Raw genomic sequence first — 57,671 nt, forward strand, 5'->3', positions numbered from 1 at the left:
GAGATTCTTTCAAGGACTCCGCTTTCCGGATCGCCGGGAGTCTTGTAGGGAGAGATTTCCAAGCCCTTGAAGTGGTGCTGGTGGTGGAAGACCCCGGTCTGGACGCCGTTCCATTTCTCTCCGTAGGTGCTGTTGGCTTCGCGACCGACATGGTAGCTGACTCCTGCGGCGGCAAGCAGGTCACCTTCGTAGGTGGCGTCGATGAAGATCTCTGCCTTGAAGGTTTTACCGCTCAGCATGGTGATGGATTCGATGCGTCCATCGACCATCGAGACGCCTTGTTCCCGATCGAGCCATTCGTCCCGGAATACCGGAATCTTGTTCTCGCGGATGAAGTCATCGAAGACCGATTGTGCGACACTGGGCTCGAAGGACCACATGGCATCCTTCGTAGTCATGCGCATGCCGAGCTTCTTTTTCAGGAAGTCGGCTTCGGTCTCATGCTTCCAAGCCTCAGGCTTGCGGTAGGCGTTGAAAACACGCTGGTAGAACTCTCGTGAGAGTCCACCGATCACCTTTTTGTTGCCGGTGTCGGTGAAGCCCAGTCCCCCTCCGGAGAGTCCACCGAGATGCTTGTCGGGGCCGACGATGACCACCGAGCGGTCCATCTTGCTGGCTTGGACGGCAGCGGTGACGGCAGCGGAGGTTCCTCCATAAATCACGATGTCGTAGTCGTGGGGTGGTTCCTCGGCGAAGGCCGGGACCGTGATGCTCAGCATGCAGGTGAGTCGCGCCAGGATGGTGATAAGTGTCTTCAAGATGGTGTAGGGGGTCTTCGGGTGGATGGGTGGAGGCGGATCGGGTCTAGGAAACGCACATGGTGCTGCGAAGATTTCCCGGTAGCGGGGGAAATCAGGTTACACGGGTGAGCAGGTGCCGGGAGGCGGATGCTCAGCGATCGAGTTGCTTGAGCAAGTCGCCCAGCTTCGAACCGATCGAGTCGGTATTCTCTTCCGCTTCAGCCGCCTCTTCGGGAGTGGCTGGAGTGAGGGCGGCTTGTTGCCAGGCCTCGATGAGCTTTTTCAGCTCGGGAATGGATGCCGCCTTGGTGAACCGTTGGGCCTTTGCCTCGGCGAGCCTCTGGGCAGCGAGCGAGAGTTCGAGTGAGTTTCCGCCTTGGGCGGCCTTTCGGTAGCCTTCGGTGGCTTCAGCTTCCGCAAGATTAACCGCGGCCATGTCGGGGTGTTCTGCCAGTGCCTTACCAAGTTTTGCGTAGGCGGCCTTCTCCGCGGGACTCGGCTCGCGCGTTTTCTCGCGTTGCTCGATTTCCTTCACCCTCTCCATCTGTTTTCTGGCTTCCTCCGCCTGTCCGCGGCGATGGTCGGTGTATTCCCACGACAAGTCGGCCTGCGCGGGGGCAAGACCAAGAAGCGCGAGGGTCAGAAGACATCGGGGCCAGATCACGAGTGTGCCATACCTCCTGATGATCAGGATATCAAGAATGAAGCCCAGATGGGGGGCGGGCGTTCAGAAATCGCGGTAGAACTCGCCCAATCGGGTGAGTTTTCCCGAAGGGTCGAAAAGGGCACTGGTGCCCAGTGCGTTGTTGTTCTGGCCCGCGGGGAACCAGGCGTAGCGTTCGATGAAGTCGAGTTGCTCGAGCCGTGGCAGCACCTTCTCCATGAACTTGAGCACGGCTCCCGGACGGTGGCGATTCTGCTCGGGGGACTTCGCATCCCAATCCCCGACGGCGAACTCGGTGATCCAGATCGGTTTTCCATACATCTTGTGGATGTTGTGGAGTCGCTTGATCAGCGCGTCGGGATTGGCTCCGCCGTAGGAGTGAACGCAGACGAAATCGACGCGAAGCTTGCGTTGTTTCGCGGCGGCCATGAAGCCTTTCATCCAATCATTGTCGGGATGGACGCAACCGGGGCTGCCAAGACGAAGACCGGTCTTCATGAGTAGTGGCCACGCCTTGAGGGCTTTTTCGAGCTTCATGTTGGCCTGGCTCTTCTGGTCAGGCTCATTGAATCCCAGAAGGGTGTCGATCCCGGCGGCCTTGGCTGCCGCACCCGCCTTGGCGATGGATTCATCGTTCCCCCAGTAGCCCCAGATCATGGGAATGAAGTCGACTCCCTTCGGGATGCCTTGTGGGATGTTCGATCCCCATGAGTAGAACCAGTGGGCCTTGACGGCTTCGAGGCGCTGAGCCCAATGCTTCGACTTGGTGGTGATGCACAGGCCCTTCTTTCTCGAGCCCGATCTGGAGGTCGGGGCTGCCTCGAGGCGGGGGCAGAGCGCTCCCGCGGCCGCAACAGACCCGAGGCGGAGCATGTCCCTACGATTCCAATCAGTCACGGGGGTGATTTAGCACGCTTGCGGGGTTCACCAACCAAAATGGATGCGGGAGGTGTGAGATTGGGTGAATTTCGTGCTTGGACGGTCGGGGGGTCTTCGCCGCTACTTCACGCATGCGGAAATGGTGGCAGCTGGGTGTTTTGCTGATCCTCGTATTGGTGTCGGCGTGGGGCCTGGGTCGGATTCGTTTCGATACCGACCCTCTGGCGGTCCTTCCGGATCAATTGCCCGAGGTGAAGGGGCTGAAGGCTTTTCAGGAGGGATTCTCGAGGGACGAGGAATTGATCATCCTGCTGGAGGGGGAAGAGGATCTGCCTGTCCGGGCGGAGGAACTCACGCAGTTGCTTCTCGATGCGGAAGTCAGTGAGTCGGTCCGGTGGCAACCGCGTTGGCGAGAGGACCCGGAGGGGCTTGCGGAGTTGTTTGCCTGGCTATGGCTGAATGCCGAGCCGGAGGAGGTCGAGGCGCTGCGTGCAAGACTGGATGGGGAAGAGCTGGAGGCCACCTTGGAGGACGCCTTGGAGCGGGTGGCGACCTCGATGGACGGAGGATCGATGATGCTTTCGGCCCATGACCCGTTGGGCTTGCTTGACCATCCGGCACTTGTCCAATTCTTCTCGGCGGCAGAGGAAGCAGGCGACGGATTCGGGAACCCCGATGGCACTGCGCACTTGTTGTTGGTGGATGCTCCGGGCCCCTTGCCGGGTTATCAGGAGGCGGAGGCCTGGTTGCAGCGGATCCGGCAGGTGACCGAGCCGTGGGCGCGGGAGCATGACATCAAGGTGTCGTTCACGGGAGATCCGGCATTCGAGGCGGAGATCGGTGGAGCGATGCAGCGCGACATGAGCAGCACCATCGGGATTACTTCCGCTTTGATCGGGTTGCTGTTCCTGTTGATGCAGCGCCGGGTGCCGCTGTTGATCGGGCTGACGCTGGTGCTCGGCCTGGTGTTCGTCACCGCGATGGGGTTGGCGGGGTGGATCTACGGTGAGCTTAGTATCATGGCGGCCGGATTTGCCGCCATCCTGATCGGGCTGGCGGTCGACTACGGGGTCTTGATTTGTCAGGAAGGCAAGGTGGCCGGGCACGACGTGGGGTCGATCCGAGGAGCAACCGCCCGTTCCATCGTGGCGGCGGCCGTGACGACGGCGGCGGTGTTCCTCGCCTTGAACCTGAGCGGTCTGCCGGGGATTGCCCAACTCGGGACGGTGGTGGCGCTTGGGGTGCTTGCCGGAGCGGCCTTCATGCTGGTGATTTATGTGCCTTGGGTTTCCCGATGCGGGGCGGGGCGGGAACAGGTCGGGCACAAGAGGGCGCCGATCCCGGCGCGGCGCGGTGCGGTCCTGATCACGGTGGGTCTGGCGGTGGGGGGGAGTCTCGTGTTGGTGTTCGGGGGGCTTCCCGGAGTGGCGTTCGACCGGAGCCTTCTACGGCCGAAGAACAGCGCTGCCATGGCGGGATTCGAGAGAATTCAGGAGGTGTTTCCAGCGTGGGGTGACCCTGCCTTGAAGCTGCTGATCGAGGGTGGACAGGGAATGGGCGAAAGGCTCGATGCACTGGAGGCACGGCTGCAAAGTCTGCAGGCAGAGCGACCGGACTTTGAGATCCGCTACCAATTGCCCCGGGGGTGGTGGCCGTCGACCGAGCACCTGCAGGGGAATCGGGCGGCGATTGAAGCTCTGGCTGCCGATGCTCCGCGGCTTTTGGGGGCGGCCGATGAGTTCGGTTTTTCCAACGAAGGTCTGGCATTGGATCGAAGCATCCTGGAGGCCTTGCCTGAGGTTGTCGACTTGCCGATTGGGACCCTGCCAGCCAGTCCGGCGGCGGCTGAGTTTCTGCGCGGGGTGATTTCCTCGTCCGAGACTGAACCGGCACTCCTGGGGAGTATCGAGGTGGAGGGGCTGGATGATCTCGGGGCTGAGGGTTTCGAGCCATTGCGGGCCCTGAGCGGTGAGGGGGTTCAGTTGGCGGGCTGGGCCTTGCTGAAGCCGGCGGTCCTGCCTCTGGTAAAGCGGGACATGACCCACGTGTTTCTGCCGATGGTGGGGTTGATGCTGGTGATGCTGACACTCGTGTTCCGCAACATCCGCGATGTGGCGACCGCCATGCTGGCGATGGGACTGAGTGGTGTGCTGCTGCTGGCCGCGATGAAGGTACTAGGCCTGCAGTGGAATTTCCTGAACATCGCGGCGACGCCGTTGCTTCTTGGGACCGGGTTGGACTACATGATTCACATCCTGCTGGCGCTCCGTCGCACCGGTGGAGACATCAAGGCGGTGTGGAATGGTACCGGTAAGGCGGTGCTTTTCTGCGGATGTTCCACGGCGATTGGCTTCGGATCGCTCGCCTTTGCATCGATCGATGCCTTGGCCAGTCTGGGGAAGGTGGCGGTTGTCGGGATTCTCATCTCAATGCTGGTTTCGGTGATCCTGGTTCCTGGCGTCCGGGCCCGCCGGCGTCCTTTGGCGGGATGACGACCGGGTGCCGAAGCCGAAGGGGGATCTCAGGGCTGTGCGTCCGCGGGCATCCACGGCGGTCTCCGATGCCCTTTTGGAAGAGGCTCCCATCAGGGCACGAAAAAACCGGAGCGTTTCGGCTCCGGTTTCTTTTGAAAGGGAATGAGGTGCCTGCGACCCCGTGTCAGTTCGGTGCGGGGATGGGACCGGAACCAAGTGTTGGACCCCGGTCCTGATCTTCCGGCACGAATGGTCGGCGGAAGTCGGTGCGCGTGGATGGCGGAGGGTTGATCACCGGTGGCACCCATGGCACGACGATGATAGGCACATCGAGAGGATCGGGTGGTGCGATCGCGGCCGGCTTCACTTCGAGTCCCTTGCCCTTGGCGCTTTTCGAACTGCGGGCGGCGGTGCCGGCACCGGGTTCAAGGCGTGCCATGACTTCCTGGACGCGGAGAAGGGAATCGGGGGCCGTTGCGATGGCGCACTGGGCAATCAGACGCATGTGCTCTGGTGCGGCGCGCACGGCGGTTTCCACCACGTAGCCGACGATGGCGTCGTCGCAATCGGTTCCGAGGATGGCGGCCTTGACGACCTCGCAGGCGTAGTCCGGATGATTGGTGACTTCCTTGTCGACAAGTCGGAGAAGTTCGATCGGATCGGCGGCGGCGCGTTCGGCAGTGGCTTTGGTGCGCGCAATGACCTGCTCGGAACTGTCTTCGGCGAGCGCGGGCGCTGCGAAGATGCCGGTCGCAAGGAGGGAAATCGCAAGGATGCGGTTCATGGATTCGAGGATGGGGTGAGGGGCCCTGCAGTGATGCCGGTTAGCAAAACTGCGGAACTACCGGGAAATCTAGGGCTTTCGTGGGTCGATGAAAAGCATGAAATCCGGAGGGGTGAGCAAAGGCGGAAGCGGGAGCTTACGATCGGGAACAGGGAACGGGGCATGGGCGAACTCGGGAAAGCCCAGCGCCCCCGTTCGGATTGCGGTCTCCATGGGGCTCTGCAGCGTCAGCACCGTTGAAGGTCAATAATTGCTTAAGATTTGGAGGTCTTGGTAGTCTCTAAATGTGTTATAAAAGACTCTTGCTCAATGAGTTAGAGGGGTGAATGGTCTTATTTATGGTCCCGTTCCCCCCCATGATGCTGGCCTCCATTGATGCCATGCGCCCGGTCTTCCTGATGGTCGTAGGGCTGTCGCTTTTATTGGTGGCGTGGCGTCTGACCCGACGCTGCAGCGGCTGGTCCGCCCGCATGCTAATGGGCGGGGCGCTGCTTCTGGCATTCGGCTATGGTCTCGTGCTTCCTCTCTATGCAGCGGAAGTGATCGTTCCCTTCAGGAATCTGGCCTTCTACCCCCATGCAGATCCCGCTTTGACCCTTGGTTGGCATGTTTCGAAGTTGTTCGCCATGAACGGCGGCTGGCTGCTGTTCGGCATGGGACTCGCGCTTTACTCCGGGTTGTTTGAAAGCGCCCCTGCCAGAAAAACCCAAACCGTTTCAGCTCACCCATGAACATCCTCTTTGAAATTGTCATCCAGCAGGGGTTCATCCTCGACCTGTTCGGGGTAATCGGACTTGGACTTGTCGGGCTCGGGGCTCTCCGCCTTTCTCGTCGGATGGACAGCCGAAGCGCTGCCTGCATGACCTGGGGTGCCTTGTCCATGCTTTCAGGGCGGATTGGCATTCTCCTGTATGTTCACCTTACCACAGCAGCCCAGCGAGCCGAGTGGGACGTCTGGATGCTCTCGCTCGCTCGCAATGTGCCTGTGGGTCTGCTCACGCTCGGACTTGGAGCCATTGCCTATGGCTTCTGGAGCCACGAGAAAGAAGTGGGCGAGTGGGCGGAGCTGCGTTGAACGCCAGGGCGGGGCTGCCGATTTCAGGTTGGGTCCCGCATTCTCCGTGTGAGATCCGGATTGGCCGCCGCCGGTCTTGACGACTCCGGCGTTCGGCCTGTTTTGACATCTCGGGTTCCTGGTTTTGGTGGTTCCTGCGGGGATCACCGTGAGCTGTCATCGCAGCCCAAGTATGCCGACTTAGCCCCTCGGATTGCTCAAGGGGCGGTTGCTTGAAAGGTGAGAGTCCGCGGTCGGACTCAGCGGGCTTGCGCATTGCGCAGGCGAGCCGCCATTTCGGCTGCCCAGTCTTCCACCATGGCCTTGACGGCGACCCAGTCAGTCATCGGGGTGATGTTGTTCCGCTTCTGGCCACGGCGTTGATCACTCATGGCGGCGAGGCGTTTGCCGGTCTCACCATCGAGCGCTTCTCCTTCGAAGGAGATGGAGGAGATGAATGGAGCTGCGGATCCCACGGCACCACGGAGGGGGGCTTTCGGGTCGCTGTAGGTGGTGGTGACGGGGTTGGTCGGCGTGGACCCCTGAACGATATCGGTCAAGGCAGTGCGGATGCGGATGGTGCGTGGGCCGGGCGTCCCCACGATCCTCAGCTGCTTGCCGTATTCGCTGCGCAGCGCTTTGATGACGTAGGATGAGAGTTGCTCCGCGATCCGTGGGTCGTGCTTGTCGACATCGATGATGGTGGTGGGTGCTTCGATGTAGATGCTGTCGTAGTCGGTGAGATCGAGACCCGGAGCAGTGTAGACCGCGTAAGAGTTCGTGGTGTCGAACCCACCGCCAAGTTGTCCGAAATTGCTCAGGAAACCCGACGGGGAGGAGCCCGAAGAGCAAGAGGAAGCCAGCAGGGTGAGACCGGTTGCGGCGAGAAGTCCGGCGAGGGTGGGAAGCTTCATGGTGGTAGGTGGGTGTTGGTGACCTTTTGAGCTGGAGATCGGGATGATTTCCATCCTGCTGCTTGTCTCATTTGCTCCGAATCCGGTCAAGAGTGGGAGAGGGGAATGGGTGGCGCCAGCTCAGGTTCCTGAAGGTCGAGATGTGGGTTTGCCATCCGGAGTTCCCGATGTTAGGCAAGCTCAACCATGAAGATGCTTTGCACCCTAGGATGGCTTGGATCTGGAATCCTCGCCCTGGCCCAAACCGAGACTTCAACCGAGGAGATCGATCTCCCGGCGCGTCGTCAATCGGTGGAAATCATGAAGGAACACATCGAGATGCGGGAAGCGCGGCTCGAGGAAGTGGTGGAGGATCTCAAGCAGCGGGGTGACGGCATCGATAAACGGATCGGGCGGGTCGTGGACTCCCTTGTGAAGCTGAAGGATTCCGAAAGTTCGAAGACCCGGATTTCCATGCTCAAGAGTGAGGCCGCCCACGATCTGATGAAGATGATCGAGACGTATCAGGCCGAGCGTCGGCGTCTGGTCGAGCAGGCGAAGAAGGATCCCGATGCACCTCTGGAATCGCTTGCCGCCTTGGTGAAGAAGATCGACGAGCGCATCGAGACCCGCGCGGCTCAGGTGGTGAAGTTGGTGGAATCGATCCCCGGTGCCAAGGACGTCAAGAAGTACGAATCCGCGGGAGGGGGCTACTACGGCAATGGTTGGGGTTGGCGCAACGAGCGCATCAGCGATACTTGGCGCCAGAACCGTCGTGACGGGGTGCAGTCGAAGAAGGCGCGGGATGAAGCACGCCAGGCACTTGAAAGTTCGATTTCTGACTTGGAACGTCGCCGTGACGCGGCTGCGGCGCAGTTGAAACGCAACGACCTGACGGAGGTGGAGCGGGAGATCCAGAAGTTCGAGCTGGAACACGTTCAGAGTCTGCTCGGGATCCGTCACAAGCAACTCGTTGAGGTGAGTCGCCCGGCCAAGGCCCCGGCTGAAGCGGCGTCGAAGGACGAAGCGGACAGCATGAAGGGCCTGTTCGAAGATGCGGTGACGCACCTGAGCTCTGACTTCAACGACACCTTGCGCCTCTACCGCCAAGCTCTGGCTGAAAATGAGAAACTGCATGCCCTCCGACTGAATCTGGCAGCCCGTGAAAAGTGGTTGGCCGAGAATGATCCGGACTGGAAGGGCGGCGAATAAGTGAACGCCAGCTTGTTCATCCGGAGATTCCCGGGGTGGACAATTGTGGCTGGCGCCGCTTTGCTCCCCGCGTGCTGGCCAAACGCATCATTCCCTGCCTTGACGTCACGGACGGTCGTGTCGTTAAGGGTGTCAATTTCGTTGATCTCGTCGATGCCGGGGATCCGGTGGAGTGCGCGATCGCCTACAACGAGCAGCAGGCGGACGAACTCGTCTTTCTCGATATCACCGCGTCGTCCGATGATCGGGCGACGATGGTCGATGTTGTCCGCCGGACCGCCGAACACTGTTTCATCCCCCTGACCGTGGGCGGGGGGATCCGCAGTGTGGAAAACATGCGGGAGATGCTTCTCGCCGGCGCGGACAAGGTGGGAGTGAACACGTCTGCCGTCAAAGAGCCGTCACTGGTCGATGCCGGAGCCAAGGCATTTGGCAGCCAATGCATCGTGGTGGCGATCGATGCGAAGCGTGAGGGCCCGGGAAAGTGGGGGGTTTACACTCATGGTGGGCGCACTCCGGTCGGTCTCGACGCGCTGGAGTGGGCGAAGGAGGTCTGGAACCGCGGAGCCGGGGAGATCCTGCTCACGAGCATGGACTCCGATGGGACTCAGGCGGGGTATGACTGTGAGCTGACGGCGGCCATTTCCGAAGCCGTCGGGATCCCGGTCATCGCCAGTGGGGGCGCGGGGAATCTGGATCACATGGTGGAAGTCATGGAGAAGGGGAAGGCGGACGCGGTGCTTGCGGCGAGTATCTTCCACTTCGGGACCCATACGGTGGGGGAAGCGAAGGCATACTTCTCCGAGCGCGGGATTCCGGTCCGACCGGTGCTTTGATTCATGAAACGCTCCTGTTTCGGGTCCCTGGTCCTGTCGGCGGCGCTTGCCGCCGGAGCCGGCTGGGCATTTCGAGGCGATCTGGAGCGTGCCTGGAAGAAGGTGGGCAAGCCCATCCTGGTGATTGGCGAGCTGAAGCCCGAGCCGGATCCGGAGCGCTACACGGTTCTGAAGGAGGAAGCGGAGCGTTGGCGGCTGGAGTTTTCCAAGCGCTACCGGGAAGCGCGGACCGATGCCGCCCGGAAGGTGGTGATCGGGGATGCCCGCGTGTTTCTGGAAACGGTACTACCCGACATGATGTCCTGCTGGCTGGGAACGCCGTGGGACTTCAATGGCACGAGCGAAACGCCGGGAGAGGGAAACATTGCCTGCGGTTACTTCGTGGCCACCTTGCTCCGTGACGCCGGTTTCCGGGTGCACCGTTACCGACTCGCCCGTCAGCCATCCCAGAACATCCTGAGGACCTTCCTGCCGTCCTCTGAGCTCTCACTCAGGGTCGGCATACCTTATCCTGAGTATGCGAATGAGTTGAGGCAGATGGAGCCGGGAATCCGAATCGTCGGCCTGGATACCCACGTCGGGTTCATTGTCGGCCGGGCCGGGGCCTTCCGTTTCGTGCATTCATCGGGTTCGGAACCCTGGTGTGTGGTGGATGAATCCGAGGAGGATGCCACCGTTCTCGAGAGGTCGAATTACCGCGTTCAGGGCTCCTTGACCGCCAACCCAGCGGTGATTCGGAAGTGGCTGCTGGGGGAGAAATTCCCGGTGCACGGCCACTGAGTCATCCAGCCACGAAAAAGGGCCACCCGGTATTCCGGGTGGCCCTGTGAGAATCAGCTTTCTACGAGTGCTCAGGGTGCCTGATTCACGAGGCGAGCGAATCCGGTCGATCCGGTGAACAGCACCCGAGGAATCGTGACTTCCACGCGATCGACCCCTGGCTCGAAGCCGTCGGTCGTTGTGTTGATGGTGACACCACCCACACCCGCTTCAGCCTCGGTCCATCCGACGAGGTTGTCGCCGTATTCAACGTAGACGTCTTCACCTGCCGAGTCCTGAGTCTGGCGGAAGGTGAACACCATGTTGGTGGCGTCGACGGTAGCAGTCGGCAGGAGGTTGTTGGAGTCCGTGCCGTTCGGATCACCACCGATCACGAACTCGATGCCGTTGTCCACGCCATCTCCGTCGGAGTCGACGTCACGACCGGCACCTGCGATACCGTTGGTGGTTTCCCATGCCAGGTATTCGTCGCCGCCCGTGTATTCGAGCACCAGGTCATTGCCGCTCACGACAAGCTCCCATGTTCCGGATCCCGAGGTGAAGGCAGTGTCATCGACCACCACAATCAGTGGATCGAAGTTGGTGATGCCATTCGTTGTCGAGATCAGCGTGAAGCTTGCATTGCCCTCGCTGAAGTTCGCCAAGGTGTCCTCGGTAATGACTACGGAGAAGCGGTTGAGGCTGGTCGACTGGAAGTCGACGGAATCCGCAACGATGGTGTCATAGCCGACTCCAGCAGCTCCGGTCCAATCCGAGATCTCCCACGCGTAGTTGGAGGCTGGAACAAACGTGAGTGCGCCGGTGGCGGTCAGTGTGCCGGCCGAAGCGCCAGGCGAGACGGTGCCCGCGATGAACGAGCTGCCATCCAGTGTTCCGTTGCCCGAGAGCGTCTGGGTTGCGGAGATGGCGTAGCCGCTGACGGCAGTGACATCGAAGGTTGCTCCGGAGGCCACGTCGATGACGGGCGAATCCGAGTGCGACCCGGTCGGAGCCAGAGCGAAGGTCCCTTCCGTGATGAGCAGGTTGCCCGAATGGGTGTTCGTCGCCGATGAGAGGAGACGTCCGGGACCATTCTTGATCAGCTGATTGTCACCCGTGATGGCTCCGGTCATGAGGAAGTCGGTATCAGGATCATTCACGGTGATCACTGAATTGCCCTCTCCGGTGAAGTAGCGACAGGAAATCTCCGAAGATGTCGCTGCGTCTTCAACGATGATGTCGGTTCCACCAAAGCCGCGTGCCTGAATCTGGCTATCGCTTCCCGGGAAGTTCTCGATCGTGCCTCCGTTCATCGTGATGTCCCGGACGTAGGTTCCGCTGCGGACCTGGAAGGTTCCGCCGTTGAGAGTCATGTCGACGTTCGGATCATACCTGCCTCCATACGAGTGGGAGTTCCAGTTGACCACGGTCGCACCGGCTTCAACGGTCATCATACCAGTGCCCTGCGACGGGTTCTGATACCAACCGCCACCTGTCAGCAAGACGGTTCCGGAGTTCACCGTGAGGCCACCCGTGTTCGAGTTGCGGCCTGCCAGGGTGAGGGTGCCGGTTCCGTTGTATTCCATCCCGCCTGAGCCGCTGATGGTACCTCCGCCGATGGTGGAGACGGTGTAGTCGTTGCTTCCCACCATCTGCAGCAACCCATCGTTGACGATGATGTTGTTGTTCACCGCGCCGTCAGGGAGGTTGAGGATCAGCGTGTCGTCGTTGGTGATGGTGCTGCTCGTGGAGATCGAACCGCTGGTGCCATCACCAATTTGGAGGGTGCCGGAGCTGACAACGGTCTCACCCGTGTAGGTGTTGTCGTTGGTCAGGATGGTGGTTCCACCTCCGGCGATGGTCAGATTCGCTGATCCACCGATGCCATCGCCCGAGAGGGTGAAGGTGTCCGTGTTGTTGTTGAACAGGACGTCGGCGGGAGTGATTGGACCGACCAAAGTCAGGTTGGTGTTCCCCGAGCCATCAACGAAGCCGACTTGGTCGAAATCGTAGTAGTTTGAGGCGTTCAGATCGCTGTCCGTTTCCCAGTTGCCTGTGGAATTGACGTCCCAGACACCGTCCACGCTGCCAGTCCACGTGATGGAATCCACCGAGTCCACCGAGACGTAGATGGTGGTGTCGAGTGGGTCCGCCACGGTCCCATCCACGAGGCTTACAGCGTAGTGTGGGTTGGGCAGGGGATCGAGCGAGAGCGCTCCGAAGCCGGCGCCCTGAATGGTTCCGGTGTATTGGATGATCGGGAAGGTGTCTCCAATGAACAGCTGCCCGGTTGGGATCGCGGTCACTGTGTTGCCGCCGACGGTCAAACCGTCAGCCGCGTTGACCGTCAGTGTTTCGGGTGCCGCGAAGCTCAAGCGGAAGACCGATTCGGAACCGGCCTGGAGGTCGAGGGTTTCGACGGTTCCTGTTCCTGTCGTTTGTGGAGTGCCAACCCCGATGGCACCACCCGAAGCGATGGTCACTGGCGAGGCACCTGTACCGGTGGCACCGTTCACATAGAGCGTGCCGCCGTTGACGGCGGTGTTTCCGGCGTAGGTGCCGGTTCCCGAGAGCACCAGGTTTCCGCTGTCGACGGAGAGTCCACCGGCTCCGGAAAGCGCACCACTCAGTGTGATCGTATGAGCACCTGCTTGGAAGCTGGTGTCTCCGTTGGTGCCGGTAAACTGGATGGGAAGGCTCGTGGACCAGTCGCTGGACCAGTCATAGCCCGGCTCGGCGGAGGAAGAGGTCGTGCCGACGACCCCGCCACCGAACTCGATCGCGTAGTTGGCTCCACCGTTGCGGATGCCCCATTGGCCGACGTTCAGGGTTCCCCCCGTGAGGGAGAGCACGTGTGAACCCGCAGCTCCGGTGCTGCCACGACCGTCGAGCACGAGCGAGGTGGCGTTCAGTGTTCCGCCGCTGATGGCGAGGCTTCCTTCACCATCGATTCCGAGGAACACGTTGGCTTGGCCTTCGTTGGTCGGGCTGGTCACGGTGTCCGGCAAGCTGAGGCTGCCGCCCGAGATGTTGATGCTCGAGGTCGATCCACCCCAGTGGCCGATGCGGACATCGTTCTCAACACGCACATCGCCAGCGGTGAGGTTGGAGGTGTGTGGCTGACTGCCATTCTGACCCAGCTCCCAGTCTTCCAGCAGCATGAGGCCGCCGGCTCCGTTGCCGAGATTGATATTGGTGGTGCCGGTGCCGAGGTCGAGTCCACCATTGCTTCCACCGTTGGTGGATCCGTCGGCGATCACGGAGCTTGAATTGAAGTTTACGGTCGAGGCTCCTTGGACCCGGATCGGGCCGCCAGTGGCGGTCAGGTCGCCATTGAAGGTTACCGTGCCGGAGGCGGCGAGGACACTGCCGTCAAGGGTGGTATCACCGTTCACGACGAGAGAGCCACCATCCGAATGGGTGAGGCGTCCGGTTCCCACGATGTCGGACTCCACGGTCGTCGTGAACCCGGTCCAAGTGTGGAAGCCGGAATCACCGCCGTTGAGGGTAATCCCGCGGTTTGCCGAGATGGTGAGGTCGCCGCCGGCGCCTGCCGTTCCGCCTTGGATGCGTCCACCTCCTTGAAGGATGATGGAATCGGCCGTGGGCGATGCGGGTGTGTCACCAATGGAGGTCTCGTCGGCAAGGCGAAGTCGCCCTGAGGAGACCGTGGTCTGACCGGTGTAGCCGCTGTTGGATGTCGACTCGATGACGAGGAATCCAGTGCCGGTCTTCTCAAGATTGAAGGCTCCGGAAAGCGCGCCCGAGAGCGTTCCGACCGCGCCAGCCCAAGTGGTGAGACGGCTGTCACTTTGGAGGGTGACATCGCCGGCGACGCTTGCCCCGGTCTCAAATCGGATGGCTCCGAGTTGTCCTGCGCCTTCGGTCGTTCCATTCCCATTGATCAGGACGTTGTTGGCAAGGGCTCCGCCCGTGACCCAGAGTTGTCCGCCAGAGAGTACGGTGATGTCGCCTGAGCCCAGGCGGTCGCCACCTGAGGAGTTGGCAGCGACACGAGCACCGTCGATGGTCACGGCACCGGTGAATCCCGAGAGGTCACCGCCAGCCGTGATGGATGGATCCGAAGATCCAGCACCGAGGAAGCTCAGGTCGCCGGCGCCCGTGAAGGAAATCGTTGAAGTGAAGCCTCCACCTGCGTTGGACAGGACCACGTCACCACCTGCGATGTCCACCGTGCCGTTCATGCCCGGGCTGCCTCCGAGGAGCGTGAGTGTTCCCGTGCCGGTTTTTACGACATTGCCATCGCCGGAGAAATTCCCTGCGTAAGTGCTGTCCAGATTGGAAGTCCCAATGGTGAGCGTGGCTGCGGAGTCAATGTTGGTTTCTCCTCCACCAGCGATCTGATTCCAGTCCTGATCGGCCAGTAGAAGCGTGATGCCTCCGACGTTGACCGTGCCGGTGATGGTATTGGTCGCGTTGCCCAGAGTCACCGTGCCTGAGGTTGTGAGGTCGCCGGCAGTGATCTGCGAATTGACAGTCAGGCCGAAGTCGTCGCTCCGAAGCAGCCCGAGGCCACCGCTGAGGTCGAGGATGCCGCTATCCAAGGTGATTTCACCTTGTTGGACCCATACGGCGTCGGCCACTTGGGTTCCATTGAGGGTGATGGTGTGAATGTTCACGCCATCCGTTCCTGCGGAGAAGACGGCGGCGTCACCGGGATTCCACGCCACGGTGGCAAGCTCACCGTTGGCATCGGACGTCCAGAAGGAATCGGTTCCCCAAGTGCCATCAAGGGTTCCGTCAGCGGTGTCGCCCGAACCCGTGGTGAGGCCATTGGCATCCCAGTAGGCCAGAGTGCCTGCATAGGCGTTGACGATCTGAAGACCTGCAATCGGGTTGCGGCCAACCGTTCCACGGTCACCCGCGATGGTGAGGACGGGAGCACTGGCGATCTTCAGGAAGTTGCTTCCTTCCACCAGGGCATCCGCATCCGTCCAGTTCTGACCGGAGAAGCTGGTGTTGTAACCGACGGCCAATGCGGTCTGCGAGCCGTCCCACGTGTAGAAAGACCCGTCGATGCTGACGGGGTTGTAGGCGGCAGGATCGCCTTGGTCCGATGAACGGATGGCATACACATCCGAGAGGAGGAACTGACTGTTGTTGAGGGTGACCGACCAGCCGGCTCCGCCGTCGTCGAGATAACCCTTCAGGAGGTTGGCATTCTCCGAGGTGCCGGTAGCAGCGCCTGCTCCCGAGAAGTAGGTGTTGTTGGAACTCCAATCGATCGAGAGTCCGGGCACCACGGCACCGGTCTCGTCGACAATGGTTCCTGCGGCCAGAGTGCCGGTTGCGCCACTGGCGTTGTTCCAGAACTCTCCGGAAATCGGGATCGCGCCTGCCGGGTTGGCGGCGGCGGCGGTATCAACCGCCCGCTGGTCGGAAGCCAAGTTCACGCTGATGGTTTGAGCGTTCAGGCTGCCAATCGTTGCGACGGCGGCAATGCAGGCCGCCGGGCAGTAGGTGAACCCCGTTTGGAGGGCAGAGCGTAGGAGGGTATCTCTTAGGTTGTTTTTTGGAGCAGTCATAATGGAATCGTTATCATCCAGACGCATTCCCTCTGCGGGTGACAAGAAGATTCCTTTATCGTTAGAAAAATGAGCTAAGAGACCATTTGAATGAGAGGTGTAGAGACACTTGGGCCAATGGTGGGCCGGTTCTGCTGCCAGAGAAGCGTGATCTTATTGCATTAAGAGCTTATAATGAGTGTCTTACGCAAAGAAGCGTAGCCAAAGATGTTCTTGAGTAGATGGGTTTCCATCCCATCCGCTCATCCTAGTTGGTTTGCGGAAAATAAAGTAAAGACTCAAAAAAACATACATTTAGAGCCTCTTTGAGCTCTTTTGAACATCGAATTCAGACGATTTTGTCACTTTCTCATGAGTTTAGCTGGAACGATGTCCATTCTTGGCCGGTAGAGAGGTCACCAGTCGCCTTGAAAAGGATGGGTTCGTTGAGATCGGTGGCTTGTGCCCAATTATTTCGGATCTCTTGAGCTTAGGCAGATTTTAGTCGCTCCAGGTTCGCGATGAGTTTCATGGGGTGGACCCGCTGAAACGAAAGCGACCCGGTCCAACAGGAACGGGTCGCTTCGGATGTTAGAGGGCTGAAGGGGGAACGCCTACTTTTTGGAGCCACGCGCCAGCGCCTTGATCCCAGCTTTCCTGATGGCCCTCGCTTCCGCAGCCGAAATCAGGTCAGCGCCTTCAAGGTCCTTGATGAGGTCGACGAAGCGTGTGACGAAGCGACCCTGGTTGCCCAGCTCTTCCGGAGTTGGAAGGGAGTCGAAGCGATCCGTGAGTGTGATACCATTCTCGTCGAGGCGGTTTTCAACTCCGGTATCGCTTCCAAACAGCTCGATGGTGGGCGTGGTGTTGGAGTTCGGATTCGCATCTTCGGAATCCGGAACTCCGTCACCATCGGAATCAACGACGAGATCAACCTTCCAGAACTGAGCGCTTCCGTAGCCGCCGGTTTGTGTGTCAGCGAGTCTTGGTTCCCCAACCACGAAGCCCAGTCCGGGGAGGATGGACAGTGATTTGCCCAGATAGGTGAAAGGTGAGTCTGACTGAACATCCAGTAGAAGACTGCCGTCCTCTCCGGAAATCATACGGAAGCCGCCGAAGAATCCGGCTGGGCCGACCTTGAAGCCAGGGGAACCGATGAGCCAATCCGTGAAGCCGTCCCCATCATCGTCGATTCCGCCCCCGACGACGATCGGCTGGGCGAAGGGGTGATTGGGAATACTCAGGTCATGGACGATGGATAGGTCAGTTCCCGAGACGACGAAGCAGGTGCCTCCCGATGAGGAGCCGACCATCAGGTCGGGCAGGCCGTCGTTATTAGAATCGTCGACGGCTGCGAGTGTGGCCCCCAAACCGTTGTTCAAGCTGTTGCCCGACAGGTTTGCGATCCGGGTTTGGTCGCTGCTGCCGAAGAGAGCTACCTGACCCACGGGAGCTCCGTCCGGTCTGGAGCCGGGAGCGCCGACGGCAAGATCAGGCTTCGAGTCACCATCGATGTCTCCAAGGGGCGCGATCGCCACGCCGAAGGATGCGGTGGGTTCGGTCGATGAGACGGACCACAGTTGGAAGCCGGTTGCCCCGGAAATCACTTCGACCCGGCCTTGTCCTGGGGCCCCAACGAAGAGGTCGTCGATCCCATCTCCATCCTGATCGCCTGCTGGCGCAAGAGCGCTGCCGAACTGGGAAAAGCCACTCCCGGTGACTTGGAGAATCAAAGAGCCATCTGCACCCGAGTAGATCCAAACGGATCCCGAGTAGAACTGACCATAGGGAGCTCCCACGGCGAGGTCCGTGATGCCGTCTCCGTCTGCATCGAGTGAAGCCAGAGAGGCTCCGAAGAATTGGGATTGGCTGGCCTCTCCGCCGAATTCATCAAGGATCTGCCCGTCGGCACCACTGATGATGTAAGCGGCTCCCGAGCTGAAGAATCCGTCGGCGGTCAATTGGGGATCGGAGACGGCGAAATCATCCGTGCCGTCGTCATTCCAATCTCCGACGGCGGCGAAGGCCGAGCCTAGAGCGAAGTTGTCGTTGGCGGCAGCGAGAGTGAAATCAAGTTCTGCAGCGTGTAGGGCAATGAGGCAGGGAGAGCCGGCGATCAGCCCGAAGGCTTGCCGGGTACTCCGCCAGTTGGGGTGGTATGGCGGTTTCATGGTGGTAAGGGTGAAATACCATGGTCGCCATGAAAGCTAACTGATGTCAATAATCAGTCTAACCGTTAAGTTATGTTAAGTAATCGCCTGAGAGCCACCAGTCAATCCAGTAGAGCAACGGCGATTTCGAGCCACTCTTGATGGAGATCCGCATCTTGGGCTGGGGCAGGCTTGGACGCTCGGGCATACCAGTAGCAGGCATTGCCGTAGTCACCTTCCTTACGATGCAGCCAGGCATGGATCCAGGCGCCGGCCGGGTCCGGCAGGTTTTGGCACTGATCGTGGGCGTCGTGCCAGCGTCCGGCGCGAGCCAGCCACAAGCATCGGCCAGTGGCATCGAGTTCTGTGGGCGGTTGGGCGTCGGATGTCGCGGACTCGGCAAGCTGTTGGGCAGTCATGATGGATAAATCTCTGGCAAATTCGGTGGGTGGAGCTTTCTTAGGGGCTGTCATGAGAACGATTCTTCCCCTGCTTCTGATCGCGTCCGCGCCAATGATGGCCGATACCCTTCCTCAACTCAACGAGAAGCCTTGGGTCGGCTGGTATGCGGGCTCCGAGAACCGCGGATTCCATTTTGGAGTCAAGATGGATGGCGTCGGTGAGTTGATGCCGGTCACCAACAAGGGAGTCATTGGCAGTCCCAGGGAGTGGATCTCGTTCACTCCGGTCATCGAGGAGATCCTGCCAAGTGGACGAGTGGTGACCAAGCAGGTGGCCGAGGACGGCTGGGAAGCACTCACCGAGTCCACGGACGATGCCGAGAAGATCTCGTATCGCGGCACGGTGACGGGTGGCGCCAAGTTCGAGGTCCATTTCGAGATGGGTAAGGGTGAGATCCTGGGTGGAGGGAAGTTGCTGGAGAAGGGGGATCTCACCGAGAACCCGATCCGCTTTGCATTGCGGGTCAAGATTCCCAATGTCTACCACCACGACCGGGATGAGGACAAACTGGAGAAGAAGGCCGAGGGCGACAAAATCCAGATCGTGCGGGCTGATAAAAAGAAGCTGAAGTTCGATGCCTGGGAGCCGGTATGGGCCGAGAAGGATGATGTCAGTGGTCCCGGAGTCCAGTCGGCGCGGATTGATCTCGAAGGTTATGATGGTGCCAAGGTGGAACTGGATGCAGGGGACAAAGGGCTTTTTGAGATGTGGAATGGCTCCCTTCGTCCGCTCTACAAGGGTATCACCTTCGGGTGGAAACCGGATCCAGCCAAGGATCCCGATGGCAAGGGACGCTTTGTGGTCTCGTTCAAGTGACCGGGGTTGCGTCCTCGTGGAGGCGCACTAGTCTCCGCCTCCATGTCGATTCATCAGATCCTCACTCATCCGGGCGGCGCTCATAAGGACGAGTTCCTCGCGTGCTGTGTCCTTGCAGCCGTGCACGGCTGCACCATCGTCCGTCGGGAGCCGACTCAGGCGGATCTTGACGACCTGTCGACCGCGGTCGTTGACGTTGGCGGGGAGCATGATCCGTCGAGGGCGAACTTCGATCACCATCAGTTCCCCCGGGATCATGAGCCCGTCTGTGCGCTGAGTCTGGTGCTGATGGATCTCGGCATCTACGAGGATGCTCGTAGTTTTTGCGATTGGTTGGAGACGGCCGAGCGATTCGATGTGACAGGTCCGAACTCGACCGCCAAATGGCTCGGGGTGGAGCGCGATGCCCTGGCTCGGTTGGTTTCACCGATCGACATCACCCTGCTGCGTCGGTTCGCGATGGTTTCCCAAGTGAAGGCAGGCGACCCGCTTTACGAAGTGATGCGGTGGGTGGGTGAAGACCTGTTGGAGTTCATCAAATCCCTGCGTCAACGTCTGGCCTTCGTGGCGGAGCACGCCGAGGTCTGGGAGGTGGATGGGCTGAAAGTGCTGTTCATGCCGCGGACCGATCCGATGCCGGAGGAGGCATCGGCCGGGCTGGGTCGCTACATCGAGTCCCTGGGGCTGGAAAAGGAAGTGGCAGGCATGGTCTATCCTGATCGACGCGGTGCGGGCTACGGCCTTTCACGTTTCAATGACGATGCCCGGTTTGACTTCACCCGGATTGAAGGGGAAGAGGATGTTCATTTCGCCCACGCGCGTGGTTTCGTGGCGAAGTCTTCGGCCGATCAGGTCGAACGGCTCAAGGAGTTGCTGAAAATTGCCCGTGTGGTGTGAGGATTCCGTGGGGGGCTCTTTGAATCTCCCGGCACAAAAAAGGGCCGCCCGGTCAAACCGGACGGCCCTGGGAATTAAGTATTAACGATTCCTCATGGGGCCGGAGCTTCGTTCACCAAGCGTGCGAAGCCGGTTTCCCCACCTCCGAACAAGGCGCGTGGGATGGTAACCTCCACCCTATCCACACCTGGTGCGAAGCCGTCTGTGGTCGTCGCGATCGTGACGGGATTTGGGCCTACTGGTTCGCCCGCCTCTGCCTCGGTCCAGCCCGTGAGGTTGGTGCCGTATTCGACGAACACATCTTCGCCCGCAGAGTCCTGAGTCTGACGGAAGGTGAATACCAGATCGGTGGCGTCTACCACGACCGTCGGAAGGAGGCTGTTGGAGTCAGCTCCGTTTGGATCACCGCCAATGACGAACTCGATGCCGTTCTCAACACCATCGCCATCCGAGTCGACGTCACGACCTGCACCTGCGATGCCATTCGCCGTTTCCCACAGGTCGTAAGGAGTTCCCACGGCTCCGGTGGTCACATCGAGGACGCCGGTTCCGGTGAATCGGGAGTCGTCGATGTTGGCGGCTCCTGATCCAGTGGCTCCCCACGTGCCAGCAGCTTGGAGGACACCGTCGAAGAACAACGCGTTGATCGTATCGCTGGCGCCATGAGCCAGGTCGATGACTCCCGTGGTGTTGATGTTGACGTCCGCACCGTCATCCAGATCCGGGAAGCTGAGGCTCAGGACGCCATCGCTCACCGTGGTGGAGCCTTGGTAGTCGAGGAGGCCGTTCAGTGTCAGGGTGCCTGTGCCACTCTTTACGAGGGCGAGGTTGCCTTCATTGACTCCGGGCCCACCGATGAACCCTTCAAAGGTCCGACCTCCACCGTTGTAGTTTACGATGAGGGTCGATTCGCTGGCAGCGCCACCGATGATGCTGCTTCCGATGTTGCCATTGTGGCCACCGATGTCTGCGACGGTTTCGCTGAAACCATTGAGCACGAGGGTCGAGGACGTGCCGCCATCGCCGAGAATGAGTCCGGCCGTGTCAGCAATCCTTTCGTCCGCACCGAGGATGAGTGAACCATCAATGATCCAAATTCCTTCAGCGGAGGTGCTGGCACCGTTGAGGAGGATGGATCCTGCCCCGGACTTCCAGAAGTTCACCTGGATGCCTCCGCGCTCCACGCTACCGTTACCAGAAATCACACTATCGATGATGAGATCACCCGTGGCGGTATTTGCGCCAGCCGCAACGATCGAGCGATAGCCGAAGCCGCCGCTGTTGATGTTGACATCACTCGGGATCACCGAGCCAGAGGCATCGGGATTGACGTTCAGATGGACGCTGTTGATATCGAAGCCTGAGAGGGTGGCGCTACCGCCTCCGAACGTCCGGATCGTCGTTGGGGCGGTGGTCAGCTTCAGGCCACCGTTGCGCTGGAAGTTGAGGTTCCTTCCACTACCGAGATAGAGGCCTGACGTCGAGGCAACGCCACTGCCCTCAATGGTCATCCCGTGGTCGTATGCAGACGTCCTGGAGTAATCCATTTCCAGAATGGCACCAGGTTTGATGGTGTAATCAGAGTTGCCTGTCTTACCATTCATGCGGAGTGTCCCCTCTTCCACGGTAATGCCGCCTGTCCAGGTTCCTCCGGACGAGACCATCAGGCCTTCGCCGCTTTTGGTGATGCTACCATCACCCACCACAGGACTGGTCACATTGACGGTCTCACCAAGCGGGATATTGAAGCCGCCGCCACCGGGAGCAGTTGTGGTGATCCCTCGGTTGGCGATATCGAAGTCGAATGACCCGATTGTCTTGATGATGCCACCGTTGAAGGAGATTTGGTCAGCAGTTGCAACGCCGGGAATGGGTCCGAAGACATCGACTCCGTCGACCTCAAGGATGCCACCGTTGATGGCTGTCTTGCCGGTGTAGGTGTTCGTTCCGGTGATGGTTTGTGTCCCTGCTCCGACTTTGGTCAACGCAAGGACGCCACCTGCGTTCTCAAGCAACCCAGAGAAGTTTCCATCTGCGTCACCTGCACCGATGGAAAGCACGGCCGTGCCTCCGCCGGGTGAGTTGGTATTGATGGTTCCGCTACCACTCAGCGCTCCTACCGTTTCACTAGCTGTAGAGAGACGCAGGAAGGCGCCAGAGGAGATGGTTACATTGGAGGTGTCAGGAATCCTGTCACCGGCACCTGCAACGGTGCCGAGTTGGAGTCCTCCAGGACCCGTCGTGGAGATCGTTAGATCACCCACCCAGAGGGCGGGTGAGGTTTGGAAGATTGTGCGGCCAGCACCGGTGACGGTCACATCGCCTGTTCCCGTGATGTTGTCGTAGTCCGTCCGGTCGGAGGCGTTCGAGTCAAGAATCACGTCGCCTTCGAGCGTGATGTTCGAGAATCTGTTGTTGTTTCCACTTCCGGTCACGCTGGCTTGGCTACCCAAGGTCGCGGTGCCGGTTCCCTCACCAGAGATAACCACGGGGGTGCCGAAGTTGATCCGGTTGGTGTCGAGATAGAGGGCAACGTCGGAAGCTCCCGTGTTGCTGTCGCCCAAGGTGATGGTTCCCGCTCCCAATGCGCCAGCTTGGCGAACAAGAATGCTGCCTTCGCTGATCACCGATCCGCCGGTGTAGGTGTTGGGTGCATCCATCGCCAGTACCGAGCTTCCCGTTTTCAGCAGGCTGCCCAAACCGGAGATGAAGTTGCCTGCACTTCCGGTGATCGAATAAGTTGCGGAGTCGGTATCCACAACCATGGAGCCCGGTTGAAGCTCGCCGACCAAGGTAATGGCTGGATTGGCCCCTGAGTCGTCAAAGGTGACAAGGTCTTGGTCGTAGAATGTATTCGCACCGCCGTTCAGCCAGTTGACCGAGGAATTTTGATCCCAAGTGCCATCGGTGCCACCTGTCCAGGTGAGATCTTCGTTGGTGATCGTCAGCAGTACCCGGGAGTTTCCTACATCGTCTGAGAAGACGGCGCCCCGGTAGCCTGCTCCTCCTGGGAAGCTGAGCTGGGTCGTGGGGTCTCCGGTCAATGTTCCGTAGTTGAAGACCGGAACAGTCGGGTTGACTCCGATCAATGCGTCAGTGAGTTCGACTGTGGTGGTTCCGATCAGTTCGACGTTGCCAGCTGCGCTGGGTCCACCGGTCGCCGGGATTTGGAGGGTGGTTCCTGTACTTCCTCCTCCCAGTGTGAGATCTCCTCCAATCGTCCCGTCACCGGCAAAGGCTCCAAGGTCGGTTGCTTCAATCGAGCCGCCGAACCCTCCATCCAACTGGAGGGTGCCGCCGAACACCGAAAGCACACTTGTCGAACTGCCGCTTGCTCCGCTGAGGACTGTGGTTCCCGTTCCATCTTTGAAGAGATCGGCATCGCCCGTGAGAGTGGCCTCGATGTTCTGGGTTCCATTCGTAAAGAATGTGAATCCGCCGCCGCCAGCTGTGCTGATCAGGTCGATCGTTCCATCTCCCGTGATATTTCCGATGATGTCGACGAAGTAGCCGTCCACATCGAATGTGGAGGTTGTGGCGGTCTGGGTCGTCATCCTGCCGGCCCAGTCACTGTCGTCCAATGCCGTGATCGTCCCACCTCCAAGATCCAGGACCTTGTTTGAGGCTGCCGAGATACCGCTGGCTCCAATTCCCAGATTACCGCCGTTGAGACTGTAGACGGCGGTGTTGTTGCGGCCGCTGTTGAAGTCGAGGCCGAGAATTAGGTGATCACCTCCGCTTTGAACAAAGGTCACATCGTTCGAATCCCAACCGAATTTCAGCTCGGCGTCAGGGGAGTTGATCGTGCCACCCGAAAGGTTGAAGGCACTTGTCGCTCCGCCGTTGCCCCAGTGACCCATCACGTAGGAAGAATTTTGATTCGAGTTGTTGAGCGTTCCTGTGATGTTCAGGGTGCCGCCTGTTTGATTGATCGTCGACTGGGCACCGCTCGAGTCGGCACTGACGAAGCGTGAGGTGCTGATGTTGGCACCCGTTCCGATGTTCAAAACTGAAGTCCCGTTTCGTACCCTGGTGGTGGTGATGCTCGAAGCGGCGGACCGGACGTCGAGAATGCCACCTTCCGCGCGCAACTCACCGGTCACATTGATGTCCCCGTTGAGGATCACCGTACCTCCGTTCGTTTTGGAGAGGCTACCCGGACCGACGATGGGTGATTCGACGGTGGTCGTCGAACCGGTGATGGTGTGGAAACCACTGTTGCCACTGCTGATCGTGATTCCACGGTTCGCTGAGATGGTGAGATCGCCTCCTCCTGCCGAAGTGCCTCCCTGAAGTTTGGATCCGTTTTTCAGGATGATGGAGTCTGCGGTGGCCACCGCGGGGGTGTCGCCAATCGAGGTTTCGTCAGCGAGGCGGAGGAATCCGCCCCCGACGATCACACTACCGGTGAAACCACTGTTTGCAGTGGACTCAATGTTCAGCACGCCGCCATCGGTCTTGGTCAGATCGCCGGCGCCAGAGAGTGAGCCAGTGAGGGTGGAGTCAACGCTGCCATAGACGCGGTAGTAGCCGGTCGTTGCGACTTCAAGATCACGGGTCAGCGTGAGTGCCCGATTCGGGTCAAGCAGGCCGCCGCCATCGAGTACGATCTTGTTGGCCGCATTGCCGAATGAGTCGTCATTTGTCCACGCCACAAGGCCGGCAGTGATGGTGAGGTCGCCGGAGAAAGTGTTCGTGCCAGCCAGGTCGATCTCGGAGTTGGAACCGCCACCTGAATCGGCGAGTGAACCGTGCGACGCGATGGTCAGGCCTCCCGTTCCGATCAGCGCGGAAGAGATTACCACGTTCCGGTTACTCGCTGCACCCAGTGCGGAGCTGTCAATGGTATCTGCACCTATGTCGATGGTGCCGCCCGCGAGGGTGACGGTGTTGCCCGCTTCCTCGATGGTGATTCCGGCGGGATCGACGGCGGTTGTTACTGTGGCGGTGAAGTTGGTGCCGTCTGTCCCTGCCGAGAAAACAGCAGTCTCCGAGTCGGTCCAACCTGTAGTGGCGATGTCACCCGCGGCGGCGGTTGACCAGTTTGTACCCGTGTCCCAGTCGGCCGAAGCATTTCCTGATCCTGGTGTAAGATCGTTGGTGTCCCAATAGAGGGGGGCCGCCGAGGCGGTATTGACCACAGCTACAGCTGCGAGGGCACAGGCCGCTGGGCAGTAGCTAAAGCTGGTATGAAGTGCGGAGCGCAAGAGGCAACTGCGCTGGAAGTTTTGGTCTCTTTTCATGCAGATTAACGATGTTGAGGTTGGGCGAAGAGGGTTCTGGATGATGTCTTTCAGATTGGGGAGATGTCGACAATAAAGGATTCAAGCTTACAAAAAGAGCATATGTGACATAATGGATGTCGCCAGCATGCAAAAACGCCTCCAATCGGCCTATGCATCCCCAATGGAGACACCGTTGACCACATTCTAGGTCCAGCAAGGGCTTTGATCTGGCGGGGCGTAAGCAGCCCGTGATCGTCGAACGCTGGGGTTCCTACGAGTCACTCTTCCTTTTTGGCGTCCTCGCGTCGGAAGGACTGGACGATGGCGAGGCAGGCGTCCTTGGTCTTCTCGTCGAGTGGCAGGGCGATGGTGGCTTGGAAGCGGACGAGGTCCTTGCGGCCATCGATGAAGACGGCGACGATGCCGAGTTGGCCCTCTTCGGGAATGAGAGTCACGAAGCGGGCATCACAACCGTCGAGCTTCCCGGGTGAGGCGGTGCCTTCGCCCTTGAAGCCGATGGCCTTGGCCATGGCTTGGGCAGAACTCTTGGCAATGGCATCGAGGTCGGGGGATCGGCCTTCCGGGATGGCGTCGGTATTGATCGAAATGATCGTGCCTTTGTCCGGGCTTTCGCGAGCGAAGTCAGCCTTGGGGGTGGGGGACTTGGCCTTGACCCACTTGGCGGGGAACTCGAAGGAGTAACGTCCGTCAGCGCATTTGACCCGCTCATCGGCATGGCAGGACATGATCAGGGCGAGCGAGATGAACAGCGCTTTCATGCCTCCATCAGATAGGCTGGAGGGGTGGGAAGGTCGAGTATAACCGGATGAGCAGGGTGCCGGGTCGGCTCAAGACGGCTTGATGAGTCTCAAACCGAAAGCAGAGAGCGAGTTCGGTCGGTTCGGTGGCTTCGGGTAGGAGGCGGATTCAAGCATGGCACGGAGAGCAGGAGGCTGAGGTGACGGACCCGTCCAACAGGTGGTCGACCAGGGCCTTTGCGGTGTAGCTGTCGCCCTGGTCCGGGAGCAGGTCGCGGATGCTTTCGAGGTCGTCGCCGAGGGTGATCAGTGCGGGTTCGGTGGGTTGACCGGAGCGCTCCTGACCGAGCCCGATGGTGGCCCCCAGCGAGTTGCACAGGCATTTCGCACCGATGGAGCGCTGGCGGTCTCCGCCTTTGGCGACGTAGGAATCCACTGGCTCACCCGAGCAGCGAAAGCCGATGCTTCCATCAGGCTTCGCGAAGGGTTCGCGGAGCACTCCGATGTCACAAACGCGTTCCCGGGATTGGTAGATCGGGTCTTCCGAAAGGGTTTCCGGTACGGAGGCGACCTTGAAGGGGAAGCCGGTGGGGGAGGCGGACGGGTCGGTGAAGATCTCCAGCTCGTCGGTACGGATGGCATCGATGATTTTCGACTTGAGCGATGGAGTGAATCCGGATTCCGCGCTCAGGGCGAAGGCGGTGCCGACTTGGATTCCGGCAGCTCCGAGTGCCTGGGCTTCGCGAAGTTTGCCGGCCCGACCGAAGCCGCCAGCGAGCCAGAATGGCAGGCCGATCTTGCGGAATGCGGAGGTGTCGATGGCATCGCGCGGGCCATAGATCGGTTCGCCGGATTCCGAGAGCGAGATGCCACCTCGAGGAGGAGCGTTGTGACCTCCGGCTTCTGGGAATTCGACGACGAATCCATCGACCACGCCGGATGCCTTTCGGTGCAGGGTTTTGGCGAGCACGGCGGAGGAGACCACGGCGAGGAAGGCCGGACGCTTAAGGGTGGGATCCGTGATTCCGCAGACATCGAGTGGGTCGAATGACAGGGTGACGGGTTCGGTCGCGCCAGTGACGTCGATCCGCATTTCCGCGGGCTGGTTGGCGGAGAGGAGGTCGAGCAGACCGGGGATCTGGCGAGGAATGCCGGCACCCATGAGGACGTAGTCGACCTTGGCGAGGATGGCTCCGTAGAGGAGTGGCAAGGTCGGGATCTGGCTCTTCTCCAGCAGGTTGATGCCGACGCTTCCGGGATGTCCCTCCTTCGCCAGCCAAACCGTGACGAAGCTGGCGAGGACGGAGTATTCCAGTGAAGCTCTGGAAGGGGGCAGGGCGGACATGGGCACGGGCCGGAAGGGGGCGCCCTCCGGCTTGCCGCCGTCGATGAAGTAACGTTTCAGGAAGCGCTCGGTGAGGGCCGGATTGGGAAAGGCTGCGAGGGCACGTCGGACGTGTCCGCCCGGGTCTCCAAGCTGAAGGGTTCGGGCGACGACGACATCGATCATGGTGCCGGACACCACGCCCAGTTGCCCGATGGACGAGACGGCTTTGGCGAGTTGCCAGCTTGAGACGCCGACGCCCATCCCTCCCTGGATGATTTCTGGTAGTGAGGTGGCCGGTGGTAGGTGTGAGCTCATGATGTTTTCAGATGGTCGTGGGGTAGGAGAAGACAGTCGGTGCCTCTGAGGCGGCGGGATGAAATGAAGATTCTAGAAGAGGCTTGAGATCTCGCAGGAGAAAGGGGGGCGTTCTGCAGGCTCTTGTAGATGGATGCCCCGTTTCATCGACGAGTTGATGAAGGGTCGGTTGGCACCGGAACCTGGTTGGTTCATGAGGTCTGCCGTCTGAGGGCGGCGCGGCGACGGCGCGGGCACTGGCTCTTGATCTCGCCTTCCTTGTAGACCGGGAGGCGAGCCTCACGGCGGAGCTTCCATGCCCAGAATGCGAGAATGACGACCCACAGCAGGGCGGCATAGATGAAGTGGGTGACCCTGACCTTCGGCACGAAGTCCGAGGTCAGGCGGGTGGCGGCCGTGAAGAGGATCAGAACCCAAACTCCGTGAAACCACTTCAGGGGAGAGGAGAGTCGGTCGTGGCGGCTGTTGTGCCCGAGCGTGACGCGGGTGGCGACGGCGAGCATCAGCAGGCCAAGGCTGCCGATGAACATGAGGTGCAGCGAGCCGATGCGTAGTGGCGGGAAGATCATGGCAAGAATCCAACCCCCGAGTGCCGAGGGCAGGACCCAGCGCAGGGCCAGACCGAGGCCGTTGACTTTCCCCCACGAGACGAGTCCGGGGACCGAACGGGTGAGGTGGACGGCGACCACGACGCAGCGGAGCGCCATGCCGGTGCGGCCGCCGACCCAGGCTTCCAGCGCGAAGCTGGCGAGGAAGAGCACGCCGGCGATGGTGGACTCGATGAAGGGGCGCATCCACCCGACCGGCATGTTCAGGCTGTCGTCGAAGGCGTGCAGTGACTTGCGTCCGAAGAAGCGCGGCAGGAGGTAGGGGGCCACTCCGAGGATGGGCAGCCAAAGGAAGCCTTGGAAATAGAGCAACCTCCAGAAGGTCCGCCACGGCATCGAATAGCTCAGGTAGCCTTCCATGCTCAGGGCGAAGCCGGAAAGCATGGCTCCGGTCAGCCCGAGCACGGCCAGCGGCAGTCCGGGTGGTGGCATGTCCTTGCGACCGACGAAAACCCGGAAGAGCAGGCTTTTGAGAATGCCGAGAAGCCAGAAGCCGGTCATCAGGTCGGCCATGGCGATGCGGTTGAATGCCAGGCTGGTCATGACGACCAGTGCCATGACGACATGGAGGATGATTTCAAACCGGCACCAAGGATCCGAGCCCAGCAGTCGGGGGCCGGCGGTGCCGAGGAATCCGGCGACGAAGCAACCGCCGAAGCCGATGACCATCCACCGGGCATGGGCTTCGAGCGGGTAGATGGTGGTCCATTCGGCGAAGTACGCCGGCCATAGGAGGACGCCGACCGCCGATGCCAGGATGCCCAGCGGAAAGAACACGCGGAACGGTTCTTCAGCGATCTGGTTGAGACGGTTCATGGCATGGGGCAGGCGATCCGGACCTCAGCATACGGCATGCGCCCCGATCTCCTCCGTGGTCAGGTAGCAGGCCGGGTCGCTGCCCCAGAGGTGACCATTGGCGAAGGCGGCGCGGGTGCGGAACCCACCGCCGCAGGTGGCGAACCACTGGCATCCGCCGCATGGCCCCTGCATTTTCTCCTGACGTTCCGAAGCGCTCAGGGCACCGACGGAGCGGATTTCGGAGAGGATCTTCGCGGACATGGGATTGCCTTCCTCCCAGATGGTGGAGAAGGGGATCTGCTTGACGTTGCCGAGCTGGACATCCTGCCAGAACTGGTCGGGATGCACGTTGCCCTGGGTATCGATGTTCGAGACGGCGCGACCGGAACTGTTCGCTCCGCCACCATTCCAGTTCAGGAGCTGGCGTGCCTGCTCGAGATTCGGGTGGTTTTCCCGCTCCATCCGCGTCAGCAGGTAGGCTCCGTCCGCTGGTTGGGTGACGGTCAGGACCTCGCGGTTGATGCCGCGGTCGTGCCAGTGTTCGACCCGCTTGATCAGGGTGTCGATGGCGTGGCGGGACTCGGCGGGATCGAGCACCTGGAGTTCGCTGCCACGGCCGGCGGGGACGAGGTGATAGAAGCAGGTCCGTTTGATTTCCTTTTCTTCGATGAAGTCGAGGATGCGATCGAGGTTGGCGACATTGTGCCGGGTCAGGGTCATGCGCAGGCCGGTCTTCTGGTCGACCTCGTGACAGTGCTTGAATCCACGCACGGCGGAATCGAAGGCACCCTGCTTGCCGCGGAATTCATCGTGGATGGCGCCGATGCCATCGAGGGAGATTCCGACGTAGGCCACGTTGGCTTCCTTAAGGCGAGCGGCCTTCTCCGGCGTGATGAGCGTGCCATTGGTGGAGATGGTCAGTTTCAGGCCTTTGGAGGAAGCCAGGTCGACGAGGTCGAAGAAACGGGGGTGGATCATCGGTTCACCCCCGGAGAGCAGCAGCGAAGGCACCTGGTATTCGGCCAGATCCTGGACCACGGCTTGCATCTGCTCCCAGTTGAGTTCTCCGGGGTACTGCTGGGCCATCGAGTCCGAGTAGCAGTGGACACAGCGAAGGTTGCAGGTCCGGGTGATGTTCCAGACGACGATGGGCTTGCGCACGCGTGAGTTGGAAGCGGCTGCCTTGCCGTGGCCGTAGCGCAGGTCGTCGGCAGGTTGGGCTTCTCCGGTCCAGAGTCGGGTCAGATTGATCATGAATTGAGCATTGCAGGTTCGTAGGAGCAGGATGGATCCGCTGCGAAGGCGTCGCCCGTCATGCCGTAGGCACGGGAACGCGAGCCACCACAGATCTTGCGGAACTCGCAGCGGCCGCATTTGCCGCCGAGGGCATCGGAGTCACGCAGGCTGACGAAGAGCGGATGGTTGCGGTAGATCCATGCGGGGTGGTGCTCGCGCACGGTCCCGCATTCGAAAGGAAGAAAGCCGGATGGACTGACCACGCCGGTGTGGGAAATGAACATCACGCCGCGTCCATCACGGATGCCGAGGGGCGAGCGCATGCCCTGACGTCCCTTGTTGCCGCCCTTTCCACGCTGCGCGAGCACGCGGCGGAAGTGGTGGCCTTCGGTGGTCTTGATGGCGAAAGGTGCGTTGCCGACGAGGTCGGCCATTTCCGCGAAGATCCGCTCGAGGTCATCGGCTGCCGGGACGTCTGCGGCGCCGGCACGACCGGTGGGGACGAGGATGAAGACACTCCACATCTCGGGCTTGAGTTCGAACATGAGGTCGCGGAAGGCGTGGAACTCGTGGAGGTTCGAAGCGGCCAGGGTGGTGTTGATCTGTACTGACAGGCCGGCGTCGTGCGCCATGTGGACGGCCTTGATCGTGCGGTCGAAGGTGTGCGGGACGCCGCGGAAACGGTCGTGGGTTTCGGCGGTGGCTCCGTCGAGGCTCAATGAGATGCGCTTGATGCCGGCATCGTGGATACTAGAGAAATCGTAGTTTACGAGTCTCTGGGTGCCGGATGGGCTGAGGCCGACCCGCATGCCTGCGTCGCTGGCACGGCGTCCGATTTCCAGCACATCCTTGCGCATCAGCGGGTCGCCACCTGTGAGGATGAGCATGGGTGGGGCGAGTTCGGCGAGTTGATCCACCAGCTTGAAAGCCTCGTCGTGGTTCAGTTCGCGTGGGTCGCGCCGGGGTTGGGCTTCAGCGCGGCAGTGCTGGCAGGCGAGGGCGCAAGCCCTGGTGATCTCCCAGAAGACCAGAAATGGGCGTGCCGCAAACGGGTCCTTGTCGGCGGTGGAGTTCTGGAAAGGGGCGACCATGGCTTGGTGATGAGTTGACCGGAGTAAACGCCGGGTAGGAGCAAGGCTCCACGCCGCAAGCGAGACTCACTCCGCGTATTCTGCTTTGGATTCTGGCGGGAGTCTTCAGCTCGGATGCGAGGCGACGAGGCGCCGGTCCAAGCCTTGTTTTCCCTGACGGATCAACGGAATCCGGTTCCCCGGTGCAGTCGGGAGGAGCGTGGCCAACGGTATGAATAATGCAAGAACAAAAGGTCTGTAATTCAGTAAATAAGCACGCGTTGACTTCGGTGGGTGGTGAGTGAAGGAGTGGGGGGGCGGGTCCTAGGCGGGTGATAGGTCCGAGGCGGGTGATCCGGCCACGAAAAAGCGCCCGCTCCTGGGTGGAGGCGGGCGCTTTTGAAAGGTGGGAACCTGAGGGGGATTACTCGCCGAGTCCGAAGCGGACGAAGCGGCGGATTTCCAGTTCGTCGCCGACGGTCTTGCCGGTGGTGGCGACGAGGCCCTTGATCTTCTGGTCGGGGTCCTTGACGAAGGCTTGCTCGAGCAGGCAGTTCTCGGAGAAGAACTTGCCGATCTTGCCGAGGATGATCTTTTCGATGATCTCGGCAGGCTTGCCTTCGTTGTTGAGCTGGGCACGGAAGACGTCCTTCTCGGCCTCGACGAGGTCGGAGGAGATGTCTTCGCTGGAAAGTCCCTTCGGTGCGGCTGCTGCGATGTGGAGGGTGATGTCCTTCACGAGCTCTTGGAACTCTTCCTTGGCGGCGGTTTCGCCTTGCTTGGCTCCGACTTCGACGAGGACGCCGACCTTGCCGCCCATGTGGATGTAGTGGGCGATGGTGCCGCTGCCTTCGAGTTCGAAGCGCTCGAACTTGCGGAGTTGGATGTTCTCGCCCAGTTCGATGACCTTGGCCTTCACGAACTCGTCGATGGTGCCCTCGCCCTTGCTGACCTTGAGCGCTTCCTCGAGATTCGAGGCGTCGCTGGCTGCGAGGGTGTCGGCGATTTCGTCGACGAAGGCGACAAAGGTCTCGTTGCGCGACACGAAGTCGGTCTCGCAGTTGACTTCGACGAGGATGCCGGACTTGCCGTCATCGGAGAGGCGGGCGGCGATGATGCCTTCGGAGGCTTCGCGGTCGGCCTTGCCTGCGGCTTTCGAAATGCCCTTCTCGCGGAGCCAGGTCACAGCGGCCTCAAGGTCGCCGGCGGTCTCGGTGAGGGCCTTCTTGCAGTCCATCATGCCCGCGTTGGTCTTATCGCGGAGTTCTTTGACGAGTGATGCGGTGATCATGGTGTGATGTAATCGTTGGATGGTTCGGAGCGGCACGGATCGTGAAGGGGGAGCCCTTCGAGATCAGTGCCTGCTCGGGTGACGTTTCCGTGAGTTCCTCAGCCCTTCTTGCCGACGACGATGGCGTCGACGAGGTTCTGGAGGATGATGCGGATCGAGCGAACGGAGTCGTCGTTGCCCGGGATCGGGTAATCGACCACGCCAGGGTCGGCATTGGAGTCGACAATGGCGATGATCGGGATGTTCAGGCGGCGGGCTTCGGCGACGGCGATGGACTCGCGTGCGGAGTCGACGATCACCAGTGCGTCGGGAAGGCCGTCCATGTTGCGGATGCCTTCGAGGTTGCGGCGCAGCTTGTTCTTCTCACGAGTCAGTGCGGCGAACTCCTTCTTGGAGATCATCTTGAACTCAGGCGACTTTTCGAGGCCTTCGAGCCACTTGAGGCGCTCGATGGACTTCTTGACGGTCGACATGTTGGTCAGCATGCCACCGAGCCAGCGGTGATTGACGTAGAATTGCTTGGTTGCCTCAGCGGACTGCTGGACGGCTTCCTGGGCCTGGCGCTTGCAGCCGACGAAGAGGATCTTCTTGCCCTTGGTGGCGAGGCCGGAGAGGTAGTCGGAGGCCTTGTCGAGGCACTTGACGGTCTGGTCCAGGTTGATGATGTAGATCCCACCCTTGTCCTTCATCAGGTAGGGCTTCATTTTGGGATTCCACTTCTTGGTCTGGTGGCCGTAGTGGACGCCGGCGTCCACCATTTCGTTGATGAGTTCGTTAATCATGTTCTTGGTCCCGCCTTGATTCAGGTCGGGCGATTTTGGGAAACCCGCCGCATGGATCGGTCCCTCCGGTTTCCCGTTGTCGTAGCGGCAGCGAAAGAAGGGACGCGCGGGATAGGGGGTGGGGCCTGGATTGGCAAGGGAAAAGGCGACCGATGCCAGGGATGGTCGGGTCCGGAGCGGGGGAGATCGGCGGATTTCGCTACCGTGGAATGTCCTACTGGTCGGGGAGCTGGGTGAGGTCGTCGCGGACCTGGGAGACCTGGGCGATCAGATCGGGGTCAAGCTGGTCGGGGCTGGAAGCGGGGTCGAAACGTCGTGCCTGATGGAGGCGGATGGCGCTTTCCAGTGGGATGGGGTCGGGAAGGAGGGGGATGAGCTGGCGCAGCCAGCGGGTGATGGGGGTGCCGGGAGGGCGGGGGCCGATGTGGGGGGTGGCGAGGGGTTCGAGGTCGCTGAGGGCGGTGGTTTCGACCTTGCGGCGGTATGGGGTGGTGGTGCGTTCTTCTTCGAGCCGCTTCTTCGAACGCCAGAGCCTTCTGGCGACGAGGAGGGCGCCGAAGACCAGCGGCAGGACCATGAGGAGGATGGCCATGGCCATGTTGCCGGGCTGGGTCCGCCAGACGAGGAGGTCGTCACGGAACATCTGAAGCCGGTCGAGCCAGGGCTGCCATGCGGCCACCCGAGGGGTTTCACGGCCGGTCCAGTCGGCTGGGGTGAGATCGACATCGACCCACTTCCCTCGCGCGGCGTCCCATGCGAGTGCCCAGGCGTGGGCGTGGGTTCCACGGAGGAAGGCGACGCCGGACTTCGGATCGCGCTCGGCAACGCTGAAGCCGGTGGCGTATCGGGTCGGCACGCCACATTCGCGGAGGATGAAGGCGGTGGCGGTGGCGAAGTACTCGCAGTGGCCGCGTTTGGTCTGATTGAGGAAGATGGTGACGAAGGCGGCGCGGCCGTTGTCGGTGCGGGGGCGCGGTTGTTCGAGGTAGCGGGTGTAGGTGAAGTGGTCGTTGAAGTGCTGGCGCAGGACCCGGATTCGCTCTTCAAAGGGAAGATCGCGCAGGCCGAGCCGATCGACGAACTCGGCAATGGCCTCGGCTTCGTTGGTGGGGATGCGCAGGTCGGGGTCGACCCGGTCGGGGTTGCGGGGGTCCTCCCATGGTGGGCGGGCGGTGGTCATGGGGTCGGCCCAGCGGACGACGGTATCGGTGACCGGGTGTTTCGGGTCGAGCCGGAGGGTGCCGAAGGGGTTGATTTCGAGCTGCTGGCTCTCCTGCACGATGCTGGCGGCATTGGCGGGGATGGGAAGGAGGCCCTTCCTCGGGTGGGAGCCGCGCAGGGTGAAGTAGGGCAGGGATGGATGGGTGGCGGCCGCGGGGTCGAGGAAGGTGTTGTCCTCCGCGAGAGCGGTGATGCGGTATTCAATCTCATCGGCACCGACCGAGGGAAGATCCTCGAACATGCCGGTGGTGCGGACGGCGTCTTCGTCCCTCGGATCGACGGGGAGTACGGTGCTCCAGTAGGTGTTCAGGTAGGTGTTGTAGGCTGCGACGCGGACGAGGCGTGGCAGGTCACCGTGGCCGGGGATGAGGCGCCATTGGATTGCGGGAGACTGCTTGATCTCCCTCAATTCGCCGATGGAGGTGCGGGTCTGGCGTGCCCAGTCGAGCGAGCCGTATTGATAGTTGCCGAGGACGAAGCGCTGGTAGGCGTAGTTCAGTGCCTTTTCCCCGCCGAGGCCGCCGATGGTGGCGAGGGTGATCATGACGAGGGCGCCGATCGGGGCGAGCCGCTGTTTCCATGAGAACGAGCGGTGGAAGGCCCAGATGATCAGAATGAGGGCGGCCGGGAAGAAAATGACCGAGCGGGCGTGATCGCCGAGTGCCGAAGCCACCAGGGTGACGGTCAGGTAGACGTAGCCGAAGTTGAAACGGACGTCGCGGAAGGGCAGGCCGTATTTCTCACAATGGGCCTTCCGTCGTCTGAGGAACTGCGAGAAATTCGTGAGTGAGATGCTACGGTGGATGCCGTAGCTCTGCACGAACTGGAGCGGGAGGATGATGACCGGTAACCAGACGACCGTCTTCGGCAGTGCGGAAATGACGGATGAATTCATCCAGATGATCGCCCCGGAAAAGAGGAGGAGGACGAGCGAGGTCCGCCAGGCGCGTTGGCTGGCGAGGTCGCTGAATTCCCAGCGGATTCTCGTCCAGTGGGATGCCTCGACGATGATGGCGGTGATCAGACCGATCAAGGGATGATCCGAAATACCGCCCCACAGCATCAGCGCCACCCCGAGCAGGAGGCGGGGTGGTGCGGTGGGTTCGCGGGGTGATGAGATGGATCTCATGGCGGTCAGAGCCGGGGTGGGAGGCGCAGGAGGTCGGCTGCGAGGTGGGAGCTGCGCACGAAGTGAACGCGAGGTGGGCGGGATTCCGGGATTTCGCGGCAGACGACGACGGCGCCGATTTCGACGCCGGCGCTGCTGATGGCGTTGAGGAGTTGGGCGCGTTCGGGAGACCAGCCGGCGATGACGGCGAGGCAGCCGGCCAGGTCTTCGGTGTGGCGGAGCACGAGGCGCTTGAGGGATTCGAATTCGGGGGTGGGCGAGGCTTCGACGCCGGCAAGGACCTCGAGGAGGGTGTCCGAGCGCCCGGTGCCGCGGCCAGCGGTGACGACCTGCTCGCGACCGGAGATGAACATCAGGTCGATGAGCGATTCCTGGGTGTCGATCGAGGAAACGAAAGAAGCCGCCACCGAGACGGCGTCTTCGAAGAGATCCTCGTCGAGTGCCTCCGGGAAGGTGTCGAGGATGAGGCCGTGGCGGGGGAAGAAAGTGTCCTCGAACTCCTTGACGATGGGTTTTCCGGTGCGCGCCCAGCTTTTCCAGTCGATCAGTCGGAGTGGGTCGCCGGGTTGGTAGTCGCGCAGGCTGACGAACTCACCGGACGGTCCGGTGTTGCGTGATGCGGCGTCGCCGCCGGGCTGAAACCGTGCGCTTCCGGGGAGTTCGAAACCCGGGAGTCGGAACCGTTGCGGGAGGACCGCCAGCGTGGCCGCCCGGTTCGAGACGACGGTGCAGCGCTGGAACAGGCCGAGTGGGTCGGGCAGGAGGACGCGGAGGTCGTCGAGACGGATCAGGCCACGTCGTCGTGGCATGAGTTCGGCGGTGAGGGTTTGTTCTCCGTCGCGCTCGAGCGTAACGGGTTGGTCGGAGGGGGTGGCTTCAAAGAGGAGGCGGCGCTCGCAGAGCCAGTTCCAGCAGTAGTAGGCAAAGGTGCGGTCGAAGGCGTTGCGCTTCTCGCTACCGGGTTCGACGCTTTGCATGAAGAGCTCGCGGCTTGGACGAGGGTCGGGCGGGGTCTCGATCAGCCAGGCATTCCTCAGCTTCCGTTTCCCTTGGTTCTTCAGGTGGTAGCGGAGCCGCACCCTTTCGCCGGCGGTGGCGTGTTGCGGAAGGTCGCGCTGCACTTCGAGCTTGGCTCGGCGTAGCGGCAACCAGAGCAGGGAGATCACGCCGAGTGTGAAGGCGAAGGAGAGCAGGCGGAAGATCGGGTCGGAGGCCTGACCACCCGCCAGGCAGGTCAGCACGATCCCGATGAGCAGAAGTCCGATGCCGGCCGGTCGGAGTCGCCTGCGCAGGAAGAAATTCCACGCGGCCCCGGAGTGGTAGAAGCGGTGGACGGCCCTGCGGAGGCGAAGGGCGGGTGCCGTGACGTTGGTTGCGGATTCCGACAAGGTGGGGGAAGTCTAGAGTCGGGATGCGGGGGGTGCCAGCAAAGACGATCATGGGGCGTCGATGGGTTGCCATCGGCGTGGAAGCTTGGTAGCCGAACGGAGTGAGTGAGCCGCACGATGAGTCTGAGCATGCCCTGGATGGGCGGGTGCTGGCGGCGCAGTGTCGGGAGCTTCTGCTGGCGCTCCGTCTGCGGAAGCTGGCGGGTCGACTCAGGGTGGGCTGGAACCCCAGACTGCGGTCGACGGCCGGGCGTGCCTGGCTTGAAGACTCGTGGATCGAGCTGAATCCGCTGCTGGTCAAGCATGGTGAGAAGGAGGTCAGGCTTACGCTTCTGCATGAATTGGCCCATCTGGTGGCCCATGAGAGGCATGGTCGGCGGATCGCACCGCATGGCCCTGAATGGCAGAAGGCGTGCGCGGATCTTGGGATCCCCGGAGCGCCGGTGACCCATCGGCTGGACCTCCCGAGGAGGAAGGTGGTGCGGCGCTACTACTACGAGTGTCCGAGCTGTGGCGCGGGCATGAGGCGGGTGCGGCGGATGAAGCGCGAGGCTGCCTGCCTGGCGTGTTGCCGACGGCACTCCGATGGCCGGTTCGATCGTCGTTTCGTGATGGTCGAGAAGCAGGCGTGAGCGTGCTAGTGCAGTCCGCCAAGCAGACTGCACTAGGGCTGGTTCGTGGGCCTGAGGTCGACCCGGACGCGAAGGAACCGGCGGACCGGGGTGGCGGTGCCAGCTTCGAATTTCACCGTCTCGGTGCACGGGAGTGGTCCGGGCTCATCCTCATCAGGGATGGCTTCGAAGGAGGTCCATCCGAGGAGGTCTTCGGATTGCTCGAAGGTGTAGTCGACTCCCTGGCACTGGTCGTCGGGCTTCGAGAAGGTCAGGTAGGCGGTGTCATCCTCGATCGAGAGTTGGGGAAGCGGGGCGCTCGATGTGACATGTGGATTTCCAACGAAGGCGTATTCAAGCAGTCGGGGCAGGCCATCGTTGTCATCGTCGGCATTCCAGTCGACCACCGCATCGCCGAAGTAGCGGGCGTGCCACGCTGCGGGTGCCTGATCCCGGTCGTTGGCTTGATCGGTGATGTCGGGTCCGCTGAGGGCGCTGGAGTAGATCCGGAGCTCGTCGATGAGGCCTTCGAAGTAGCGGTTCTGGTCGTCCACCCCGATGGCGAGGGCATTGTCGAGGTTGGTGGTGATGGGTTCGGGGGTGGAGCCACCCGGGGTTTCGAGGTTGCCGTCGACGTAGAGCAGGCAGTCGGTGACATCCGAGCCGCCGGTGGGGAATACGAGGGCCACATGGTGCCATTGGTTGTCGCGCAGGTCCGTCGATCCTCGCAGGTAGCCGCCCTTCACTTCAACGCGGAGTGTGCCAATTCCTGCGGCGGCATTCTCGAGTCGGAAGTGCCACTTGCCCCCGTTGGCGCCGGTGTTCGACCCCCATGAGACGAGGGAGCCGAGGGTTGGAGAACTGGAGGCGTCCGGCACCTTGATCCATGCGGTGACGGTGCGGGGTGTGGAGCCGAGCGGTGGGGTGTAGATGGCGGGATTGACCGGGATGAAGTCATCGACTCCATCGAAGGCGAGGGCGAGGCCGTTCGGGCTGTCGTTCCAGGCTGGCCCGGGGCCGGAATTTGCCTGGGCTCCCAGTGCGGTCCCTCCGGCATCGTGCACGACGGTTCCCTGGCCCTCATTGAAGGGGACCCAGAGGTTGGAAATGGGGAAAACGAGGGTGACGGTGACCCGTGCGGTGGTGGTGAATTGCCCGTCGGTGAGTGTGTATTCGAACTGGTCGGTGCCGGCATACCCGGCTGCAGGGGTGTAGCGGACCTGGTTGTTCTCGATGGCGGTGGTGCCGGAGGTGGGGGCGGCGACGGCTGTGATGGAAAGCGGGTTGGGGAGGCCGTCATCGATGTCATTGGCGAGGACATCGATGAGGATGCTCGATCCGACGGCGGTGGTGGCGTCATCGTCGATGCCGATGGGTTCCGGATCGGGTGTGCCCTCGATGAACAGGGCGGAGGCCGGGAGTTCCTCGGCGGTGGTGCCGGGGCCGCTCCAGGTGATGTCGAGCTGGGGTGTCACTCCGCTACGGTTTCTGTAGTAGATCCGGTAGGGGTGCATGCCGGCTTCGAGCAGCACGGTTCCTGTGGTGACGGAGCCGTCGTGCTTGAAGTCGTCGTCGAGGACCATGATGTCGTGGATCCTGAGGAATGCGCCGGAGTCCGACTGCACGCTGAAGGTCCAGGTGCCCGTGGTGGGAATCGAGATGTAGCCGGTGTAGAGGAGGCCGTTTTCCATGGGGCCCGCGGGGAGGTCGGCGAGGTCCGGGGAGGCGGATGTTCCGTTGCCGAGCTCGGCCTCAGTGGTGAACTCGGGGATCCACGGCCAGAAGCCGCTGTAGGACTTCCACTCGACTCCGTTGACGACGGCCCCGGGTGTCACCGGTGGGACGGGGGTGCTGTCCATGTAGGGGCGGGAGGCCGATGAGTCGGGCTGGCGGATCCGCAGGACGCGGTCCTTCATCCGCTGTTGGAGTTCGACGAAGTAGGTTTCCTGTCCGGCGGGTGGGTTGATGGCCAGATTGTTGGATTCAGTGGGGTCCGCGGTGAGGCGGGTATCGTAGATCTCGAAGTCGGTGTCAGCGGTTGCGGGGTTGCTGCGGATGCCCTTGTAGTCGTCGACGAAGATGACCTGGGACTGGGTGCGTGCTGTTCCTCCGTGATTGGTGAAATCGGAGTAGGTGGGGGTGCTGCCGCCGGTGGTGTATTCGATGTAGGTGGTGGTGGGCTTCTGACTGCCGGTTCCGGTGAGGGTCGGGGTCAGGTCCACGCCGTCGGTGCGGGCGGGAGGGGTGAGGCCGGCGACGGTGCTCAGCGTGGCGAGCCAATCGTGCAACTGGGCGGGCATTTCATTGGTCGATCCGGCGGGGATGGTGCCTGGCCAGCAGACCAGAGTCGGCTGGCGGATGCCGCCTTCCCAGCAGTCGCGTTTGATGCCCTCGAAGGGTCCGTAGGACTGGAACGAGCTCGGTTGGTAGTTCACGCCGGCGATGTAGGATTCGCTGTGAGGACCGTTGTCCGCGGAGAAGACGATGAGGGTTTCATCTTCGATGCCGAGGTCGGCGAGGGTCTTGCGGAGGTCTCCCACGCAGTCGTCCATGCGGCGGATGAGGGTGGCCTGGCGTTTCTCCACATCGGTCCAGGATTCTCCGGCGTAGTCGGGGTGGATGTAGGAGTCCTCGGTGCCGATCGCGGTGTTGATGATGCCGCTTTCGATGCCGGTCCACTGCAGGCCACCCGAGATGCCGAAGCCCGAGTCGTCGTCGTCGTCGGAGGGGTTTCTGCCGGGGAACTCGACGGTGGGGAGTTGCAGGGCTGCGTGGGGGGTGTCGTAGGCGAGGAGGATGAAGAAGGGTTCGTTGTCACCATCGCCGTGTTCATCGATGATCATCTGCTTGGCCTTCGCCGTGAAGAGGTCGGGGGTGAAGCACTTGTCGAGGGCTGACGCCATTTCCATCTCTCCGTCGTAGAGCTCCTTCTTGCTGCGATGGGACGCGGAGTTGCCGAGTGGCCATTCGTAGTCCGGGTAGTGGACGTGGCCGTCCGCATGGCGGACGTAGCCGAAGAACTCATTGAAGCCCCGCTTGGTGGGGTAGGCAGGCCATGCGACGGGGTTTCCACCGCCGCCCTGAAGTCCGTACTTGCCGACGAGGGCGGTCCGGTAGCCGGCGGTGCGCAGGGTGGTGGCGAGGGTGTGGTTGTTCTCGAGGGCCTTGTCGAACTGGTTGTCCCGGATGTTGGCGTGGCCCTGGTGCATGCCGGTGAAAAGCGAGCCGCGGGAGGGTGCGCAGACGGGAGCGGGGCAGTAGTGGCGATCGAGAATCAGCCCTTGATTCGCCATCGCATCGAGGAAGGGGGTCTTGTGCTTCTTGCCGGCCTTGGAATTCTGGTGAAGGACGCCGATGTCACCGTAGCCGAGGTCATCGCAGAAGATGTAGAGGATGTTGGGGCGGTCGATCTTTGAGGCGGGGTCGTTGGGGTCGAGGCCTTTGGCGAGTTCGAAGCCATCGGGATTGCCGTCGCCATCCGAGTCCCGGTTGGCGGGGTCGGTAGTGGTCTCCGCGCCGTCGGCGATCAGGTCATCGTCCGAGTCACCGTGGTTGGGGAAGGTGCCGGCATTGAACTCGGCGAGGTCGGTCAGCCCATCATTGTCGAAGTCCGCGGTACCATCCCGCGACGTGTCGCCGAAGTAGATCGTTTCCCAAGCGTCGGCCATGTTGTCGTTGTCTCCATCGGGGGCACCGGTGAAGGGAATCAACCGGCTGCCTCCGGAGCCGTTTGAGGTGACGGCGATGTTGATCCCGTTCACGGCGGGTTGCCCCTCGACCGTGATGGCGGACAGGAGGTTGTCGACCGTTCCCTCCGGGGAGAAGACGGTGAATTCGAGGGTGGCGGTCGACCCGACCGGGAAGTCGACGGTCGATTGATCGAGCGGGCTGCTGCTCGTATCCAGCACGAGGTTTCCGCCTGAAAGGGTGGCGGTCACGGCTCGAAGTCCCTCGGTGCTGACCGTGCCCCCGGTCATGCTGAGGGGGCCATGGGTGATGCGGTGGTCGCCCCCGAGGGCGAACAGGGTGGTGCCGCCACTGACCGTGAGGGATCCGATCCCGAGGTTGAGTGTGCCCGTTGCTCCACCGCCACCGGGCGTGCCGGATGCGATCACGAGGTCGGCATCGACGGGTTCACCGGCATTGATGCTGGGGATCGTGGTCACGTTGTCGGCGTCCTTCGACCAGTTGTTCTCACCGAAGAGCGAAGCGCCGTCGCCACCGGATGCGCCGGCGGTCCAGGTGTAGCTGTTCAGAACGATGGGCGAGGGTGTGCCGGTGACCTGGAAGTTGTCCCAGTAATGGCCGAAGCTGGTGCCAGTGACGTTGGTGAGGGTGAAGTAGGCGAGGCTGTCATGGGTGGTGCCGTCGTAGGTCGGGATCGAGCTGGAGGTGAAGGTGGCTCCGGTCTGGCTGGTCGTGGCGACGGTCCAGCCCGAGTTGCCCACGGTCACGGTGAAGCTGGCGTCCTTGCTGGTGTCGAGCGAGTTTCCGTTTCCGCCGTTGCCCCACCAGTAGCTCCCGGGGACTCCGGCTCCGGGAAGGGTCGCGCGGACCGGGCCAGCGACTTCGTAACCGGGTCTCTGACGGTCGTTGCTGTCATTGCCGAATGCGTCCCTGTCACCCAGCACGAGCGCGAAGATGGGTTGACCCGACGCGTCAAAGCCAGTCATGACCGTGGTGATCTCGACGTTGTTGGTGCGGATGGAGGCCAACTCGAAGCTGAGGGTGGCGGTGTCCGATCCGGAGAGGCTGACGATTTCGGACAGGTTGAACCGGGTGCTGAGCAGGCCGGTATCGTTGCTCTCGAGCGCCAGGGCCCCGTTTCCAAGGGTCGGATCTGACGAGGGGGACGTAGGACTGGGAAGGGCGGATGCGGTCTCGCCATCGGCATTGTAGATCGCGCTCCCTTTCGTGGGGTAGATCGAGCTCTCGAAGTCGGCCTCGAAGACCGTGGTCTGGGCGAGGACAGTTGCGGTGACGAGGCTGACGGCGATCAGGCCGTGGCGGAAGGTGCTCGGGGTGGGGAAGGAATCGGGGAGCATGGGTTTGAAGGAGTTTGCTACGAATTGGAGCATTCCGCCACGACGATACTCGAAACGAGCCAGAAATTCACAAGAAAGGTGTCATGAGGAAGAGTTCTCGGAAATGATGGGCGAAGCGGATGCGTAGCGTGTCCGATGCGGATAACATGGATGATGGCATGGCTGGCCTTGTGGCTGCCGCTTGGTGCGGAGGAGATTTTCAATGGAAAGGATCTCACCGGATGGGAGGGCGACCCGAAATTGTGGAGGGTGGAGGATGGCATGATCGTCGGTGAGACGAATGCGACGGACAAGAAGCTGAGTGCGAACGAGTTCCTGATCTGGAAGGGTGGGGAGGTCGACGACTTTGATTTGTCCTTCAAGGCCCGGGTGACCGGGAACAACTCCGGGGTGCAGTACCGTAGCGAGCGTCTGCCGGGCGAGGGTTGGCGCATGAAGGGGTATCAACTCGATCTGCACGCGAAGGCGGACTACTTGGGGATGCTCTACGAGGAGCGGGGACGTGGCATTGCGTGTCTTCGGGGGCAACGCGTCAAACTTGCGGCGGATGCGGAGCCTGAGGAGATCGCGACTCTGGCGATCGAGCCGACGGATCTTTCCGAGTGGAACGAGTATCGGATCGTGGCCAAGGGTCATCGGCTCCAGCACTTCGTCAATGGACGGCTGGCGGTGCATGTGACGGACCTGGATGAAGGGCGTCGCTCGATGAAGGGGCTGATCGGTCTGCAGCTGCATGCCGGGCCACCCATGCGGGTGGAGATGAAGGATCTGGTGCTGAAGAAGGCGGTCAGCGCTCCGGAGCCGACGACGGGGCCTGCGGTTTCGTGGATCTGGACGAGTGGTCGACCCACAAAGAACGAGAAGGCGTTTTTCCGGACGGAGTTCACGGCACCCAAGGACATCCTTGGTGCTGAGTTGGTGGTGACCGCCGACAACTACGCGCGCGTCTGGGTGAATGGTGAGGATCTGGGCGACAGTTGGGACTGGAGCGTCGCTGCGAATCACGAGATCCGGAAGTTGCTGGTGCCGGGAGGGATGAACGTGATCGCGGTTGAGGCACGCAATCAAGAGGGCAATGCCGGTATGGCACTCCGCCTCCACGTGTCGCAGCCTGCGGGGAAGAAGCTGTTTGTGGTGTCCAACGCCCAGTGGCATGCGGCCAAGGAAGTCGGTGAGGGCTGGCAGGCCGTGGGGAGCACAAGCACGAAGTGGTCCCCGGCGACCGTGGTGGCCAAAATGGGAGACGAGCCATGGGGTATGGTGATTCCCGAGCCGGTGACCGGGAGTCGTGCAGTCAAGGGAGTCACGCTGCTGCCGGACTTCGAGTTGGAGCGCTTGATGACGGTACCGAAGGAGAAAGGGTCGTGGGTTTCGATGGCAGTGGATGACATCGGTCGCTTGATTTGTTCGGACCAGCACGGTGGCTTGTACCGGGTGACCATTCCTCCGACGGGGGTGCCTGAGGTCGAGGATCTGCCGATTTCGCTGATTGGGGCGCAGGGTCTTCTTTGGAAGGATGGAGCGCTCTACGTGACCGTCAATGAGGGTGGGATGAATCCATCCGGGGTGTATCGGGTCGAGTCGGATGGGGATCGCTGGGGCATGCCGAAGCTGTTGAAGGCGGTCAAGGGGCGGGGCGAACATGGACCCCACTCGCTGGTGGAGTCACCGGATGGGCAGTGGATCTACTTTTGTGCCGGCAACATGACGGCACTCCCGGACTACGAGAAAAGCTGGGTCCCTGAAATCTGGGGGGAAGACCAGCTCCTTCCTCGGCGGCCGGATGGTCGTGGGCATGCCCGGGACCGGATGGCTCCCGGTGGCTACATCGCCCGCTTCAAACCGGACGGGAGCGAGTGGGAATTGATCGGGATCGGTTTCCGGAACGAATACGATCTCGCCTTCAATGATCAGGGGGATCTCTTCAGCTATGATGCGGACATGGAGTGGGATCTGGGAATGCCATGGTATCGTCCGACGCGGATCAATCATGTCGTTCCGGGTGCGGAGTTCGGCTGGCGGAACGGGACCGGCAAGTGGCCGGAATACTATGAAGATAGTATGCCGGCCGCGGTGGATCTGGGTCCGGGTTCGCCGACCGGTCTGCTCGCGGGTCGGGGTGCGGCTTTCCCCGGGAAGTACCAGCGGGCGATGTATGCCTTCGACTGGACGTATGCGACCGTTCATGCGGTCCATTTCGTGAAGGAGGGCGAGACCTACACGGCCGAGCGGGAAGAGTTCCTCTCCGGGTTCGGATTGCCGCTCACGGACGCGGTGATCGGCAAGGACGGGGCGATGTATTTCCTGACCGGAGGGCGGAGGACCGAGTCGGCTTTGTGGCGGGTGCGCTACAAGGGGGAGGAATCGGTGGCACCGGTGCCGTATGCCACGGTCTTGCCGGCTATGACGGTCGCAAAGACCGGGATTTCCAGTGAGGACCGGACCGTGCGCTTCCGGGCGAGGACGGCGCTCGAACTGGAAGGAGTGAATGCGGCGGTTGAGGCCCTTGAAGCCGCCGACAAGCCGTGGGAGGTGATCCAGTCCGCCATGGCCGTGGCCCGACTGGATGCGGCCAAGCAGCAGTCAATGGTGATCCAGAGGCTCGTGGACCTCGAATGGACGGAGCTGAGCAAGCCGCAGAAGCTCAACTGGCTGCGGGCAGCGGGGCTGGCATTCGCGCGGGGCGGAGCGCCGAATGATGCGCTGCGTGGACTGGTCCTGGGTGAAATCGATGCGGCCTATCCGGCTCAGGATGGAGAGATCAATGCCGAGCTGTGCCGGATGCTGTGCTATCTCAATGCTCCGGGAGTGGTGGGTCGGACGCTGAGCCTGATGGACACCGCTCCCCCTCCGGTCGCTCCCGACTGGCTGGCGCTCGCCGAGCGCAACAGCCGCTATGGAGGGGCAGTGAAGAAGATGGTGGCGAATCTCCCCCCCACGAGGGTGATTCACTATGTCTATTGCCTGCGCGCCGTTCCGGGTCCTTGGGAACGGAGCGAACGGGAACGCTTCATGGCCTGGCTCGATCGACTCGAGACCCGGACGGGCGGCAACAGCTACGCGGGTTTCATCCAGGACCTGAGAAAGGAGACGCTCAATGGTGCGACTCCGGACGAGCGGGTTTGGCTGGATGAACGGCAGCCGGTTGAAACCAAGGACCCACTGGCGGATCTGCCTCCGGTGAAGGGGCCGGGGAAAACCTGGACCATCGAGGAGGTGGAAGCCCTTGCGGCCGAAGGTTTCGATGGGGTGGACCGCAAGAATGGGGAGCGCATGTTCCGCGCGGTGCTGTGTGCGGCCTGCCACAGTTTCGGCGGGCAGGGCGGTGCGGTCGGTCCGGATCTGTCGACCCTTGGGGGGCGTTTCACCGCGAAGGATCTGGCCGTGGCCCTGATCGAGCCGAGCAAGGAGGTGTCGGACCAGTATGCCTTCGATGCCATCACCCGTGATGACGGATCGCAGGTGTTCGGGCGGACGTTGGAGGAGAAGGACAAGGTGCTGATCGTGGCGGTGAATCCTTTCGATTTTTCCAAGACCGTCGAGGTGGAGCGGAGTTCGGTGAAGGAGATCAAGCCATCGCCCATCTCGCCGATGCCGGGTGGGCTGATCAATCGCCTGAACCGCGATGAGCTGCGCGACCTGCTGGGCTATCTGCTCAGCAAGTAGAGGCCGCTTCCCGATTCAACGCAAAAGGCCATCCCGGGCGGGATGGCCTTTTTGGGTTTCCCTTGGCTCCCGGGTGGATCCGGGGGCAGGGAGAAAAGTCAGTCAGCTAGCCGGACGACTTCGTTGAGGATCAATTCGTCGCCGGGCTCGGGTTTGACCTCAGCGAAGGAACTCACGGGGTTGGCGATGGCGCCATCGATCGAGACTTCACCGACCTTCAAGGTTCCGAGCACTCCACCGTTGCGCCGGATGGCGAGGACGGTGCCCATCTGGACGTTTTCCGGACGATCGACGGAGAGGATGGCGAAGCCGCCGTAGGTTGGATCCTCAACCCATTCCTTGATGGTCGCGATGAGCATGGCGTCGTTGATGACGCGGGCCCGGCGTTGTTGTTTGTTGCGGCTCTCGGTGTAGCGGCCGGTGAGGAAGTTGGCCTCGTTCTCGGCAACGGCGGCTTCGGCGCGCAGGTCGACGGCTTCAGCTTCAAGCTGCTCGAGGCGTTCCTCGAGTTCCACGACGGTTTCCTTGGCCTCCCCGCGGGTGACGAGGTCGGAATCCGAAGGGGATTCCACGGCATCGCGCAGGGTGCGGCGCTGCTTTTCGAGGCTCAGGCGTTCGAGTTCCTGCTGCATCTCGAAGAGCTGCTGGCGCATCACGGCGACGTCCTGAGGAGATGCCTCCTCGACCCCGCGTTGCATCCGGTTGGCGAAGACAAGCAGGGCTCCGATGAGTAGGGCCATGGTTGCTCCGAGAAGAATTTTCAGTGTGTCCACGAGCGGGATGGTGCGCGGTCCCTCGGCGGATGTCAAATCAGCCTGTGAAGTGACCTTTCGGCCCGACCGGGCCTCCCGAGATGGGCGTGCAGGACTGGGAAAAGCCGCTGGATTCCGGCCTGGAGCAGGCAGGAGAAGGAGTTCGGCAGCTTCGGAGGGGGTGTTCGTGGGCTTTGTCGTTCCGTGCCATGTGCTATAGACGTCCGTGGCATGGAGTGCGATCAGAAGCAGGATCCGAAATTGATGGGGAACGGGGAGACGCCCTCTCCTCGCCAGATCGAGGAGATGATGCGGGAGCAAGGGCGGGTCCGACGGCGGACGATGACCGGCTTCCTCGTCGGAATGAGCCTGGTGGTTTACTCATGGGCGGTCCTGAGTATGCACACCCTGATCGTGAACACCGAGTGGCGGAGCGACATCTTCGGCCAGCTGTTCGTGAACGGGGTTTTCGCCTTCTTCGTCGCGCTGCCGATGGGCTTTTTCTTCATGCTCGGCTACCTGACGGGTCGAGCCTGCCTCCGCCATTCGTGGCGATGGAGGGCGGCGAGCGTGCTCCCGCTACTGCTGGGTGTTTTGATTCTGGCGGTTGCGGTCAGGCACCGGCTGGACTCCGGAGTGCTGTTCCGGAATATCCTCGAGTGCGACTTGCCGGAGGGAGCGACCCAGGTGACCCATGCCTATGACAATCTGGTCCTCGAGGAGCATGCGGAGGTGTCCTTTGTGGCGCCTCGGGGCGAGATCGTCCGCTTGCTGAAGGAACTCCGCCAAGAGCCGGATCCGAGTCTGGGGACCCAGCACTTCTCCGGTGTTCCGTGCACCGGTGACTACGCGAAGATCACGGTTGAGTGGACCACCGGGCGTGTCTTGCTGACCTATCTCAATGTCTAACGGAAGGATCTAACGGTCCAGGTGGTCGAGCCAATCGGCGATGTCCGAAATGACTTCGTCCTTGATGGTGTCGTACATCAGCAGGTGGTGGCCCTCGGGGTAGTAGAGGCGCTTGTCGGGCGTCTCTGCCGGGATGCGGGCCGCAAAGGATTGGACGTCGTAGGGAGTGGTGAAGAAGTCCTTGCCGCCATGCACGATGAGGGTGGGCACCTTGAAGGTCTCGGCGCATTCGGGCATTTCCTCAATCATGTCACCCAGGGCGACGAGGAGCCGAAGTGTGTGGGTTTCGACGTGCCACGAGTTGGTCTCGGATTGGTCGGAATGCAGGCTGTCCTCGGTCATTTGCACCTCTTCGCCGCCGGCGAGGGTTTCGAGGGAGATCCGCTTGGTGGGTGCGACTTTGGAAATTCCGCGGACGAGTTCCTTTTTCCACGCCGGGAAGTCATCCCGGATCTTCACGACGGGTGAGGAGATGGCGATGGCATCGCACGGTGGCGTTTGGTTGCTCTCGACCAGATCGTGGTAGGTGTGGGCGATGATCAGGCCACCCATACTCTCACCAAACCAGACGATGCGGGCATCGGGATGCTTGCTTTGGATGAGTGAGGTGAAGGCGATCAGGTCGTTCGACCAGAGGGCGGGGTCATCGATGTCTCCCCGGCGCTCTTTCTTGGGGTCGCGCCCCTGGCCGCGGACTTCGTAGGCGTAGACGGCGCACTCCGGTTGCTCGCGCATCATGTGGAGGGCGAGGTTCTCGTAGTCGATCGAGGCGCCGCTGAATCCGTGAAGCCCGATGATGACGGTCTCCGGTTCGGTGCCTTTCCTCAGCCATTTGCGGTATTGGAAGGTTTCATCGCGCTGGTCGGCAGGCTGCTGGTGGCTGACGAGGGTGTAATCCGGTGCGCAACTGGTTAGGGCGAGACCCAAGGCGACGGCAGCCATCGCCAGGAGACGGCGGCAGAAGTCGGTGGGGAAGGGGTGGCTCACGCCCCAAGTGTCGCCCCGATGCGACTTGAGAGCAATGTTTGGATTTGGAGTCGGAGGGAGTCGGGTTTCGGATGAATTTCACGTCAACTTCACGGCTTTCTCACTCAAGGAGGCATCATGTCCTGCATGAAGCGGATCGCTCTTATCTGGTTAGGCCTCGCCATTTCAGCCATTGCGGCTTTGCCGCTGGTGAAACTCGAACCCGGTGATGCCATCGAACTGACGGTTCGCGGGATTCCGCCGGTCGAGCAGCAGGGATTGAACGGACCCTACACCGTGGATGATCAGGGAGGGGTAAGGCTCCCCCTACTGGAGGCTCCCTTGAGGGCGGGTGGGCTGACGGCCCGTGAATTCGCCCGGGCGGCGGAGCGGGCGTATCGAAAAGCGGGGATCTATACTGCGCCGGCGATCGAAGTGGTCGCGAAAGGGCAGATTCAGGAGGAGGGGGCGATGATCTCCGTTGGAGGTCACGTCACGCGGGACGGGCGGTATCCTTTCCAGAAAGGAATGACGGTGCTGCAGGCGATCGATGGCGCTGGGGGACGGAACGAATTTGCCAGCCGCAACATCAAGCTCTTCCGCAAGGGGAAGTGCGTGTGTCTGGATTTCAACGAGTTGAGTCACAAGAACATCAAGCTCGAGCCGGGCGATTCGCTGCAGGTGGAGCAGCGACCGGCGTTGATCGACCGCTGGAAAGGGAGCCCTGAAGCGGTGGCTCCGTATCTTTGAGAATTGCTGGTTGGGTAAACCGAGAGCATGCCTGCAGGCGGGTGGGGTTTTGGGTTTTTTCCCGACCCGCCTGCAATTCCGGCTTTCAACCGGCGACGGTGATGGTTTCCCCGATGTCAGGTAGGAGAAGTTCAACGCCCGTGGCCTGAAAAGCCGCGGTGGCATCCGCAGCGTCGATCTCGATGGGCGGGAAGGTGTCGTAGTGGACGCCGACGACGGTCTTCACTCCGGCCCACTCGGCGGCGATGGCTGCGTCGGCGGGCCCCATGGTGAAGTTGTCGCCGATGCACAGGACGCCGAAATCGAGGTCGTGCAGTTCGCCCAGCAGCCGCTGGTCGGTGTGCAGCGCGGTGTCGCCGGAGACGTAGAACGAGGTGTCCTCGGTTTCGATCACGAAGCCGCCGGGGTTTCCTCCGTAGGACCCGTCCGGAAGCACCGATGAGTGGACGGCATTGACATATTTGACGCGTCCGAAGGGGAAGTCGAATCCTCCGCCGTGGTTGAGCGGGTGGGCTTTCTCCAGTCCCTTGCCACCGAACCAGGTGACGATCTCGAAGTTGGAGATCAGGGTGGCTCCGGTGCGTTTCAGGATGGCTTCGGCATCGGCGACGTGGTCCTCGTGCCCGTGGGTGATGAGGACGTAGTCGGCCTCGATGGCATCCACATCGATGGCTGAGGCCTTCGGGTTCGGGGAAATGAAGGGGTCGAAGAGCAGGCGGGTGCCGTCGGTGAGTTCGACCGCGAAGCAGGCGTGTCCGTAGAAAGTGAGTTTGGCCATGACGAGAACAGCCAAGCACATTCCGGCGATCAGGAAAGGCCGGATCCGCTCACTCCCGGAATGGGCCCTGCTGATGCGCCCTGGCGATGAACGAGGGGAGAGGGGTGACCGCCGGGTAGGCCGGCTACTCGCTGCCGGCGCTGAGGAGGTTGTGGCTGGTTCCCTCGCGGGTTAAGAGTGGTTCGCTGGTCACGACCCTGGTGGTCACGGGGTGGGTGATTTTGCGCAACTCGTCACGCAAGCCATCGGCGAAAGTGAATGTTCGCCCCTTGGAAATGCTTTGGTATGGCCAAGTGGCGTGCGATCAGTGGCCAACCAGAGTCAGGGGTTTCCCGGTCTGGAGGCCACGGAAACCATGCGCTCGGGGATGGAGCGGAGCTTTACGCGTTGGCTTTTCGGGTCAAGGTAGGCGCACATGAGGTTGCGCCGGTCGTCCCTGACTGCCCAGCGGGTCTTGGTCATGGTCTTCCAGATTTCCCCATCGAGGTATTCGAAGGTCACCTGCTGCATCTGGCCTGGTTCTCCTTGGGGTTTCAGGTTGGTGACTTCACCGGGCTTCGCATCGATTCTGACTTTTCCGACCAGTCCACGCATCGCGTAGGGGGAGAGGTTCATGAATTGGTAGCTACCCATCGGGAACTTCGCGTTGTCCCGGTCGATGGTGACTCCGCGATAGGGAAGGGGATCGGCCTCCTTGCCGGGGAAAAGGACAATGAGTGGCTTGTCGATTCCTCGAAGGCTGATTTTCCCGACCGGGGGATAGATGGTCTTGCCCTCGGCGTCGGTGTCCTCACGGTGAACGAAGACAGAACCTTCTGAGATTACCACTTCAAGAGGGCCGAGCATGTTTGCGGTGGAAAGCTCGACCTTTTGGTAGACCTCCGCCCCCGTCCGCACGAAGACATCTTCCAATTCGTCGGCGTAGCGGAAACAGTAGAAGGATGCGCTGGTCTTCTGTGGGGCCTGCGCGTGGGCGATGGCCGAGAGGAACAGGGTGATGGCGAGAATGCGGATCATGGGACCCTGCCATAGATTGCCGTCCTGCGTGCGACAAACCAATTTTCAGGGCGGGTTTCCAGAGTTCATGCTGTCGACCGCCGCACATGGGGTTGCGTCCGGGCCGGGGACGGGCATACTCCGGGCACCTGATATTTCCTCCATGCTAAGTCTTCTGAAGATCCGAAATCTTGCCCTTGTCGATGAACTGGTCTGGGAACTGGGACCCGGCCTGGTGGGGGTGACTGGTGAGACGGGCGCCGGCAAGTCGGTGATCGTCGGGGCGCTGAAGCTCGTGCTGGGTGAACGGGCGGACAAGTCGCTCATCCGGACCGGCGAGTCGGCATGTACGGTGGAAGCCGTATTTGAACTGGAGGATGCCGCGGAGGTGGATGCGGTGCTCGAGGAGGGCGGAATGGAACCCTGCGACGGGGGAGTGCTGATCGTCCGGCGGGCCATCGGCCAGAGTGCGAACCGGCAGTTCGTGAACGATTCTCCGGTGACCCTGACCTTGCTCAAGCGGATCGGTGAGCACCTGGTGGACCTGCATGGTCCTCACGATCACCAATCGCTGCTTTCGGTGGATCGGCAGCTGGCGATGCTGGATGCCTATGCCGGGGCGGATCTTGAGAAATACCGCTCGGCGTGGCAGGCATGGCGTCACGCCCAATCGGAGTTCGAGGCACTGCGCGAGGCGGAGAGTGCGGGGGATCAGGAAGTGCAGATGCTGCGGCACAAGATTGACGAGATCGATGCCGCCCAGCTGCGTCCGGAAGAGGAGGATGAGATCACGGACCGGTGGCGGCGGGCTGGGAATGCCACCCGGCTGGTGGAATGTGCCAGCGCGGTGGCCGGGCATCTGGGTGGAGAGGATGACGGGGTGCTCCAGCGTCTTAGCGAGGTTCAGCGCCTGGTCAGGGAGTTGGAAAAGCTGGATCCGACGGTGGCCGATCGGACCCTGGGTCTGGAGGGAGCGGTTCTGGAACTGCAGGAGCTGGAGGAGAGCCTGCGCGATTATGCCGACGATCTCGATCTCGACCCGGCGGAGGCTGCCGAGCTGGAGGAACGGGTGAATCTTTTCGAGAATCTGAAGCGGAAGTATGGGCCGACGCTTCAGGCGGTGCTGGCGCATCGCGACGAGTGCGCGGAGCGGCTTGATGGGATCGAGAACCGTGGTGAGAAGTTGGCGGCTCTCGAGGCTGAGGTGGCGAAGCTGCGTGAGGTCGTGGACAAGCACGGGCGTGCCATCGGGCTGAAGAGGAAGAAGGCGGCACCTCGATTGGCGAAGGAGATCGCCGGTCAATTGAAGGATCTGGGATTCAAGCAGTCGTCGTTCGAGATCCAGATCGAGCCGAAACGGGAGCCGTCGGTGGGCGGCTTTGAAGCGGTGGATTTCCTGTTTGGTCCGAATCCGGGTGAACCGCTCCAGCCACTGCGACAGATCGGATCGAGTGGTGAGGTGAGCCGGGTGATGCTGGCGGTGAAGAGTGCGTTGGCGGACCAGGATGCCACGCCGCTGATGGTTTTCGATGAGATCGACGCGAACGTGGGAGGCGAGATCGCCCGTGCGGTGGGCAAGAAGATGGCCGCTCTTGGTGAACGGCATCAGGTGGTGGCGATCACCCACTTCCCTCAGGTGGCGGCGACGGCGGCCCGGCACTATGTGGTCGAGAAGGATGTCACGGGGGGACGAACCCGCTCGAAGCTGTATCCTGTGACCGGAGAGAGCCGTGTGGACGAGTTGGTGAGGATGCTTGGCGGCGGCGGAAAATCGGCGCGTGAGATGGCGATGAGCCTTCTTGATGAATGATGAAGCGGGTGCTGGAGCCGGAGATTCTCGACGAACTCGATCCCTCCGATCCTGAAGCGGTCGCCTCGCGTCGGGATCTGCGGTGCATCAATTTCCTCATGGGCAATGAGCGGTGGATCCTCCGTCAACTGAGGTCGCGACCCGGGAAGGCGGCGGAGGGGATCGTCGAGTGGGGTGCGGGAAGTGGCGACCTTCTTCGGAAGCTCGGTCGGCATGGTCCGGCGCGTGGGGTGGATCTGGTGCCGAGGCCCGAGGGGTTGGCGGACGAAGTGGGCTGGCGTCAGGGTGATGTGTTCGATGAGTCGGCGGATGGGGGCGTGCTCGTCGCGAACTTGTTTCTGCATCATTTCGATCAAGAGGGCCTAAGGCAGCTGGGTCGGATTGCGCAGGGGTTCTCGGTGCTCTGTTTCGTCGAGCCACTGCGCAGACCGGGGGCACTGACGATGGGGCGGGGGATGTTGCCATTCGTCAACCGGGTCACGAAGCATGACATGATCGTGAGCATCCGGGCGGGCTTCGTTCCCGGGGAGCTGAAAGAACTGCTGGGGCTCGATCCGGCGCTGTGGGAAGTTTCCGAGCGATGCTCGTGGCGTGGTGGCCTGCGCGTGCTAGCTTGCCGCGTTTGAAGAAGGAAGTGGTCATTGCCGGTGGAGGACTCGCGGGGCTATCGCTCGCGATCGGCCTACGTCGTCGTGGAGTGCCTGTGGTGGTTCATGAAGCCGGGCGCTACCCGCGGCACCGGGTGTGCGGGGAGTTCATCTCCGGTGTGGGCGATGACACGCTTGAGGCACTGGGCATCGCGGGGGACCTGGACGACGCGATCCGGCATCGGGCGATGCGCTGGTTTCGGGAGGGTCGGGAAATCCTGACCGGTGAGTTGCCGGAGCCGGCACGGGGGATATCAAGGTGGCTGCTCGATCTGCGCTTGAAGGAGCGCTTGATCAAGGAAGGAGGGCGTGTGGTTGAAGCATCACGGCTCGCTCGTGATGCGGACGAGGGTGTGGTGTGGGCGGCGGGGCGGTTGCCGCGCAGGAGCCCGTGGGTCGGGCTCAAGTGCCACCTGAAAGAATTCGCCATGGAGGATGGGCTTGAGATGCATCTCGGGAAGCATGGTTACCTAGGTCTGACACCGATCGAGGATGGCCGGGTGAACGTGTGTGGTCTCTTCAAGGTGGATCGCTCCCTTCAGGGGAAGGGAAGTGACCTGCTGCTGGCGTATCTGGAGCACGGCGGGCATGAGGATTTGGCCGACCGCATCCGTGCGGCGGACCGGGATGAGTCGTCGTTTTCCGGAGTTGCGGGTTTCGAGCTCGGTTGGCAGGACGGTGGAGAGGATCTGTGTGCGGTGGGCGATGCGTCGGGAATGATTCCGCCCTTCACCGGCAACGGGATGAGCATGGCGTTCGAGTCGGCTGAGATCGCTTTGGATCCCCTTGAGCAATGGGCTCTGGGGGAGCGCGACTGGAGGCAGGTCATCGTTGCCATCAACCGGGCTTCGCGTCGCCGTTTCCGCAGGCGGGTGGGCAGCGCCATGAAACTCCACCAGTTCCTTCTCCACGCCCGTGGACAGGATCTGATAGAAGCCATCTCAACCCGGGGGCTTTTGCCGATCCGGCCTCTCATCTCCCTGGTCCGCTAGTCCCATGTATCTTGAATCCATCGCTTCCTCCCTGCCGCCCCATGCCTTCACTCAACCGGAGTGCCTGGAGGCTCTCAATGCCACCGGCTTGCTGGATGAACTCACACCACGATCCCGGTTGTTGATGGAGAAGGTTCTCGGCAACGGAATAGCGGCCATTGATCGTCGGCATTTCTGCCTTCCGGAGATCGGTCCTGTCGTGGGCAAGGGGGCGCAGGAGTTGAACGAGTATTTTGAGCGGGAAGCTCCTCTTCTTGCATCCAGGGCCTTGTCCGCCGCTTTGGACAAGGCCGGCATCCGGGCGGAGGAACTGGATGCCCTGCTGATCTGCACGTGTACGGGTTACCTGTGCCCGGGGCTGACGAGTCACGTCGCCGAGCAGTTGGAACTTCGGGAGAATGCATACCTGCAGGATCTGGTTGGTCTCGGATGTGGAGCGGCAATTCCAATGTGGCGTGCTGCCAACGGGCTGATCGCCGCGGACCCCACGGCCAAGGTGGCAACGGTGGCGGTCGAGGTGTGCTCGGCGGCATTTTTTGCCGACAACGATCCGGGTGTGTTGATCTCGCTTTGTCTTTTCGGCGACGGAGCTTCGGCGGCGATCTGGTCGGGCGAGGCGGGGGGTGGCAAATGGAAGGCGGAGAATTTCACCACCGTGCATCGTCCGGTGCAGCGCGAGAAAATCCGTTTCGTGAATGCGGATGGCAAATTGAAGAATCAGCTCGACAAGGCGGTTCCGGGATTGGCGGCGGAGGCGGTGGCCGAGTTGTACGATCAACGTAGTAGTGACCCGGACCGGGTGCTTGCCCATTCGGGTGGCCGCGATGTGATTGATGCCCTGGAAGGGGTGCTTCCGCATCGTCTGGATGAGACGAGGGAGGTGCTCGCGGAGTGCGGGAACATGAGCAGTCCGTCAGTCATGTTTGCGCTGGAGAAGGCGCTGGCTTCAGCCAATGGCGACAAGCACTGGTGGTTGACTGCTTTCGGCGCGGGCTTTGCGGCCCATGCCTGTGAGATGACACGCGGGTGAACCCCGCCTGGTCAGGTTGCTGGCGCGACCCGCTGGAGGAGTCTGCCGAGGGCGAAGGCGACCAAGGGAATGGTGACGGTGGCAACGAGCAGGGGTTGTTCGACGAATCGAAGATCCGGAGCAGCCAGGCTGATCGCAAGTGGGACGCAGCTGATGAAATCGATCAGCGGGATGCCGGCGAGGAGAGCTGAGACGAACTTGGGAACCGGGCTGCGGAATCGGGTGAGCGAGAGGCTCAGCCAGATGGCGAACGGAACGAGGCCGACAAGGGTCGGTAGGGGATACCAGCTCATCCACCAGCAACTCATGGCTGCGAGCGGAAGCAGGAGCATCGCACGTGACAGAAGCACCATGCCGTGAGGGGGATGCTCGGTGGACTCATAGCGCGCTGCCAGCGACAGTCCGGCGATGTAGATCAGCACGCCGAGGGCATGAGTGGTAAAGAACCAGAGCAGTCGCAGGGCATCCACTGGGGTGAAGACCATGCCGCTCGTTGCGGTCGAGCTGCCACGCAGGGAATTCACGGCTTCTTCCAGCCAGACATCCGGCATGGCGGCGCATGCGCCCATGAGGTAGAGACCGGCGCGACAGAGACCCATGGGCAGGACGGCCCAGCGGGTGCGTTTGTGAAGCCAGGTGTAGATGCCGATGAGGACCAGAATGGCGACGCCTGAGCCGAGAGTGGGAAGGTTCACTGACGCCGCGGCGGCCAATCCACTGGCCGCGAGGATGGCGGCGGTGAGCAGGTAGTAGATCGGCTGGAACAAGCCTGCCGGGAGGGCCCGCTCCGGTCGGTGGGTGGCGTCCCATTTCCGGTCGAACCAATCGTTGGCAAGGTTTCCCGCAAAGTAGAGGCAGAGGCCGGCAATGATGACGAGTGGCAGCTCGGTCGACGCTCCGGTGCGGTCTCCCAGATAAAAACAGCCGAGCATGTAGCCGAACCATGCGTTGCTCAGCACGCTGGGTGCGTTGGGAATCCGCAGGCTGGCGAGCAGGGCTCGGGCGCGCGAGGGTGTGGGTTGGCCGGACACGGTGGGGGAATGAGGGCTCAGGCTTGGTCCGCCGTGCTGCTGTGTTCCAGCACCCACCGGTATTCGCCCGCGATCTGGGTTTCGACCGGACGTTGCATGCTCTCGGGAAGCACTCCCCAGGTGTAGGTTTCGATCTCGAAGTGCTGGCACACGTCGGGGTGCTTCCGGCAGTAGGCCAGGGTTTGCTCGGCATGGTTGCGGGTTGAGCGAAGGGGCTCGGCAGGATCGTGGTCGAGCGGGATGTGGAAGTGGATGCGCCATTGTTCGGCTTCGCTGCCTTGTTCGTGGGCGGCGATGCCGTCGGGGAGGTCCGGATGGCGGGTGATCCGGCCGTCCGGATGGCGTTCGATCACCTGGTGGAGGTAGGTCGGTTCATCGAAGTCGCGCACCGCCGC

General features: G+C 61.7%; 41 protein-coding genes (2 of these 41 cut by a window edge). 16 read left to right on the plus strand and 25 right to left on the minus strand.

Annotation, left to right across the window (positions count from 1 at the left end):
• The 3 genes from JIN81_RS01845 to JIN81_RS01855 form a co-directional block, all read right to left on the minus strand.
• Nucleotides 1-719: the 5' end (the start) of an FAD-dependent oxidoreductase gene (locus JIN81_RS01845; protein ID WP_200275827.1), read on the minus strand. Its footprint begins 895 nt before the window's first position; only the first 719 of its 1,614 coding nucleotides appear in the window; the start codon lies at nucleotides 717-719; its stop codon lies off the left edge, out of view.
• 172 nt (nucleotides 720-891) lie between these two features.
• Nucleotides 892-1,404 (minus strand): hypothetical protein, encoded by a 513-nt coding sequence (locus JIN81_RS01850; protein WP_200275720.1) that lies wholly within the window; start codon nucleotides 1,402-1,404, stop codon nucleotides 892-894.
• Nucleotides 1,405-1,467: 63 nt separating this feature from the next.
• A complete protein-coding gene (locus JIN81_RS01855) occupies nucleotides 1,468-2,301 on the minus strand; it encodes a glycosyl hydrolase (protein WP_200275722.1) in 834 nt (277 codons plus the stop codon).
• Between the two features lie 113 nt (nucleotides 2,302-2,414).
• On the opposite strand from JIN81_RS01855, the gene JIN81_RS01860 reads away from it, so the two are divergent.
• Complete coding sequence (locus tag JIN81_RS01860; RefSeq protein WP_200275724.1) at nucleotides 2,415-4,775, plus strand: MMPL family transporter; 2,361 nt, start codon at nucleotides 2,415-2,417, stop codon at nucleotides 4,773-4,775.
• A gap of 166 nt (nucleotides 4,776-4,941) precedes the next feature.
• On the opposite strand, the gene JIN81_RS01865 is transcribed toward JIN81_RS01860, so the two are convergent.
• Nucleotides 4,942-5,541, minus strand: a complete 600-nt coding sequence (locus tag JIN81_RS01865; RefSeq protein ID WP_200275725.1) for a hypothetical protein — start codon at nucleotides 5,539-5,541, stop codon at nucleotides 4,942-4,944.
• Between the two features lie 356 nt (nucleotides 5,542-5,897).
• On the opposite strand from JIN81_RS01865, the gene JIN81_RS01870 reads away from it, so the two are divergent.
• Complete coding sequence (locus tag JIN81_RS01870) at nucleotides 5,898-6,272, plus strand: hypothetical protein (protein WP_200275727.1); 375 nt, start codon at nucleotides 5,898-5,900, stop codon at nucleotides 6,270-6,272.
• Nucleotides 6,269-6,616, plus strand: a complete 348-nt coding sequence (locus JIN81_RS01875; protein ID WP_200275729.1) for a hypothetical protein — start codon at nucleotides 6,269-6,271, stop codon at nucleotides 6,614-6,616. The genes JIN81_RS01870 and JIN81_RS01875 overlap by 4 nt, the downstream gene beginning before the upstream one ends.
• A gap of 239 nt (nucleotides 6,617-6,855) precedes the next feature.
• Here JIN81_RS01875 and JIN81_RS01880 read toward each other — a convergent pair whose 3' ends face one another.
• Nucleotides 6,856-7,509 carry a DUF3313 domain-containing protein gene (locus tag JIN81_RS01880; RefSeq protein ID WP_200275731.1) on the minus strand — a complete coding sequence of 218 codons (654 nt, stop codon included), beginning with the start codon at nucleotides 7,507-7,509 and terminating at the stop codon, nucleotides 6,856-6,858.
• Nucleotides 7,510-7,701: 192 nt separating this feature from the next.
• Between JIN81_RS01880 and JIN81_RS01885 the strand changes: the two genes are divergently transcribed.
• The 3 genes from JIN81_RS01885 (at nucleotide 7,702) to JIN81_RS01895 (ending at nucleotide 10,316) form a co-directional block, all read left to right on the plus strand.
• A complete protein-coding gene (locus JIN81_RS01885; RefSeq protein WP_234044376.1) occupies nucleotides 7,702-8,700 on the plus strand; it encodes a hypothetical protein in 999 nt (332 codons plus the stop codon).
• Between the two features lie 71 nt (nucleotides 8,701-8,771).
• Complete coding sequence (gene hisF, locus JIN81_RS01890) at nucleotides 8,772-9,536, plus strand: imidazole glycerol phosphate synthase subunit HisF (protein WP_200275736.1); 765 nt, start codon at nucleotides 8,772-8,774, stop codon at nucleotides 9,534-9,536.
• Between the two features lie 3 nt (nucleotides 9,537-9,539).
• Complete coding sequence (locus tag JIN81_RS01895) at nucleotides 9,540-10,316, plus strand: hypothetical protein (RefSeq protein WP_200275738.1); 777 nt, start codon at nucleotides 9,540-9,542, stop codon at nucleotides 10,314-10,316.
• A gap of 71 nt (nucleotides 10,317-10,387) precedes the next feature.
• On the opposite strand, the gene JIN81_RS01900 is transcribed toward JIN81_RS01895, so the two are convergent.
• The 3 genes from JIN81_RS01900 to JIN81_RS01910 form a co-directional block, all read right to left on the minus strand.
• Nucleotides 10,388-15,841 (minus strand): beta strand repeat-containing protein, encoded by a 5,454-nt coding sequence (locus tag JIN81_RS01900; protein ID WP_200275739.1) that lies wholly within the window; start codon nucleotides 15,839-15,841, stop codon nucleotides 10,388-10,390.
• Between the two features lie 593 nt (nucleotides 15,842-16,434).
• Complete coding sequence (locus tag JIN81_RS01905) at nucleotides 16,435-17,991, minus strand: FG-GAP-like repeat-containing protein (protein ID WP_200275741.1); 1,557 nt, start codon at nucleotides 17,989-17,991, stop codon at nucleotides 16,435-16,437.
• Nucleotides 17,992-18,092: 101 nt separating this feature from the next.
• Entirely contained in the window at nucleotides 18,093-18,389 is a 297-nt protein-coding gene (locus JIN81_RS01910; protein ID WP_200275743.1) for a hypothetical protein, read from the minus strand.
• 52 nt (nucleotides 18,390-18,441) lie between these two features.
• Between JIN81_RS01910 and JIN81_RS01915 the strand changes: the two genes are divergently transcribed.
• Nucleotides 18,442-19,248, plus strand: a complete 807-nt coding sequence (locus JIN81_RS01915) for a hypothetical protein (RefSeq protein ID WP_200275745.1) — start codon at nucleotides 18,442-18,444, stop codon at nucleotides 19,246-19,248.
• A gap of 42 nt (nucleotides 19,249-19,290) precedes the next feature.
• Nucleotides 19,291-20,145 carry an MYG1 family protein gene (locus JIN81_RS01920; protein ID WP_200275747.1) on the plus strand — a complete coding sequence of 285 codons (855 nt, stop codon included), beginning with the start codon at nucleotides 19,291-19,293 and terminating at the stop codon, nucleotides 20,143-20,145.
• Between the two features lie 92 nt (nucleotides 20,146-20,237).
• Here JIN81_RS01920 and JIN81_RS01925 read toward each other — a convergent pair whose 3' ends face one another.
• The 10 genes from JIN81_RS01925 to JIN81_RS01970 all read right to left on the minus strand — a co-directional run bounded on the left by JIN81_RS01925 (nucleotide 20,238) and on the right by JIN81_RS01970 (nucleotide 37,293).
• The gene (locus tag JIN81_RS01925) at nucleotides 20,238-25,388 is read right to left on the minus strand and encodes a beta strand repeat-containing protein (RefSeq protein ID WP_200275749.1); all 5,151 of its coding nucleotides are present in this window, start codon (nucleotides 25,386-25,388) and stop codon (nucleotides 20,238-20,240) included.
• Between the two features lie 260 nt (nucleotides 25,389-25,648).
• Complete coding sequence (locus JIN81_RS01930) at nucleotides 25,649-26,149, minus strand: hypothetical protein (RefSeq protein ID WP_200275751.1); 501 nt, start codon at nucleotides 26,147-26,149, stop codon at nucleotides 25,649-25,651.
• A 148-nt stretch (nucleotides 26,150-26,297) separates the two neighbouring features.
• On the minus strand, nucleotides 26,298-27,770 hold the full coding sequence (locus tag JIN81_RS01935; RefSeq protein WP_200275753.1) for a nitronate monooxygenase: 1,473 nt from the start codon (nucleotides 27,768-27,770) through the stop codon (nucleotides 26,298-26,300).
• A gap of 191 nt (nucleotides 27,771-27,961) precedes the next feature.
• A complete protein-coding gene (locus JIN81_RS01940; protein WP_200275755.1) occupies nucleotides 27,962-29,194 on the minus strand; it encodes an NnrS family protein in 1,233 nt (410 codons plus the stop codon).
• Nucleotides 29,195-29,218: 24 nt separating this feature from the next.
• Entirely contained in the window at nucleotides 29,219-30,430 is a 1,212-nt protein-coding gene (locus JIN81_RS01945) for a radical SAM protein (RefSeq protein WP_200275757.1), read from the minus strand.
• On the minus strand, nucleotides 30,427-31,503 hold the full coding sequence (locus JIN81_RS01950) for a TIGR04053 family radical SAM/SPASM domain-containing protein (RefSeq protein ID WP_200275759.1): 1,077 nt from the start codon (nucleotides 31,501-31,503) through the stop codon (nucleotides 30,427-30,429). Before JIN81_RS01950 ends, JIN81_RS01945 begins: the two co-directional genes overlap by 4 nt.
• A gap of 403 nt (nucleotides 31,504-31,906) precedes the next feature.
• Nucleotides 31,907-32,773 carry a translation elongation factor Ts gene (gene tsf, locus JIN81_RS01955; RefSeq protein ID WP_200275761.1) on the minus strand — a complete coding sequence of 289 codons (867 nt, stop codon included), beginning with the start codon at nucleotides 32,771-32,773 and terminating at the stop codon, nucleotides 31,907-31,909.
• Nucleotides 32,774-32,871: 98 nt separating this feature from the next.
• Entirely contained in the window at nucleotides 32,872-33,555 is a 684-nt protein-coding gene (gene rpsB, locus JIN81_RS01960; protein WP_200275763.1) for a 30S ribosomal protein S2, read from the minus strand.
• Between the two features lie 214 nt (nucleotides 33,556-33,769).
• Complete coding sequence (locus tag JIN81_RS01965; protein ID WP_200275765.1) at nucleotides 33,770-35,905, minus strand: transglutaminase-like domain-containing protein; 2,136 nt, start codon at nucleotides 35,903-35,905, stop codon at nucleotides 33,770-33,772.
• A gap of 5 nt (nucleotides 35,906-35,910) precedes the next feature.
• The gene (locus JIN81_RS01970) at nucleotides 35,911-37,293 is read right to left on the minus strand and encodes a DUF58 domain-containing protein (RefSeq protein ID WP_200275767.1); all 1,383 of its coding nucleotides are present in this window, start codon (nucleotides 37,291-37,293) and stop codon (nucleotides 35,911-35,913) included.
• A gap of 101 nt (nucleotides 37,294-37,394) precedes the next feature.
• Between JIN81_RS01970 and JIN81_RS01975 the strand changes: the two genes are divergently transcribed.
• The gene (locus JIN81_RS01975) at nucleotides 37,395-37,925 is read left to right on the plus strand and encodes a SprT-like domain-containing protein (protein ID WP_200275769.1); all 531 of its coding nucleotides are present in this window, start codon (nucleotides 37,395-37,397) and stop codon (nucleotides 37,923-37,925) included.
• A gap of 32 nt (nucleotides 37,926-37,957) precedes the next feature.
• On the opposite strand, the gene JIN81_RS01980 is transcribed toward JIN81_RS01975, so the two are convergent.
• On the minus strand, nucleotides 37,958-42,949 hold the full coding sequence (locus JIN81_RS01980; RefSeq protein WP_200275771.1) for a sulfatase-like hydrolase/transferase: 4,992 nt from the start codon (nucleotides 42,947-42,949) through the stop codon (nucleotides 37,958-37,960).
• A gap of 150 nt (nucleotides 42,950-43,099) precedes the next feature.
• Here JIN81_RS01980 and JIN81_RS01985 point away from each other — a divergent pair, with 150 nt between their 5' ends.
• Nucleotides 43,100-46,615 (plus strand): 3-keto-alpha-glucoside-1,2-lyase-like domain-containing protein, encoded by a 3,516-nt coding sequence (locus JIN81_RS01985; RefSeq protein WP_234044377.1) that lies wholly within the window; start codon nucleotides 43,100-43,102, stop codon nucleotides 46,613-46,615.
• A 98-nt stretch (nucleotides 46,616-46,713) separates the two neighbouring features.
• Here the strand turns inward: JIN81_RS01985 and JIN81_RS01990 are convergent, their stop codons facing one another.
• Nucleotides 46,714-47,388, minus strand: coding sequence for a hypothetical protein (locus tag JIN81_RS01990; RefSeq protein WP_234044378.1), 675 nt, complete (start codon nucleotides 47,386-47,388; stop codon nucleotides 46,714-46,716).
• Between the two features lie 210 nt (nucleotides 47,389-47,598).
• On the opposite strand from JIN81_RS01990, the gene JIN81_RS01995 reads away from it, so the two are divergent.
• Complete coding sequence (locus tag JIN81_RS01995) at nucleotides 47,599-48,276, plus strand: hypothetical protein (protein WP_200275775.1); 678 nt, start codon at nucleotides 47,599-47,601, stop codon at nucleotides 48,274-48,276.
• A gap of 9 nt (nucleotides 48,277-48,285) precedes the next feature.
• On the opposite strand, the gene JIN81_RS02000 is transcribed toward JIN81_RS01995, so the two are convergent.
• Complete coding sequence (locus tag JIN81_RS02000) at nucleotides 48,286-49,263, minus strand: alpha/beta fold hydrolase (protein WP_200275776.1); 978 nt, start codon at nucleotides 49,261-49,263, stop codon at nucleotides 48,286-48,288.
• Nucleotides 49,264-49,389: 126 nt separating this feature from the next.
• On the opposite strand from JIN81_RS02000, the gene JIN81_RS02005 reads away from it, so the two are divergent.
• Nucleotides 49,390-49,992 (plus strand): polysaccharide biosynthesis/export family protein, encoded by a 603-nt coding sequence (locus JIN81_RS02005; RefSeq protein WP_200275777.1) that lies wholly within the window; start codon nucleotides 49,390-49,392, stop codon nucleotides 49,990-49,992.
• A gap of 85 nt (nucleotides 49,993-50,077) precedes the next feature.
• Here JIN81_RS02005 and JIN81_RS02010 read toward each other — a convergent pair whose 3' ends face one another.
• Both JIN81_RS02010 and JIN81_RS02015 read right to left on the minus strand, forming a co-directional pair.
• Nucleotides 50,078-50,770 carry a metal-dependent hydrolase gene (locus tag JIN81_RS02010; protein WP_200275778.1) on the minus strand — a complete coding sequence of 231 codons (693 nt, stop codon included), beginning with the start codon at nucleotides 50,768-50,770 and terminating at the stop codon, nucleotides 50,078-50,080.
• Nucleotides 50,771-51,091: 321 nt separating this feature from the next.
• Nucleotides 51,092-51,787, minus strand: coding sequence for a hypothetical protein (locus JIN81_RS02015; RefSeq protein WP_200275779.1), 696 nt, complete (start codon nucleotides 51,785-51,787; stop codon nucleotides 51,092-51,094).
• Between the two features lie 142 nt (nucleotides 51,788-51,929).
• On the opposite strand from JIN81_RS02015, the gene recN reads away from it, so the two are divergent.
• From recN to JIN81_RS02035, 4 genes are read left to right on the plus strand one after another with little or no spacing between them, the layout of a single operon-like run.
• A complete protein-coding gene (recN, locus tag JIN81_RS02020; RefSeq protein ID WP_200275781.1) occupies nucleotides 51,930-53,576 on the plus strand; it encodes a DNA repair protein RecN in 1,647 nt (548 codons plus the stop codon).
• Nucleotides 53,573-54,202: a class I SAM-dependent methyltransferase gene (locus JIN81_RS02025; RefSeq protein ID WP_200275783.1), complete on the plus strand. Its 630-nt coding sequence runs from the start codon at nucleotides 53,573-53,575 to the stop codon at nucleotides 54,200-54,202. Before recN ends, JIN81_RS02025 begins: the two co-directional genes overlap by 4 nt.
• The gene (locus JIN81_RS02030) at nucleotides 54,199-55,215 is read left to right on the plus strand and encodes an NAD(P)/FAD-dependent oxidoreductase (protein ID WP_234044379.1); all 1,017 of its coding nucleotides are present in this window, start codon (nucleotides 54,199-54,201) and stop codon (nucleotides 55,213-55,215) included. The genes JIN81_RS02025 and JIN81_RS02030 overlap by 4 nt, the downstream gene beginning before the upstream one ends.
• A gap of 4 nt (nucleotides 55,216-55,219) precedes the next feature.
• The gene (locus JIN81_RS02035; RefSeq protein ID WP_200275787.1) at nucleotides 55,220-56,245 is read left to right on the plus strand and encodes a type III polyketide synthase; all 1,026 of its coding nucleotides are present in this window, start codon (nucleotides 55,220-55,222) and stop codon (nucleotides 56,243-56,245) included.
• An 11-nt stretch (nucleotides 56,246-56,256) separates the two neighbouring features.
• Here JIN81_RS02035 and JIN81_RS02040 read toward each other — a convergent pair whose 3' ends face one another.
• Together JIN81_RS02040 and eboE are read right to left on the minus strand one after the other, a co-directional pair.
• Nucleotides 56,257-57,276, minus strand: a complete 1,020-nt coding sequence (locus tag JIN81_RS02040; RefSeq protein WP_200275789.1) for a UbiA family prenyltransferase — start codon at nucleotides 57,274-57,276, stop codon at nucleotides 56,257-56,259.
• A 17-nt stretch (nucleotides 57,277-57,293) separates the two neighbouring features.
• Nucleotides 57,294-57,671, minus strand: the end of a protein-coding gene (gene eboE, locus JIN81_RS02045) for a metabolite traffic protein EboE (protein WP_200275791.1). Its footprint extends 777 nt past the window's final position; the window shows 378 of its 1,155 coding nt (coding positions 778-1,155); its start codon lies off the right edge, out of view; it ends in the stop codon at nucleotides 57,294-57,296.

This window comes from Haloferula rosea (genome assembly GCF_016595525.1).
Taxonomy (GTDB): domain Bacteria; phylum Verrucomicrobiota; class Verrucomicrobiia; order Verrucomicrobiales; family Akkermansiaceae; genus Haloferula; species Haloferula rosea.

Excerpts from the sequence above, each read along its gene's own strand:
- JIN81_RS01860 (WP_200275724.1), top strand. The coding sequence starts at position 2,415 with ATGCGGAAATGGTGGCAGCTGGGTGTTTTGCTGATCCTCGTATTGGTG.
- JIN81_RS01865 (WP_200275725.1), bottom strand. The coding sequence starts at position 5,541 with ATGAACCGCATCCTTGCGATTTCCCTCCTTGCGACCGGCATCTTCGCA.
- JIN81_RS01870 (WP_200275727.1), top strand. The coding sequence starts at position 5,898 with ATGATGCTGGCCTCCATTGATGCCATGCGCCCGGTCTTCCTGATGGTC.
- JIN81_RS01875 (WP_200275729.1), top strand. The coding sequence starts at position 6,269 with ATGAACATCCTCTTTGAAATTGTCATCCAGCAGGGGTTCATCCTCGAC.
- JIN81_RS01880 (WP_200275731.1), bottom strand. The coding sequence starts at position 7,509 with ATGAAGCTTCCCACCCTCGCCGGACTTCTCGCCGCAACCGGTCTCACC.
- JIN81_RS01885 (WP_234044376.1), top strand. The coding sequence starts at position 7,702 with ATGCTTTGCACCCTAGGATGGCTTGGATCTGGAATCCTCGCCCTGGCC.
- JIN81_RS01895 (WP_200275738.1), top strand. The coding sequence starts at position 9,540 with ATGAAACGCTCCTGTTTCGGGTCCCTGGTCCTGTCGGCGGCGCTTGCC.
- JIN81_RS01900 (WP_200275739.1), bottom strand. The coding sequence starts at position 15,841 with ATGACTGCTCCAAAAAACAACCTAAGAGATACCCTCCTACGCTCTGCC.
- JIN81_RS01905 (WP_200275741.1), bottom strand. The coding sequence starts at position 17,991 with ATGAAACCGCCATACCACCCCAACTGGCGGAGTACCCGGCAAGCCTTC.
- JIN81_RS01910 (WP_200275743.1), bottom strand. The coding sequence starts at position 18,389 with ATGACTGCCCAACAGCTTGCCGAGTCCGCGACATCCGACGCCCAACCG.
- JIN81_RS01915 (WP_200275745.1), top strand. The coding sequence starts at position 18,442 with ATGAGAACGATTCTTCCCCTGCTTCTGATCGCGTCCGCGCCAATGATG.
- JIN81_RS01920 (WP_200275747.1), top strand. The coding sequence starts at position 19,291 with ATGTCGATTCATCAGATCCTCACTCATCCGGGCGGCGCTCATAAGGAC.
- JIN81_RS01925 (WP_200275749.1), bottom strand. The coding sequence starts at position 25,388 with ATGAAAAGAGACCAAAACTTCCAGCGCAGTTGCCTCTTGCGCTCCGCA.
- JIN81_RS01930 (WP_200275751.1), bottom strand. The coding sequence starts at position 26,149 with ATGAAAGCGCTGTTCATCTCGCTCGCCCTGATCATGTCCTGCCATGCC.
- JIN81_RS01935 (WP_200275753.1), bottom strand. The coding sequence starts at position 27,770 with ATGAGCTCACACCTACCACCGGCCACCTCACTACCAGAAATCATCCAG.
- JIN81_RS01940 (WP_200275755.1), bottom strand. The coding sequence starts at position 29,194 with ATGAACCGTCTCAACCAGATCGCTGAAGAACCGTTCCGCGTGTTCTTT.
- JIN81_RS01945 (WP_200275757.1), bottom strand. The coding sequence starts at position 30,430 with ATGATCAATCTGACCCGACTCTGGACCGGAGAAGCCCAACCTGCCGAC.
- JIN81_RS01950 (WP_200275759.1), bottom strand. The coding sequence starts at position 31,503 with ATGGTCGCCCCTTTCCAGAACTCCACCGCCGACAAGGACCCGTTTGCG.
- tsf (WP_200275761.1), bottom strand. The coding sequence starts at position 32,773 with ATGATCACCGCATCACTCGTCAAAGAACTCCGCGATAAGACCAACGCG.
- rpsB (WP_200275763.1), bottom strand. The coding sequence starts at position 33,555 with ATGATTAACGAACTCATCAACGAAATGGTGGACGCCGGCGTCCACTAC.
- JIN81_RS01965 (WP_200275765.1), bottom strand. The coding sequence starts at position 35,905 with ATGAGATCCATCTCATCACCCCGCGAACCCACCGCACCACCCCGCCTC.
- JIN81_RS01980 (WP_200275771.1), bottom strand. The coding sequence starts at position 42,949 with ATGCTCCCCGATTCCTTCCCCACCCCGAGCACCTTCCGCCACGGCCTG.
- JIN81_RS01985 (WP_234044377.1), top strand. The coding sequence starts at position 43,100 with ATGATGGCATGGCTGGCCTTGTGGCTGCCGCTTGGTGCGGAGGAGATT.
- JIN81_RS01995 (WP_200275775.1), top strand. The coding sequence starts at position 47,599 with ATGGAGTGCGATCAGAAGCAGGATCCGAAATTGATGGGGAACGGGGAG.
- JIN81_RS02005 (WP_200275777.1), top strand. The coding sequence starts at position 49,390 with ATGAAGCGGATCGCTCTTATCTGGTTAGGCCTCGCCATTTCAGCCATT.
- JIN81_RS02010 (WP_200275778.1), bottom strand. The coding sequence starts at position 50,770 with ATGGCCAAACTCACTTTCTACGGACACGCCTGCTTCGCGGTCGAACTC.
- JIN81_RS02015 (WP_200275779.1), bottom strand. The coding sequence starts at position 51,787 with ATGATCCGCATTCTCGCCATCACCCTGTTCCTCTCGGCCATCGCCCAC.
- recN (WP_200275781.1), top strand. The coding sequence starts at position 51,930 with ATGCTAAGTCTTCTGAAGATCCGAAATCTTGCCCTTGTCGATGAACTG.
- JIN81_RS02025 (WP_200275783.1), top strand. The coding sequence starts at position 53,573 with ATGATGAAGCGGGTGCTGGAGCCGGAGATTCTCGACGAACTCGATCCC.
- JIN81_RS02035 (WP_200275787.1), top strand. The coding sequence starts at position 55,220 with ATGTATCTTGAATCCATCGCTTCCTCCCTGCCGCCCCATGCCTTCACT.